Origin of the sequence: Kosmotoga sp. DU53, assembly GCF_001639905.1 — a bacterium.
Taxonomy (GTDB): domain Bacteria; phylum Thermotogota; class Thermotogae; order Petrotogales; family Kosmotogaceae; genus Kosmotoga; species Kosmotoga olearia.
Window position 1 is genome coordinate 57,672 of sequence record NZ_JGCK01000015.1, and the last position, 57,671, is coordinate 115,342.

Genomic DNA, 57,671 nt, shown 5'->3' on the forward strand with positions numbered 1-57,671 from the left:
AAAAAGATTACAAAAGCATCTACAGACAGGATGAATTCTTCAGGTCTATAATGAAAAACCTCAGGATGGTTGGATTTCAAGGGGATCTATTGAGATTCATCCTGAACAATTGGGCTGAGCAGTTCCTTAAAGAAAATAAAGATTCACTAGAGACACTGGAAAGAGATCAAATCGTTGCTTATCTGAAAAACAGCAATCAGCTATTTGACGGTTTCTTCGCAGATGTTTGCGGCGCATACCTTTATAACTATATTAACGAAAAAAGTAACAACGAACTGTTAGCTTTTATAAGAGGCGACAAAGTACCCAAACGAACCTTAAGAGATTACGGCATCACACATTTTCTTGAGGATGACGGCTGGAATTTCCTGGACGCTTTTATGAAACTTCTTCTTACCTTTGGAATCAAAGGACTTCTCTTAGTAATGGACGAACTGGAGAATTTACGTCAAAATCGAAAAGACATTAGAGACAAAATTTACAACCATCTAAGAGAGCTCCTCGACAAACTTCCTGGTGGAGAAATAAAGGCAATTAACTGTATCTGGCTTGGGACACGAGAATGGTTCGACGATCAGGAGCGCGGCATTAAATCATATACCGCACTATATGACAGAATCCAAAAAGAAGTATCCGGAGTTCAGACAAAGGAATCCACATTGGTTGAACTAAAACCAATGAGCACTGATGACCTTAACAAACTCGTTGAAAAAGTCTCTGGAATGTATAAAGAAACCTACAATATCACCTTATCCCAAAAGCAAATCAACACGATCAAGAGTACCGCCACCCAACAATTTACAAATATAAATGGGGAAGTATCAGTCGCTCCAAGAAGGGTAATAAAATGGCTAACAGAACTATTAGACGTTTTCAAAGAAGGAAACAAGGACATTATTAATGCAATTAATTCTGTTTCTAAAAGTGTAGAGGTTGACGATGATCGTTATTCCTCCATATTCTGAATTTTAAGTGGTGAGTTTGATGCCGAAACTTTCTAGTAGCGTAGCCTCCTTTCTTACCAACAACCTGGGCTGGAAAAGTTTAACGACCATTCAAAAAAAAGCCATTCCCGAAATTATCTCGGGTAAGAATGTCCTGATTATTGCCGGCACCGCTTCTGGAAAAACAGAAGCGGCAATGATCCCTATTCTTCAAAAAATGAGCAAAAATAGAGGAAAAGGAATAATCTGCATATACTTTGCTCCTTTGAAAGCGTTAATAAACGATATCGCCCAAAGACTCAAAGGCATATTCGAGAGATTCGATTTTTACGTGGGCAAATGGCACGGCGACGTTTCACAATCTGACAAGATCTACGCACTGAAAGAAGCGAAGATTCTGGTTACTACACCAGAATCAATGGAAGGGTTACTGACATCAAAAAAATTCTCAGCCGGAGATCTTCAGTGATCTACGCTTTGTTGTAATTGATGAGGTTCATAACTTTGCAAATAATCCGCGTGGCGCGCAACTGATGAGCCTTATAGAACGTCTTCAGATAATAAGCCGCAACGAGATCCAGAGGGTAGCCATGTCGGCTACGGTGGGAAACCCGGAAAAGCTGCTTCAGTGGATAACCGGTTGCAGTGAACGGGAATCCGTTGTTATAGAGACAAATTCTGCTTCAAGAAGGGAAATAAATGTAAGGAAAGAGGAAGAAATTGAGTTAAGCGACCTTGTCAAAAATCTGCTGAGCGAAAACAAAAAAATCATCATCTTTGCTGATTCCCGCAAAGAGGTCGAACACTACACACGAAAATTACTCGACAGTGGAATAGAAGCTTTACCACATCACAGCTCCGTATCAAAAACCATCAGAGAATCCATTGAAAAGGCCTTCAAAGCCAACGACAAATCTTGCGTGATTATAGCAACCTCTACACTTGAATTAGGGATAGACGTTGGTAACGTTGATACGGTCATCTTCTTGAATGTTCCATATTCCACGTCGTCATTTCTCCAAAGAATAGGGAGATCAGGCAGAAAAAGTAAACTCTCAAAAGCATGGATACTAATTCCCCGTGAAGAGGATTTAATAAGATTCCTGGGTATAGCTACGATGCTACAAGACGGTGAGGTTGAAAAGGTAAGACCTCTCTGGTATTACCCACAACTGTTTGCCCACCAAATAATAGCTTTGACCTATGAAAAACAGAAGCTTCTCATAGAACACCTGAAAGTGTTGAAGAATGCCAGCCCTTTCAAAGAGATCAAAAAAGATGATTTTGAACTATTAAGAGACCATCTTTTAAACAAACACTACCTGGAGCTAAACTCAGAAAATTATCTTGTTCCTGGAAGCGAAACACTGGAAATAATGGAAAGCGGATATAAAAAGAAAAACTTTGTCGTGCTTTTCCCGACTACTGTTGATTTCATCGTTTACCACAAGGGAGTTGAGATTGGAACCTTACACCCAATCTTTGCGCAAACGCTCCAGGAAAGTTTTCAGAAAGAAGGATACGCTGTTTTCTCCCTGGCAAAAGAAAATTGGCGGGTTGAAAAAATTGACACCCGCAAAAGAAAAATAGATGTTGTGCCAACCAACGAATCACAGATCCCCAAATGGATGAGTTTTGGATCAAAAATGGATTTTGATTTTGCCCAGGCGATCAGAAAAGCCTTGATTTCGCAAGAAATCCCGAAGAACGTAAATGTCTCTGAAACGATTAAAAGCGAACTGCTTGACTTGATGGACGTCGAGAAAAACACCGTTGCTGCTGATAGATATCTGGTCACCTCTCAGCTGGCCACTCCCAATATGTACGAAATAGATGTCTTCACTTACTTCGGAAACCAGGGCAATTTACTCTTAAAATACCTCATTAAAATGTTGGGAATAGAAAAAATTAAAATCAATTGGAGAAGTATAAACATAAAATCAGAAAAGAGTATCGATCGTATACTTGCTGGCTTGAAAGAACTAATTTCAAAACCAGATTCTGAGATTCTGGACCTGCTAACCGCTTTCCTTTTGAAAAACAACAAGGAAATAAGTACACTTTACCTACAGCTTGGAGACACACTGAAACGTTACATTCCTCCAGAACTTCAGGCCAGATCCTTAGCGAAATATTTGCTGGACGAAAGAGTAATTAACGCTTTAAGGTCAGATTTGGCTAGAGAAAGTTGAAAGCGCGCTTCGCGTGGACACGACTGTGAAGCAATTCTCACCCACTCCGAAGGAGTGCTTACCCCTGACGTAGTCAGATACTACCCCCAGCGTAGCTGGGCACACCCCCGGCATAGCCGGGCTTACCTGTTGCGAAGTAGCTTTCTCCAACCTCCAACATCAGCCTCGCTCTTTTGCTTTTACTGCCTTCGAGGTGTAGTCTCATACTTCAGCAGCTTCGATGATTTACCTACGACGAAGTTGCGCTCGACCAAACAAGTTACTAAAAATTTACACGAAACAAATTAGAAACATGTAGAGAGTCATATTTTATCTACTTTTCTCTTTTTACACATGATAGCATTTTATATGAAGAATGCAGACAAAAAGGAGGAGGAGGAATTTATAGTGCTGGCACTCAGAGGTGTCAAGCCTGGTTTAACACTCGTAGAAGTATTGATAAGCCTGGTGGTTTTTACCATAGTAATGGTTTCGGTGACAAACCTTTACACCGAATCAAATCGTTATACCAACCAATTGTTAAAGCGTACGGACGCTTATAGTGAATTATTTACGGCTGAAAATGTGCTTCAGATGGAACTTGCAAAAGCGGGTCCTGATATTAGATATATATCCCTGGTAAAAGAAGCTGGAAGTGAAGATTATAAGGCTGTTAGATACTCTGTATTCATTCCAATGATAAACTATAAGATAACCAAGCAGCTTTATTTCAAAGATGGAAGAATCAAGGTATGGGAAAAACCGTTCAATACGTCCGACTTTTCTTCAGATGTTGTTCCTACTTTAGAACCTCCCGGTATAAACATCATTTTCTCCACAACAGAGTTTGAAAATATAGATATTAAGTTTACGAGTGTTGCAACACAAAAGATTGAGTATACAATTATTGTGGATACCGGTGGTGGAAACACAGTAACGCATAATTCGACCGTATTTCTCATTAATATGGAATAAAGGTTATAAGGACATTTTGGCACGATTTTGTATAATGATTGTTGGTGATGTTTATGAAGCGAGGTTTTAGTTTAATTGAAATGGTTCTCACACTTTTAGTCATTTCTTTGGTTTTGGTTAGCATTTTTCAATCTTTTACGTCCACAAATTCGTTACTAAACAAATCTTACACCAAATTAACGGCTGTAACTGATCTTAAACAAGGCACACTTGCCCTGTGGTTTTTCAGAGACAGTGATCAAGCAGGTGAATATACCACATCAACAAATTTTAGTCGTGATGACAGTATATTCGATGAACTTCGTGAAGAAGGTGTTTCAGAAGACATTGTTGAAAGATTTGAAAACAGTATTGAGTTTTGGGTACTTGAGACCGAAGAAGCGTCAGAAATCTATATAGCGGTTAAACTATTGAAAGATTGGAGATAGGTGCTCAAGTGCCCGGAGGTGGTTGTATGAACAGGAAAACAGGAGTTATTCTTCCGCTCACAATGATTTTACTTCTGACAGTTTCGATTCTCGCCATATCTATGTTGTCAAGAAGTTCGGCAACAGCAAAAATCCTGGTCGAAAAAATAAGCAAATCAGAGCTTCAGATGAACGCCGGAAATATTTTCCTTGCAAATCTAGCTTATATCCAAGAAAAATACTTGGAGCACGGTGCTTTATTGATAGATGAATATACCGAATACACAAAACTTTTCTCAGCACCTTACTGGTATACGAATTTTCTAAGCTCTTTCAATGAAGCCACTCTTGAAGGTAAGGGATGGACCGAATTCTTCGGTATGTTTTACGAAGATAGGTTTTACATTCCTGGTGATGACTTAAGAAAAGTCTTCCAGAAGCTAGCTAAAGGGAAAAATATAGACCTTGTGATGATCCCTCATAAGAAATTCCCGAGTTCGCTCTTAACAATTGTTCAGGTTGAATATCACGGTATCAAAGGTTACTGTTGGGGTGTCGTTAGCCCCAGATACTTTAGCAACTGGTCAAGATTTGAACTTGAAAGCAATACCACCGCTTATTGGTCTCCAGGATCAATAATTACCGGCCCAACCTTTTTCGGTTCTACAGGCCTTGGTGGTGCGGGAAACGGCGGTCTTAGAATCAGCGCAATAGTTCCGCCAGATCCTGATAATGTTTCAGAATATGGTCCCATCTTCAATGGTGAATCATGGTATGAGTCATGGAATATGAATCTTTCTCTTAACCCTGACTTATCCGAAAGAAGACGAATATTTGTAGATCAAGACAATGACGGTGACTATGAAACGAATCTCGGCATCAAAACTTATGCTATTTATGAAGACGGTTCCAAAAAATGGATTTATCTTTCTGATTTTACGCAAGTTATCGTTGCTACCGATTACAAGATTGAAAACGGAAACCTGAAGGTCAAAGGAGAAATAAAGGATTTCATCCCACACGGTGTTTCCGGTGATTTCAACGCGGAATTTTTACCATGGTATTTACCATCCGGAGCTAGAAAAGTAGATCAGGAAACGATAGAACAATTAGAAACCAGGTTTAACGAAATTGCAGATTATTACGACACGCAGTATGGAAATGTTAGTCCCTTGGAAGATATTTTGACTACTTCTTATTTCGCAACCCAGACGATGCTTCAAGCGGTCAATAGTTTCGGAATACACTTTAAAGATACAGAAAGGAACCTTGGTAGTGGAGACAAAACGGTAGTGGAAAGCGACATACAGAATATTACGCGACAGCTAGATGAAACCAATGTTATCAACGATATCATAGATGATGTCAGAGAATGGATTGACAGCAACGAAAAATTGAGGGAATCCGTTAACTACGATCTTGGTTACCCAATAAATTCCAGGTCTTTTTTAAGTGACGGAGATATAGAATACTGGCTCGAAAATTTCGTTTTGATAGAGCTTTCTACTCCTGAGGTAATTGTAGAACAAAAGAAGATAATAACAGAACGCCAGACAACAGGATCAGTCACCATTGTAGATTTTGCTTCCAACGTCTCAATAAGCGGTGACGTTGTCACAGGAAATACCTTAAAAACTATCCTTCAGCGCGATGATATTCCGCTCAATCTATCTGAAAAATACTCTGTCCTCGAATTTTCATGGCCTCGTGAAGTAAGAATCGGTAATGGTGGAACGATTAGAGAAAGATATAGAATAGCAACCCGCAAGGCATTATCATATTCCAAAGCCCCTGTTGATGTTAATTTAATATATCACGGACAAACAATAAGAAGAATCTGGTGGTGGATTTGGTGGAAACCAAAAACATGGACAAAAACAGGTCTTACTGCCTACGTTCCATCTGAAGTTGATTCATGGAGCGATTGGAGCTACAGCGAATGGAGCGGCTGGGAGACAATAGCAGGAGGCCGCGGTCGTGGGCATACTCACACTTACACAGCTAATGTTGATTTTTATTTGATAACCGACCCGGGCAACTTCGATAATATCAATTTTAGCTCTATCGCTGTTTATAAAGTCGACTCTGATGATGAAGGTGCCTATCCAAGTTTCACTTCAACACCAGTTGAAGTTGTTCACCGTGGTCTCATGGTAGTCGAAGATAATGTGGAAATTGGAGGAGCCGGTATCACCGGTGGAATTGGAAAGAATCTCGGAAGAGAAGCGACGGTTATAGACGGCAAGTTCACCATACTTTCGAGGGAAGGAGATATTTCCACAAATGGAGACATTGTCTATAACGATATGCTCAATGATCCAACATTCAGAAATTATTTTATTACCCCGGGAAGGCCGTTCGATCCGGATTATGATCCAAATGATGCAGTCAACAACACCCAGACTGACGACATGTTGAACCTTGTTGTTGCCGATGGAACGATAAAATTACCATATCATAATACACGCGAATGGTATAACAAGGTAAAAAACATAAAGATTACAGCTAATTTATTTGCCTTTGGAAGAGGTTCAAGAGGACAAATTATTATAGAAGGTTATCAACGCTATGCAGAAAACATGGGGTACAGGCACCTCTTTGGAACCATGGTGGATAGAGATAGCGGCGCTGCGGGAATAATAGACAGATGGGGAAACATAACCGGTTTTAGAAGCAGAAACTACTATGATGAAAGGCTTTATGGAAATGAAGATATGCCCTTTGCGACACCAGAATCGAATCTGATACGGGCAACAGGAATTAGTTTCAAGTGATCTTTTGGAATAAAAAACGATAATTTCATTAAAGTCTCCCCGAAAAAGATTGCCGGGGAGATCTTTTTAATTTTAAGTTGATACAATTTCTAAAGGTAACATATAGGAGAAAAATCATCGGAATTCTATTGGAAATTCGTGAAGGTGGTATATAACAATGAAACTCCCAACACATCTCGAAACTTCTATTGAAAACCTAATACAGCAAGCCTGGCAAATAAGGGTAGAGAACTTTCCCGCAGAAATCGAATTTGTCCTCCCCAAGCGAACTAAATCTATTTCAGTAACAGGTACTTACTGTGAGCTCAACTGCGCCCATTGCGGAGGGCATTACCTTAAAGGAATGCTCCCTTTGTCCAAGAACCTGGAGGATTTGGATTATGATAGTTTTCTGATATCCGGCGGGTGCGACAAAAACGGAAAAGTCCCTATACGCCCTTACATGCAAATCCTGAAAAAATTAAAGCAGCACCGGCGTTTCAATTTCCACGTTGGTTTACTGGATGAAGAAGATATGGAAGGTCTGGAAGAAATCGCTGATGTTATATCTTTCGACTTTGTAGGTGATGATGCTACCATCCGGGAGGTCTATGGACTCGAAAAGACTGTTGAAGATTACCTGAGAACATATAGACAGTTGAAAAAACTCGTACGTGTTGTACCTCATATCAGCATTGGGCTCAGGTGCGGCACGCTTTCTGGAGAATTTAAAGCTCTGGAGTTACTAAAAAATGAAGGCGTGGATGAGTTGGTGTTCATAGTTTTTATACCAACACATGGGACCAAACTAGCACACTGCTCTCCTCCTCCAATTGAGAACGTGCTGCATGTATTGGCTACCGCAAGAATCATGTTCCCGGATATACCCATTCATCTTGGCTGCATGCGTCCCGGAGGTGCTTACCGCAAACAATTAGATCCTCTCGCTCTAAGGTGCGGTATCAACAAGCTGGTTACGCCAGCACCTCAGGCAAAAGAAGAAGCCATTAACTTAGGGCTGACCATTAAGCATGGAGAGGAGTGCTGTGCGTTATGATCAGAATTTCCGTTGGAACAGCTAAAGTAATGGGCCTAACAGACTTACAGATAGATGTTTTGCCCACCACCGGTTACTTCATGATAGGCCAGAGTTGCATTTATGATTGCGCTTTTTGTTCTCAGTCACGAACCAGCCATACCCGTTCCGATCAACTTTCCCGCGTGACATGGCCGGAATACGACTTGGAACAGGTTATGAAGCATTTATCTACTACAACTGATAGAGAGGTAATCCGTAGAATTTGCTTGCAGGTCGTTCACCAGCCGGGAATAAAAGACACCGTCCAGAAGATTTTGCATCGCCTTTCTCAAAGTTCTGAGCTTCCCATTTGCGTTTGCATGCGGGTAAATCATGTAAAAGAAGCAGCAGAATTAATAGAATCAGGAGCAGAACGTGTCTGTATAGCTTTAGACGCCGCAAATCCACGCGTTTATGAGCAAATCAAAAACGGTTCCTGGCACAATAGAATGAAATTAATTGAAGAAGCAGCCGCAATGTTTCCAGGGCACATCAGCACTCACCTGATCGTCGGTCTGGGAGAAACAGAAAAAGAAATGGTTGAAACCATCCAGCATATGTACCAGATCGGTGTCACCGTTGGCCTGTTTGCGTTCACTCCCATCAGAGGAACACGCATGTCTAAGAATCCATCCCCGCCACTCGATCAATACCGCCGAATACAAGTAGCACACTGGCTCATTAGACACGGCATCTGTGATGGCAGCAACTTTTCCTATAAAAATGGTTCAATTACAGGCTTTGGACTCAGCAGCAAAGAACTCCTGAAACATCTAGCTGACGGCGAAGCATTTAGAACGAGCGGATGCCCCGATTGCAACCGCCCCTATTATAATGAAAGACCGGGCGGTCCGATGTACAACTACCCACGCCCTTTAACACCTGACGAAATAACAAAAGCAATAGCCGAACTGAAAATAAAGCTTTAAGCAAGAGAGGGAAAAGAGATATGGATAACGAATGGAGATTTATACAGACAGGTTTTCAAGATGGTGCCATGAACATGGCTATTGACGAAGCAATACTTATTTTTCACAGCAAGGGTTTGGTTCCGCCAACCCTTCGTTTTTATGGGTGGTCTCCACCGGCTTTTTCACTGGGTTATTTTCAGAAAGTGGAAAGAGTAGTAGATCTAGAAAAATGCCGTTTAGCCGGTGTGGACTGCGTTCGCCGGATTACAGGCGGAAGAGCTGTTTTCCATGACAAAGAGCTGACATATAGCGTTATTGCATCCCAGCGATTGCCACAGGTATCTGGCAGAGTCATCGAATCCTATCTCAAACTCAGTAAAGGCCTCCTGGAAGGGTTAGCTTTGCTGGGCATCCCGGCAAAAATGGTTGAGAAACCGAGCAAGAAACGGCACACAACAGCGGCTTGCTTCGATGCGCCTTCCTGGTACGAACTCGTAGTAGATGGGAAAAAACTGGTGGGCAGCGCCCAAACCAGAAAGTTCGGTTGCGTTCTTCAACACGGTGCCATCCTTTTAGATCTCGATGTGGACAAGATGTTTGAGCTCATGGCTTTTTCAAACGAAGCACTTCGCAACCGGCAGAAAGAGATTTTTCAGAAAAAAGCCTGCACTATCAAAAGTGTCCTGGGCCGTGAAGTTACCTATGACGAGATTTCTCAAGTAATATTAACTGGGTTTAAGAAATCGCTGGGAGTAAAACTCGTACCGAGTGAACTCACCGACAAAGAACTAAAATTAGCCTCTAAACTTCGAGAGGAAAAATACTCACGGCTTGATTGGTCTTCGCTAGACTCTATGAAAATCCCTGACCTCCAAATTTAAGTTTATAAACTATTCAAAAAATTTAGTAACCAGAAGAATATTCGCTATAATCTCCTATGTTTTGGATTATTGCGAATATCCTGCCAATATTCGTATTTTGGATTGTTGATAATTTTTGATATACATTAGGTTGTATATACAGGTATATAGAAATATAAATAAGTTGAATGAGTTGGGAGGTTAACCATGGAAAAGAAAAAAATAAGAGTACACGTCTTGAGCCACACCCATTGGGACAGAGAATGGTATGCCGCCTTCGAAACTTTCAGAAAGAGGCTCTTAAATCTTATAGACTCACTCATTGAGAATCTTCCAGAAAATCCCCATTTCAAGCATTTCATGTTAGATGGGCAAACAATCGTTCTTGAAGACTACCTTGAGTTGCGTCATCAAAAAAAAGATGAGTTGGTGGAGTTCATTAGGGAAGGAAAAATATCCGTTGGACCCTGGTATATACTCCCGGATGAATTTCTAATAACAGGCGAAGCCCTGATACGGAATTTTCTTATCGGAAAAAGTGTCCTCGACAAACTTGGAATTGGCGGAAATGTGATGAAAATAGGATACCTTCCTGACATGTTCGGGCATAGCGCCTATACTCCCGTCATATTGAAAGGTTTAGGATTTGAAGGGGCGGTACTCTGGAGAGGTATTGGCGATAAGTCCAGAAAAACAGAGTTTTTGTGGAAAGCTCCAAATGGTGATGAAATCCTCGTGATCAATTTAATCAGATCCTATTCAAATGGGGCACACTTCGGAAGAGATATTGAACTCATGAAGAGCGTTTTCAAAAAGGAAATAGAAGAACTCTCAAAACACGCTACCACAGAAAACATATTGATAATGAACGGAACAGATCACGAATTCCCTCTCTTTAATCTTCCTGAGAGGTTCCAGGAATGGTCTGAAGAATTTGGAGCCAAAATAATACACTCATCACTTCAGGAATACCTCAAAAGCGTTAAAAGTCAAAAGCCAGAGCTTAAAACAGTTGAAGGAGAACTAAAAGACCCGAAATACGAACCGGTGCTAAAGGATATAACCTCTACAAGGATATATCTGAAACTCATGAACTTCGAAGCGCAGTTACTTTACCAGAGGTACCTGGAACCTCTATCCACCCTTTTCTTTAACGAAGAAAACTCCCTGCCCAACGAAATAGAATATGGGTGGAGACTTATCCTGAAATCACAACCTCACGACAGTATCTGTGGTTGTAGTATAGACAAAGTCCACAGGGATGTTGATCTCAGGCTTTCCAACGCTCTTGAAATTGGTCTTGAAACACTTGGCTCATATCTCAAGAAACTTTCTGACGAGGATACTTCTGAAAACGAAAAAAGCCTGATCGTTTACAATCCATACGAAAGAGAAAGAGTGACAGTCGTAAAAGGTATCGTTGCTCTCGATCCTTCCAAAAATTATGTGGTAGTAGATGAAGAAGGAAACATTTGTGAGACCTCTATCGAGCCCTTGAACCCGCTTGAAACCGTGGACCTTTTACACCGCGTTGGTGACAACGACTATATCCAGGGAAGTTCCTTCATTACACAATACATCACTGCGATAAGCCCGAACGTGGCCTTTGGAATCAAGCCTGTGAGAATCTCCTTCATGGCACAGCTTCCGGCAATTGGCTTCAAAAAGTTTACTATCAAGGAATCCGAAACAACCAGATCAGTTGAAGATGTGTCAACAAACTTCGAGAATAAGTTTTACTACTTCAAGTTGAATGAGGACGGCACCTTCCAGGTTTTTGACAAGCAGAACAACACCCTCTATGAAAGAATGAACTTCTTTGAAGATGTTGCGGATGCTGGAGATGAATACAATTTCTCCCCAATACCAGATGATAGAGCAATAGCTTCGCCCAAAAACGTTCGGATGAAGGGAGTGAAAAACAGAGGGTTTACAAAAGAAATAGATCTTCTCGTTGAATACGAGATTCCTGAAGAACTGACAAACGATAGAAAAGCACGCTCCGAAAGAGCTGTCACAGTGCCCATAGAAGTCAAATATATCCTCTTCAGGGATGAGCCGAGGATAGACGTGAAGCTTTCACTGCAAAACAACGCAAAAGATCATAAATTAATGGTTGGTTTCCACTTCCCGGAAAAACTGGATCAGGTTGTCAACGATGGTTACTTTGGGCTTGTAAAACATCCAACGAGTGTTGAACCTGACGAAAACGCAACTGAAGAAGTTACCTCAAGGTATGCTATGGAAAGTTTTGTTTCTCTTTCAGGTGAAAAAGGAAAACTGCTGATCACCTCCAGAGGCTTGCATGAATACGAAACACAGATAACAAACGAGGGACTCGATTTGAAGTTGACGCTTCTCAGAGCCGTGGGATGGTTATCAAGAGAAGACCTGTTAACAAGAAAAGGACACGCAGGCCCTGGAATCCCAACACCAGAAGCCCAATGCATAGGCAGGTACAATTACAGATATTCACTAAGGTTCCTTAGTGACGGATCCTCTGAAGAAATGTTCGATGCCTCTCGAAGATTCCTTCTTGATCCGGTACTGATGGAAACATCAGAAGACGCGAAGACACCGACGATATCGTTCTTCGAGTTAGAAGATGGTATTCATTTAAGCGCCCTTAAGATTTCTCAGAATAAAGATGCCGTGATAGCAAGATTTTTGAATATTTCCAATGTTCCCAGAAAAATTTCTTTCAGGAAAAACGTTGAGATTGTAAATTTAGCGGAAGAACCCACGGGCAAAATTATCAGCGAATTCGTTCTAGAGCCCGGTAAAGTGTTGACGGTCAAATCTTCGAAGTAGGGTGGGGGAGCAGAGCCCCTTAACTAGTAAGAATCTTTCAAAGGGAGGTTGGCATTATGAGAAAGTTTCTGTTTGCGTTGACGGTAGTGCTGCTGAGCTCTATCGTCCTGGCAGGAGCCGTAGAGGTTGTTTTCTGGCACAACATGTCGAACCCTGTCGACAAGAGAGCTATCGATGAAATTGTACAGAAATTTAACGAAACGCATCCAAACATCAGAGTGAAAGTAGTCCTTGTACCAGGAAGTGAAACAGAGGTTACCAAGCTCATGACGGCAGTAGCAGCGGGTACTGGTCCCGATGTTTACTACCTTGATAGGTTTACCGTCGCTCAAAGAGCTCACCAGGGAGTTTTAGAACCTCTTGAGGATTATCTAGAAAGCATTGGGATAGACACAACAGAGTTGAGGTCCCAATTCTTCAAGTTCTCCGTAGACGAAGCAAGCTACAATGGAAAGCTGTACGCTCTTCCGTGGGATACTGATGTCAGAGTCCTGTACTACAACAAAAAACTTTTCAGGGAAGCTGGCCTTGACCCTGATAAACCACCGGTAACGATCGATGAACTTGACGAATACGCCGAAAAACTAACTATAAAACAAGGCAACAGATATGTTCAGCTGGGATTCGTTCCATGGTTCGGTCAAGGATGGCATTATACCTGGGGTTGGGCCTTCGGTGGAAAGTTCTATGATGAAAAAACCCAGAAGCTTACTTTCGCCGACGATCCCAAAATCATAGAGTCCTTCAAGTGGCAGAAAAAATACGCTGACAAGTATGGTATGAAAAACCTTGGTGCCTTCTTCTCTATGTTCGGTGCAGAAATAAATCCATTCATAGGTGGAAAGCTTGCCATGGTTGTGGACGGTAATTGGTTCCTTGCACAGATTAGAAACTTTGCTCCGAAAGACTTTGAATACGGTGTGGCTCCAATACCGTATCCTCCCTATGGCGAACCCAACAGCACCTGGGCTGGTGGCTGGAGTCTTGTTATCCCCAAAGGTGCAAAACATCCAAAAGAAGCTGCCGAATTTATTCTGTACATGGCTACTGAAGGACAGACCATATACGCAGTTAAGTCCGGACATCTTCCGACTTACAAAGCCGCACTTCCAAAGTTAATCGAAAGCGATCCTGCACAAGAGGCATTCGCAGAAATCCTCCCGACAGCTCATTGTAGGCCTGTTATTCCCGTGGGAGCTCTCCTGTGGGACAAACTTACTGAAGCGAGAGAATACATACTCTGGGGAAAGAAACCTGTTGAACAGGCTCTCATGGATGCTCAGATTGAGGTCCAGGAAGCTCTTGACAAAGCTCTTGGGAAGTAATGTTTGAAAACAAAGTTGGCTCTCTCTACCGAGAGGGCCAACTTTTCTACTTAATTGTAAAACGAAGTTTGTGTTTACAGCCAAAAATATGTTTCACCGCCCATGTGACAGTATCATAATGTGTTTTCTTACATAACAAACATACCAGCCAGCTCTTGTGTAAGGAAGGAGGTGCAGGCATTCTCCTTTCTTCATTAAATGAGGAAAGTCTGAATGCCGGACGCAATGAAGATGACCAAAAAAACGAGGAAAAATCTGAAAATAGGTCTCCTTTTCGCTTTACCCTGGTTAATAGGATTTGCTGTCTTTACAGTTTATCCTATAATTGCTTCTTTTTATTTTAGTTTCACCGAGTACCATGTGACAACACCCCCTCAATGGATTGGCTTAGAAAATTATCACAAGCTTTTCAACGATATACTCTTCACAAAATCTCTAACCAACACTCTTTACTATGTTGCAGGGCTTGTTCCATTGGGGCTTCTGGTTGGATTGATCCTGGCAGTTTTACTGGTTCAACCTCTAAAAGAGATCGTTATCTATAGAAGTATGATATATCTCCCGAGTATAGTTCCCGCTTTCGCCTTTGCAACTGTAGGGCTCTGGTTTTTCAACCCGTACCTTGGGTTTGTAAATTCTTTTCTATCCTTGTTCGGTATAGAAGGTCCAATGTGGCTTTCTGACGAAAAATGGGCAAAAATAACGATAATACTCCTCTCACAATGGGGAGCGGGAGGAACAGCGCTTATATACATGGCCGCTCTAAAAGACATACCCAAAGAACTCTATGAAGCCGCTGCACTTGATGGTGCAACAAGATGGCAAATGTTCAGAAAAATAACCCTTCCCCTTATCTCGCCAGCGACTCTTTTCTACCTAATCACAAGTTCATTGGCTGCATTCCAGATATTTGACCTACCGCAAATAATGACCGGTGGTGGTCCTGCAAATTCCACACTTTCATATGTCATGTATCTTTACCGCCATGCTTTCACATACGTCAATATGGGCTACGCATCAGCTATGGCCTGGTTCCTGTTTCTTTTAGCCCTTTTTGTGACTTTTATCATATTCAAGACGTCAAAACGCTGGGTGTTTTACTATGGTTCCAAATGATAATAGGGGGATGACAATATGAAGTTCGGAAAGAAGACGAAAGAATTACTCAGGCTTAATATAATAAGAATTGGCTTACTGCTCGTGACGTTTGTTTATATGCTCCCATTTCTCTGGATGATCACCACGTCATTGAAAGCCGATCAGGATCTTTTCCTATTCCCACCAAAATGGATTCCGATCCCTCCAGTCTGGTCAAACTACAAAAAAGCTGTACGAATATTTCCCATTTTTCAGATACTTTATGAACAGCGTAATCATAACCGCTGGATCTGTTGTCGGAGCAATTCTTTCATGCCCATTGGTCGCATACAGCTTTTCAAAAATAAAATGGCCCGGTAGGGATTTTTTCTTTTATCTGATGCTCAGTACCATGATGCTGCCTTTCGCCGTTACGATGATCCCCACCTTCATCATATTCAAAAAGCTCCATCTCGTAAATACCCTGTGGCCATTGATCATTCCATCTTTTTTTGGAAGTCCTATGTACATTTTCCTGATAAGGCAATTCTTTAATACCATACCGGATGACTTCATAGATGCCGCTAGAGTGGATGGTGCCTCAGAATTCCAGATATATTGGAAACTAATGCTGCCTATATCAAAACCAATACTCTTCCTGGTGGGACTGTTCCAGTTTCTTGCTTCGTGGAACAATTACATCGGACCACTCATATACCTGACCGATGAAGAAAAATATCCCCTTGCTCTGGGACTTCCTCTATTTCTGAGCAGATATGGTACACACTGGAACTGGATGATGGCAGCAGCAACACTCGGGTTGATTCCAACAATAATGTTCTTCCTGATTGCTCAAAAATATCTTATTGAGGGCATAAAGCTCTCAGGAATTAAGGGATAAAAGGAGGAATATAATGAGAAAATATATTCTCATTCTCGCTTTTTCCATCATTCTGCCCGTTTTTGTCCTCGGGATTGTGACAATAGAGATTAGAGGGTATACAACATCTGACTGGACACAAATAGAAATGAATTCACCTGTCATAGATGGAGAAGTTATTGAATACAAAGGAATCGGTAACTGTCAGATAATTCCCTGGGGAATAGCTATTCACAAACCCCAATTTGATGAATCAAAAGCTTCTTTCCATATAAAATTGACCTTCGAAGATTTCAGCATAGAGCCTAAAGTTGTCATAAAAAAGGGAGATATAGGAGAAACCTACGTTGAGATATACACTTCTCTCGAAAGCGAAACAGTAAAAATAGCCACCCTGAAGAATTCCGAAAACATAGCAGATGATCCGAACAACAGAAAAGAGTTCAAGATAACGCTTAACAAGCTTGACGAAAACACCAACAATGATAAGAAGACTGAATATGAGAGAAAAACACCCAGGCTTACGCTGGCATTTTACTACGCATGGTATGGAACTCCTGAAGGTCCTATGGGAAACGGGCGGTGGCTTCACTGGTATGGAGCAGGTATGTATTACCAGGGTACCAACCTTCCCGAAATTGGCCTCTACGATTCATGGGATGAAGAGATCTTGAGAGCACATATGTCTGAAGCTGCCGAATCCGGAATAGATGGTTTCGTTGTTTCCTGGTGGGGCCCCGGATCCTATGAAACGGATACCATCAAGAAAATGCTAAACATCGCAAAGGAATTAAACGAAAAAGGAAAAAGATTTTATATAAGCCTCTATTATGAAGGTTACGAGAGATGGGCTACCAGGCAAGAAACCGTAGATGAACTTTGTTTCGCTCTGGAAGAGTTCGCTAAAGACGAAATTTTTCTCAAAGTGAATGGCAAACCGGTGCTCTTCATATACTCAAGGGCTATAAATAGCCTTTCAAAAGAAGATTGGGAATATGTTGTATCACAAGTAAGAGAAAAATGTGGTCCTGCACTTTTTATAGCCGACACTCTGGATGCTAAATTCGCAAAACTCTTTGGCGGCCTGCACACTTACAACGTTTGCGGAACTTTTCGAAAACTTCCTCAGATGAAACTTGGTCTTAGATTCATGAATTTTCAGGCAAGGAAAAATGGGATAATCCACGTTATGAACATAATGCCAGGCTATGACGATACCCACGTAAGGGTTCCCGGATTTTCTGTTGATAGAGAAAATGGGAAACTCTATGAAGAATTATGGAAACTTGTTCTCAATCTTGACCCTGATATGGTAGTAATAACAAGCTGGAATGAATGGCATGAAGGTTCAGAAATAGAGCCGAGCCTTGAATACGGACGAAAATATTTGGAAATAACAAAAAAATGGTCGGAATTATGGAAAGAGAGAGATCAAACAAAGATAAATAAGGAAGCCTTAACTGGCTTTTTCAAAAAACAGTTCGTTCCGGAAATCAACCTCCTCAGAGCCAGTATGTACGTAAAACCGGACAACAAAAGGATATACATTGCCAGCGATAACCTGTTAGCAGCTTATGCTTTGAGACTTTTAAACGATTCTCTTGCAGATACGATAGAAAAAGAACTTGAAAAATACAATAACGGTTATGATGAAAAGCATGAAGTCATCATTGGTGTTAAGATACCAGCCATCTTCTACGGAAGGTACAACGAATATATAACCAGCGAGTTCACCGAGAAATTCGGCTTAATTGACATACTTTATGAAAAACCAGATAAATCAGTAATCATCAACAGCTGGAAAAATTATGCTGATCTGGTTGTTTATAGAGCTTTGAACTTCCTTTTAGATAGGAACGTAAGAGAAGCTGAAAATTTGTTTAGAACACTGATGAGGATGTGGGATGGATACGGACTCAAAGATAAGGCATTCAAGGCCTATTACGAAACCTACAAAACGGCTTTAATAATGATCCTGGCGAAACGGTTAGAAAAGGCTGGTTCAAAAATTGTGGACGATTACCGTTATGAGATAGAAAAAGCCAAGCTGATTCTCAGAAAAACCCAGGCCTTTGAAGGTGGTTTTACTGTTGGATATGAAGTGAAGTCTGGAGAGATAATTCAGGCAGATGATACCAATACCGAAACAACCAGCATTGTGACAATCGCTCTTCTTGAATAAGAGGTGAAGTGAAAATATGAAGAGTTTTTTTGTATCTTTAATGCTTGTGTTTTCAATCATTTCACCAGCCTCAGTTCTGGATTATGTCGATCCCTTCATAGGGACCGGGGGGCACGGTCACACATTTCCTGGGGCAACCGTTCCCTTTGGTATGGTTCAACTCAGCCCGGATACTGATATCAAAGGTTGGGATTGGTGTTCAGGTTATCATTATTCTGATTCCTCCATAATGGGCTTCAGCCACACACACCTCAGCGGAACAGGCGCAGCGGATTATGGTGAAATCAGAATAATGCCAATCGTTGGAAATTTGAAAACACTCCCGGGACCAAAAGACGATCCTGACAGAGGCTACCGATCCAGGTTCAGGCACGAAACAGAGATCGCGAAACCCGGATATTATTCGGTGTTTCTAGACGATTACGAGATACTCGCAGAACTAACCGCATCCACAAGAGTTGGGGTTCATAGATACACATTTCCGAAAACTGATGAAGCTTACATAATACTGGATCTCTACCACAGAATCGGTGACATGGTAGAAAAGGCATGGGTGAAAGTAGTTGGAAACGATGAGATAGAAGGATACATAACCGGAGGACATTTCTGTGGTGCACGCTCTCCCCACACTATTTATTTCGTCGCTAAATTTTCGAAACCTTTCGAGGAATTTGGGACGTGGAAAGTTTTCAGGATAGAACCAGGCAATAGGAAAGAAAAGCTACGGAGTCGTTCAGACCCCTTCGTAGGAGCTTATGTTAGGTACTCGACTGAAGAAAACGAAAAAATAATCATAAAGGTAGCCGTATCTTATACCGGTATAGAAGGTGCAAGAAAAAATCTTTCTGAGGTTCCGGATTGGGATTTTGATCGCGTCAAAAAAGAAGCCTTTGCCGCATGGGTAAAAGAACTCAATAAGATAGAAGTAGAAGGGGAAATTGAAGACAAAATAAAGTTCTACACAGCACTTTATCATTCGTTCATCGCACCAAATATTTTTTCCGATATAGATGGAAAGTACATAGGTCCAGATGATAAAGTCCATTCCGCTGATTATCCCCATTACACTGTTTTTTCTCTCTGGGATACCTTCAGAGCTCTTCATCCTTTATTCGTTCTTCTCCAACCTGAGAGAAATGTGGACATGATAAAAAGTTTGCTTGACATATACGATCAATCTGGCTGGCTTCCAAAATGGTACAAAGCGAACAGATTTACGAACTGCATGATAGGAACCCATGCAGACTCAGTTATAGCGGATGCCTACGTAAAAGGATTGGAAGGATTTGACCTCCAGAAAGCTTATAAAGCAATGCTAAAAAACGCTACCAAAACCTCAAGAATGTTTTTATGAAGCCAGAGGAGGCTTGAAATACTACATAAAGAAAGGATATGTCCCTGCAGACAGGGTTGGTGAGGCAACCTCCAGAACCCTGGAATTTGCATACGATGATTTTTGTATAGCTCAATTTGCCAAAAAGCTCGGAAAACTCAAAGACTATGAAAAATTCATGGAAAGATCAAAAAACTACAAAAACGTTTTTGACCGTGAAACAGGGTTTATGAGAGGAAGAAAATACAACGGTCGCTGGATGGATGAAAATAACTTTGACCCAGCAAAAGTTTATAAATACTTCACAGAAGGAAATTCATGGCAATGGACTTTCTTCGTTGTTTCAGATGTGTACGGCTTAATGGGCTTAAAGGGAGGCAAAGAGGCCTTTTCCAGAAAATTGGACAGATTCTTTTCGGAAGACAGCAATGTGGATGGACCACCTGATATAACGGGTCTTATAGGTCAGTACGCTCACGGGAACGAACCTTCACATCATGCTGCATACCTTTACGTTTATGCAAACGAACCGTGGAAAACCCAAAAGATGGTCAGATATATAATGAATAACCTCTACCAAACAGGACCTGAAGGATTGTGCGGTAACGATGACTGTGGTCAAATGTCTGCCTGGTATGTTTTTAGTGCGATGGGATTTTATCCAGTTTGCCCTGGCACACCGTATTACGTCATAGGTAGCCCCATTTTTAACAAAGTGGTGGTACACTTGAATAATAAAAGGGATTTCGAAATAGTTGCTAAAAACAACTCTAAAGATAACCTTTACATATCGCGGGCCATACTTAACGATAAAGAGATAAAGAGAGCCTGGATAAATCACGAGGAAATCATCAAAGGTACGAAACTCGTATTTGAAATGTCTTCAAAACCAGATTTTTCCTGGGGACTAGAAAATGTACCCACAGAATAATGGAGGGATACTTAAATTGACACCGAAAGCTCCTTATAAACTAATCATCGACTTTCTTAGAGAAGAACTGAAAACAAAATACTCTCCCGGTGACAAGATCCCATCTGAAAACGAGCTCGCCAAGATGTTCGGAGTGAGCAGGTTAACCGCAAGAAAAGCTGTTGAAAAGCTAACGGACGAGGGCCTTCTTGTCAGAATACCGGGTATCGGAACTTTTGTCTCTGAGATCTCCAAACTTGCGAAAAACAAAGTAACTTACGTCGGCGTCGCGATTGGAAATGTTGCTGATGTAAGAGGAGAAGCGATGGTATCAAAAATAGTCAAAACGTTGAGAGACTTCTCTGTCCATGCTATATTCGTAGACATTGGAAAATGCTACTCCGAGGATTTCGAAAAAAAGCTTTCCCGTCTTCTGGACGAAAATGTCTCTGGACTTATAATATCACCTATAAAAAATCTTGAGGAAAGCCATACTTTCAAGAAGTTTATAGAAAAAAAACTACCCATAGTTTTCATAGACAGAACCATATCCGGTTTTGAAGAGATTCCTTTTGTAGAGTCAAACAACTACCACGGAGGCTATTTGCTCGGAGAGCATCTTAAAGACGTCCATGGATCAAAAAACGCGATATTTATCACCGAAGAAGGGATGGACATTTTCAGCGTTAAAGAAAGATACAACGGCTTCAAGAATGCTTTCGAAAAACATGTAGATGTTCTTTTTGTAGAGAACATAGAAGATATGCGGGACAAATTCATCAAAACAATAAAAGAAGGAAAATACGATTCCATATTCTTCTGTCACGATCTTTTAGCGTTATCCGGAATAACCTCACTCATGATGAATGGAATAAGAATTCCAGAAGATATAAGAGTAGTCGGCTTTGACGATAGAATCATATCCAAATACACCTTTCCTCACATTACCACAGTAAGACAAAACTTCAGCGAAATGGGAAAAGTGGCAGCATTGTTCATGGTAAAGTTCCTAAAGGGAGAAAAGATTCCCAGAGCCGAGCACATACCGGTAAAATTAGTGATAAGAGAATCCTGCGGTTGCTCTACAATGAATCAGCATTGAGTTTTTTCCAAGGATTATAGTCAAAAATTCAAGTATCATAACATTATAAGAACTTCGTTTCTTTCAAAACCCAAGATCCTAAATTTTTGATTCACTTTTTTCTATGATCCAATCTCCAACATCCATTCTCTCTTTTGATTTTTTAATTCCGGTTCTCGGGTCTCGGATCTCGGTTTCTCAATGTTTTTTTCGTACAACCTACAACGCACAACCCACAACGGTGTTTATCACTGCGCAGCAGTTCGGGTCAACTCCGAAGGAGTTCGTGACAATCCCGAAGGGATTCGTATCCGCCGTGAAGCGGCTTTCTCGGTCTCTCGGATTCTCTGATCTAGTGGTTTATCACACTCCCTTAAAAAGCTTTCTGATTACTTCCTTAACGGTCGTGATTTTGTTGATTTTATATCCCATAGCTCCGATAAAAGCAAACCCATCTTCAAGGTTCCCTTTTGAAGCATTCAAAAGGGCCTCGGCTATACAATATGGAGCATCTTTGACATTACACGTCTTTATACAATGAAACCCACATCTGAATGGCTTTTTCTTTCCCGCTTCAACATCTTCGATGAATTTATTCCGCACAGCCCTACCGGGTAAACCAACCGGGCTTTTGATAATCACTATGTCCTCTTTTTTAGCGTTCACGATCGTTTCCTTAAACCTGATATCCGCATCGCATTCCTCAGTTGCAATAAACGGGGTTCCTACCTGTATTCCAGACGCTCCCAACGAGAACACTCTTTTCACGTCATCAGAGCTGTATATCCCCCCGGCAGCAATAACAGGAACCTCCTTACCATACTCCCTTTTAATCTCTTCGGTAAAATCACGTATCTGAGGAATAGTCCTCTCAAGTGAAGACTCAGGATCATCGAGCTGTTCTGGACGGTATCCTAAATGTCCTCCGGCTTTTGGTCCTTCAACCACAAAAGCATCCGGTATATAGTTATGCCTTTTCAACCATCTCCTGAAAATAAGTTGAGCAGATCTCAACGAAGATACTATTGGAATCAACCTGGTTTTTGAACCCTCAACTTAAAAAAGAAGGCAGATCCAGCGGCAATCCGGCTCCAGAAATTATGACATCTATCTTTTCCTTGATCGCCGTAGTCACCATATCCTTATAATTGGTCAATGCAACCATGATATTCACACCAAGAATGCCGTTGGTTTTTTCGCGAGCATTTCGAATGATCCTTTTTAAGCCTTCTATGCTCGCCTGCTCAAAATTCCTTCTATTACCTCCCACCATCATTCCTATGCCGGCTGTGCCTATAACCCCTATCCCGCCTTCATTGGCAACCGCTGAAGCGAGATTGTCAAGTGATATACCAACAGCCATACCACCCTGTATAAGAGGAATTTTTGGCTTCAAACCCCCAATGTTTAACTTAATAACCTTCACGCTCCTTTCAAATCAAAACAAAATAAGGATTTCCGATTTCTACATTTTACTTGTTTTACTTTAGGAGAATTCTAACATAAAACCATATCCCAAAAAAAAGCCAAAAGTGATTATCAACCCCGAACTACTGACAATCTCACAATCATCAAGCAAAGCATTAACTCTAAAGTTAATAACTCACGAGTTAATTATGTCGCACCAGTAACTTCAACCACCCGTTATTAGTTATTGATTATCAGTACCTGATTCTCGAACTTTCTACACCATAAACCCAATTTTTTGAAAAACAGAGATTGTCACCCTAAGCTTGACTTGTCATCCTAAACTTGATTCAGGATCTACTGTTCTTGATTTCTCGGGTCTCGGATTCTCGGGTCTCGGATCTCGAATCTCGAATTTTATACAGCATGCTGTGCCCCTACAATAGCGAATCCTTGCCATGTAACGTAATCATTGAAAAATGTTCAGAACAGATTCTGGATAAAACATTTCCAGAATGACAGTTTTTCAACCGCGAAGCGGCTCGGAACAACCACGTAGTGGTTCGAGTCAACTCCAAAGGAGTTCGTAACAACCGCTTGCGGTTCGTGTCGCTCCATCAGCTGACAACGTCGCTCTACCAGCTGACAGCGTAGCAAGCCTCGGCTTCGCAGCAGCTATCGGTTCCCGGTTCTCGGTTTCTCGGATTCTTATCAGGAGTTCGTGTCAATCCCAAAGGGATTCGTGTCCGCTGCGAAGCAGCCCTCTCACTCAGTTCTCGTTTTTTTCTGTTCTCATGTTATATTTGAAATGTAAATAAGTTTTGAAAAAAGGAGATGTTCGTACATGGAAGTAGTTTACGACGATGTTGTCTGGTTGGATTTTGACGTTCTCGAAAACTTTATGGTCGATGTTTTTAAAGCTCTTGGAGTTCCGGAAGAAGATGCCAAAATAGTCGCAAATGTGCTTATTACGGCCGACAAACAAGGTATCGACTCCCACGGAGTCGGTAGACTTAAGCCAATCTATGTCGAAAGAATTCAGGCGGGAATCCAGAACCCCATCACAAACTTTGAAATCGTCAGAGAAAGCCCGACAACTGCGGTAGTAGATGGGCACAACGGAATGGGACATGTAATAGGCTACAAAGCCATGAAACTGGCCATAGAAAAAGCAAAAAAGTACGGCATGGGAATGGTTGCTGTGAGAAACTCCACCCACTACGGTATAGCGGGTTACTATGTTCAAATGGCTGTGGATGAAGGTATGATAGGTATCACCGGTACTAATGCGAGGCCATCCATAGCCCCCACCTTCGGCGTTGAACCCATGCTCGGAACAAACCCATTGACCTTCGGAATGCCCTCAGATGAAGAATTTCCCTTCATTCTTGACTGTGCCACGAGCGTCTCTCAGAGGGGAAAAATCGAAGTTTATGCCAGAGCAGGTAAAGAAATTCCTGAAGGCTGGGTAATAGGAGAAGACGGAAAAACCAGAACAGACACCGAACAAATCCTTGAAGACCTGAAAAAAGGAAAGGCTGCACTGGTTCCACTCGGCGGAATAGGTGAAGAAACAGCCGGATACAAGGGTTACGGTTACGCCACTGTAGTTGAAATACTCTCCGCTGCCCTTCAGGGTGGAAACTTTCTCAAAATGCTGACAGGCTTCGATGAACAGGGAAATCGTGTCCCGTATAGAATCGGCCATTTCTTTATTGCAATCAATATCGAGGCCTTTACCGAATTAGAAAACTTCAAAAAAACAACGGGTGAAATACTGAGAGCTTTGAGAAACTCAAAAAAAGCGCCGGGGGCTGAAAGAATATACACCGCCGGCGAAAAAGAATACCTGACATGGTTAGAAAGAAAAGATAAAGGTGCTCCACTAAACCACGTTCTCAGAGAACAACTCGTTCAATTAAGAGATGAATTCAATTTAGACCAGTATAAATTCCCCTGGGAATGATTATAAAAACCAGAAACATGCGGAGGGATAAAAATGGATCTCAAAGAAAAAGCACTTAAACAGCATGAATTATGGCAGGGAAAACTCGAGGTTATTTCCAAAGCGAAAGTAGAAACCTCCGAAGACCTCTCAATCGCCTACACCCCTGGAGTAGCCGAACCTTGCAGAAAAATAGCAGAAGATCCCGAAAAAGTGTATAAGTATACAATGAAAGGCAACACCGTTGCCGTAGTCACAGACGGAACGGCTGTTCTCGGTCTGGGAGACATCGGCCCCGAAGCCGCTTTGCCTGTGATGGAAGGAAAAGCGGTTCTCTTCAAAGAATTTGCCGGCATAGATGCTTTCCCGATATGCCTGGACACAAAAGATGTGGATGAAATAGTAAAAGCCGTTAAATACATTGCTCCCGGCTTTGGTGGAATAAACCTGGAAGACATTTCCGCTCCACGATGCTTTGAAATCGAAGAAAGATTGAAAGCCGAATTAAATATCCCGGTTTTCCACGACGATCAGCACGGAACAGCTATAGTCGTGTTAGCCGGAATCATAAATTCTCTGAAGATCGTCCAGAAAAAGCCAAATGAAATGAAAGTAGTGATCAACGGGGCTGGCGCTGCCGGAATAGCGATCACAAAACTCCTGATAAAATTCGGCTTTAAGCACATAATCCTCTGCGATAAACCCGGAGCCATATATAGGGGAGCCGATTGGACAAATCCTGCCCAGACAAAAATCGCCGAAATCACCAACCCGGACAACGTAAAGGGAACTCTGAAAGAAGTAATAAAGGGTGCAGACCTGTTCATAGGGGTTTCAGCACCAAACATTGTCACAGAAGAAATGATAGCTTCGATGAACAAAGACGCCATCGTTTTTGCTATGGCCAACCCTGTTCCGGAAATAATGCCGGATAAAGCAAAAGCGGGTGGTGCAAGGATAGTTGGAACAGGCCGCTCAGATTTCCCAAACCAGGTAAACAACGTCCTCGCATTCCCGGGAATATTCAAGGGGGCTCTAAAATGCCGAAAACAAATAACGGATAAAATGAAAATCGCCGCGGCTTACGCCATAGCCGGCATGATACCGGAATCCGAATTAAACGAAGAAAACATACTCCCAAAACCCTTCCAGCCTGGAATAGCAGATGCCGTAGCCGAAGCAGTCATAAAAGCAGCGGAAGAGGAATAACAACAAGGAGGTTTACAGGTGAGGATCAAAGTAATTCTCAAAGAAGCCAAAAACAAGGCTTTCAAAAGAGATCATTACCATCAGCTCGCTGGCATGATTTACAACATGATAAGAAAATCCAATCCAGAATTCTCCTCATGGCTCCATGAAAAAGGATTTATGGATGGAAACAAAAAATTCAAATTTTTCTGCTTCTCGAGGTTAATAGCTCCAAGAAATCACTACGAATACATCGGAGAAAACAAAGAATTAATCCTATTCAAAACCGATCAAGTATCTCTATACATTTCCTCACCGGTAGAAGAGTTCCTCACAAACCTGATAGAGTTTTTTCTTGCCGAGGATTACGTAAAGCTTGGGGATCACACGTTGAAAGTAGACAGCGCCAGGGCACTCACTACACCAGATTTTGGAGATAAAACTGTGTTTAAAGCAATCACACCAATAGTATTATCAAAAAGGGTTGAAGGATATAACACTCCTTTCTACATAAGAGCCTACCAATCCCCCGATGAATTCGATGAATACCTCACAAAAAACGCGAAAGAAAAATGGAAAATCTTCACTGGTCAAGAAAACGCCGACATATCCCTTCAAGTCGATAGAACATATCTCGAAAAAAAGGGAAAAAGAACCTCGTGCAAAATCAACCTCAGTCCTAACCAGACAATCATAGGATCAGTAGTCCCTGTAATTGCTATCGGAGATTCCGAGATCATAAGATTCCTATATGATGTTGGCATTGGCCAGAAAAACTCCCTGGGAATGGGAATGGTCGAATTAGCAGGATACAAATATTAAATATCAACGCAATACGTAATCATATAGTAGGGACACAGCATGCTGTATAAAATTCGAGATCCGAGACCCGAGATCCGAGAAGGCTGCTTCGCAGCGGACACGAATCCCTTTGGGATTGGCACGAACTCCTGCGGAGTTGTTTCGAACCACTTCGTGGTTGTTATAAACTGCTTCGCAGTTGAAAAAATTGACACTTAAAACGATAACTGAGATCCGAGATTCGGTATTGTAGGACACAGCATGCTGTATAAAATTCGAGATCCGAGACCCGAGAATCCGAGAAATCAAGAACAGTAGATCCTGAATCAAGTTCAGGATGACAGCTTCTGTTTATAAAGGGAGATGCCGGACACAGCGTCTGCAAGCCTCAGTCTTCGAACGTCGCTCTACCAGCTGACAGCCTCTGCAAGCGACAAATGTTTTCCATCTGCAAAGCCATTCGTCTCAATCTCAAAGGGATTCGTACCCGCCTAATTTTCATAGCAATTCTTCCATAGCGTGCTTAATTTTACATTTACATACCCGAACTCATTTCTCGAATTCAGTCACTTGACTTCACTTTGTAACAGTTCTCTGTAATGTGCTATTTTTCTATTTCACACACGTTAGTTTGCTTTCCTTATTGTCGGATCTCTGTTAAATTATATTACGTTTGTTACCGCGAGATGTTAAACGCTCGTTTTATACATCGTTAAATCGTACTATTTGCATTTTTATTAGTCGCTTTCAGAGCTTAATATATTTGTTACAGACCTTCGTCGAATCAACCGACCGGTAAAATTTTAGGTAATTCCTATCATTGATTAACTACCCACGCTATTTAGAAATTCTCTAAAATCCTTAACAGAGATCCGACAAATCCTTGGTCATTCGACTGTCAACTCGTTTACATTCACAGGGTTTACTGTACCCCTCTCCGGACAACGAATCTATATCTTATCCCTCCTTACAGATTAACTTTTTAGAAATAATTATTTCTCTCCCTATCAAAAATTCCCAAATTCCCTTGACTTAACGCATTGCTTTTCCTTATAATTTCCTTGTAATATATACTGTTTGGTAAGAACCAATGTGGTATGGAAACTCGCTTAGAAGGTGCCAAAGTCCGGTGTCTGGGTTTTGTTTGGTAAGAACCAATGTGGTATGGAAACTACCGAAAGAGCATTTCTCGTATCATTGCTCAGTGGCAGGTTTGGTAAGAACCAATGTGGTATGGAAACAGTTCGTTGATAAGATCTGGGATATCATCGTAGTGAGTTTGGTAAGAACCAATGTGGTATGGAAACTTTTGCACCACGGAAACGGAAATACAGGCGTACATCGTTTGGTAAGAACCAATGTGGTATGGAAACTTTTAAATACATCTCTACCCATTTTTTTCACCTCCCGTTTGGTAAGAACCAATGTGGTATGGAAACCTACAACCAGATAATCCTTGTTTCGCTATTATCTTGTTTGGTAAGAACCAATGTGGTATGGAAACATGTCGACAAGTGTTTTAGTCTATCTTGCTTTGTTTGTTTGGTAAGAACCAATGTGGTATGGAAACTGGGCTATGCCTTCGAAGTCTGCTAGGTCTTTTACATAGTTTGGTAAGAACCAATGTGGTATGGAAACTCCGGTATCTCTTGGCCCGGCTCGACCCTGAAATTTGCGTTTGGTAAGAACCAATGTGGTATGGAAACTCAGGTGTAATTTCCTCAAATTTGACGTTGGTTGGAAAGTTTGGTAAGAACCAATGTGGTATGGAAACCATGAAAGCTGAACATGGGTGCAAAATGGTATCTAGAGTTTGGTAAGAACCAATGTGGTATGGAAACATTATCTTTTCTGCGACTTTTTCTGGGTTGTTTGTGTTTGGTAAGAACCAATGTGGTATGGAAACTCGGATCCCCACGCTGAAACAATCAAATATCTTTCCGTTTGGTAAGAACCAATGTGGTATGGAAACTGCTGACTGGTGGGAGAAAACTACCACGGGAACTTGTTTGGTAAGAACCAATGTGGTATGGAAACGTAACTGCTAATGAAATAGCAAGTGGAGCAATTACAAGTTTGGTAAGAACCAATGTGGTATGGAAACAAAGCTACTATGATAACATCGCCATATTTTTTAACAAAGTTTGGTAAGAACCAATGTGGTATGGAAACAAAGGATCGGCGGGGGTCTTTCTTATTGTTGCTTTTGTTTGGTAAGAACCAATGTGGTATGGAAACTAAATTCGTATGAAGGGAGTGATTAATATGTTCACAGTTTGGTAAGAACCAATGTGGTATGGAAACTTTGGCAGCGGGGGTGGGAATTGAACCCACTGACCTAGTTTGGTAAGAACCAATGTGGTATGGAAACGTGTATGAGCCTTCATCATTGATGAAACTATTTGTGTTTGGTAAGAACCAATGTGGTATGGAAACTCCTTTTTATTTTACGTAAAACTTTATATTCTGACTGGTTTGGTAAGAACCAATGTGGTATGGAAACTATTTTCGATGTCCGTAAAAGTACTACCAATAAATAGTTTGGTAAGAACCAATGTGGTATGGAAACAACACACTACTCACTCCTCGCACGCCGGACATAAAGTTTGGTAAGAACCAATGTGGTATGGAAACTAATGAACCTGTTGAGCTACCCGGGAAAGCGCCTGGTTTGGTAAGAACCAATGTGGTATGAATGGCCTGTGGCCATGAGGCTTGCGGACGCTGTCAGCTGATGGAGCGACGTTCGAAGACTGAGGCTTACGACGTTGAAGTAAAAACCAATTATGCAAGCTGGCATAACAGCCTTACTTCTTAGGAGGTACCGAATCCTCGATCTCAGATTTCATCAGCCTTGCAAGCGTCAGCCTCTGCAAGCGTCAACCTTGTGAGCGTCCGGAGCGCAGCTCCGCACTTCAGCGCATGATCCTTGCGCAAAAAAATTCTATTCGAACAACTCTTCCAATGTGTAAAGCCGTATTGTTTCATCATTTTTTGCCCTCTCCAAAAGTTTGTAGGTAAAACCAGACTTTGAGAACAAAACGTATATTTTTTTCTCAGTATTGAAAAGTTCACTTTTTTCAACAAGTTTATTCAAATCAGAAATGTCAACTTTTCGATTCTGCCATTTACATTCGCCAAAAAGCATGCCTTCATTTCCTAGGCCAACAATATCTATTTCTTCCTGCCTCTTTTTGAAAGGGTTATTCCCCCACCATCTTCCAATCTTTTCAAGCCGTACGGTAAATTCTCCCTTAGCGTTTTTTCTTTTTACAAAATCCGCGCAAACCCTTTCAAATGTCTTTCCAGTATATTCGCTTAATCCAGGTAATATTTTGCTATTCAAAATATATTCACTCATACCGGTTTCTACGAGCGTACGATTTGGAAAAATGAAGGTATACCAAAATCTGAACAACTCATCTCGTATAAAGTACAATGATTTTTTTGAGTTTTCTTTTTCTGTTACAGGAATTTCTTTCCCAACAATCTCTAATTCCATCAGAATCTTTATGTACTTTCCCGTTTTGTCATTCCGCTGCCCAATTTTGTTGGCAATATCGTTGAGTCTGCTCGCCCCAAATGCAATAGTCTCTATTATTGCATTGTATAAAGCAGGTTCTCTCAACTCCTGTTTTAGAAGAAACCTCGGCTCTTCATATAAATATGCGGATGTATCCAGAAAGTTGTTCATTATATTTTGCTTTATAGAAAGAGCCTCATCCCATTTCAACAAATACTGAGGAACTCCCCCGAGTATTCCATAAGTAATGACTTTTTCTTCAGCTCCTAGTGAGGGGAAAAAATTGGAAGCTTCAAGATAATTGAATGGTTCTATTTTGAATTGCGCTGTTCGTCTCCCGAAAAGAGGACTTTTACTTCCAAGCACTTCCTTCTCCATAAAGCCTATTGAAGAACCACACAGAGCAATGAATAACTTTGAATTGGCAAATTCATGATCGATCATTCTCTGAAGTAAAGAAGGAACTTCCGGGCTTGCGTTTACCATGTACGGAAACTCATCTATTACCAACAACAATTGTTCTTTTCTGGCCCTTTCACCTATAAACCTGAAAACCTTCTCCCAGGACTCAAATGGTGCTATTGTTTCAGATAGCCCAAAATGCTCGAGCACAAATTTCGAAAAACTATCGAGCATAACCTTCTCATTCACTTCATCACATACGAAAAAAATACTGTTCTTCCCTTCAGAAAACTTTTTTAACAACGTCGTCTTTCCAACACGACGTCTTCCATAAACAACAACCAATTGAAAATTCCCCTTTTTCCAGAGTCTATCCAGTTTTTCTAATTCCATCCTTCTACCAATAAACATAGAACCACCTCGAATATTATTAACTCTAAAGTTAATAACTTACGAGTTAATTATACTACACTTTCACCTCAAACGCTAAATTTATTTGATGTTCCTGACTCCCCAGATCCGATTTTTATCTAAAATCCTGTCTCCAACATCAAATCTCGCTCTTTTGCATTTTACGCCGCAGGCCCTCCAGCAAGACCGGACTTATTCGCTACACAGCAGCTATCGGATCTCTGACAGAAATTCAGTTGTTAGTTACTAGTTGTTAGTTCCTGGTTCTTGGATTTTCTATATCCTAAACCCGATTTTTATCTAAACTCTAATCTCCAACATCTATTCTCGCTTTTGATTTTTTAATTCCGGTTCTCGGGTCTTGAATCTCGGTTTTTATACAGCATGCTGTCCCCCTACAATAGCAGATCTCGGTTCTCGGATCTCGGACTCTCGTGTTTTGGATAGTGAAAGAACCATAGTGGTATGGATGGCCTGCGGCCAGGTGAGCACGCTTCGCGTGGTTGCGACTGGCTTAGCCAGTGTTTCGAACTCCTGCGGAGTTGTCCCGAACTGCTTCGCAGTTGTAACGCGCCTGCGGCGGATTAGAACATGCTTTAGTCCGGCTCGAGGAGCCGCATAGCCGCGACGAAGGAGCGGAAGTCCACACAAAGTGTGCTAATTCTGACGTAGTCAGCACAGCGCGAATATCATTCAATATTTCAACTCGGCACTAAAGCCGGGTTTTTTGTTTTAGTGAAAAAAGTGTAAAAGTAAAACTTGGAAATCCAACAAACCTTTCCCGGAGGTGATGTTTAGTGGACGTAAAGAGCGTAATCATTCCTTTAGCGCTCAATAAGATAGAAGAATTATTCGAAAACAGAACCAATATGATCGTACTAAAAGGCTTCGAAAGAAACGATCTTTCTGAAATTCTAAGTAACAGGCCGTATATAACCTTTTTTGAAGAAGATCTGGCTCTGGATCTTGAATGGTTCTTAGGTCTTTATGATCTCCAAAATTTGATGGCCCTTTCGGAAAAGCTTAAATCAAACAAGAAAATCGTTATATCCCAGTGGTTGTATGCCTTAATCTCGAAAAACATCCCGGTGCTCTTAGAAAATCTTGGAAAAACAATCTGTCTCGAGAACTACCAGAAAACTAAGATAAAACTCTCAGATTCGGAGAAGCAACTGGTTCTAACAACAAAGCTTGGAACGCTATTTTCTGTAACATCTAATAATGAACTGATCTTAAAAGACACAGAAGGCCTATTCCCCAAAAGTGTACCAATGTATGACGAACCGGAAATAACTGAGATCTACAATCTTGACCAACTCATCGAAGCGATCAAGGGGGAAAGGGTTCTCGGTTTGAAAGTTACTGCAGACTTGAAGAAACTCCTGAAAGATGAGGGAATAAAATTTATTGAAAAATCCGAAAATATTGAAAATACGGACGTCATCATGATCACGGACAACTCTCACTCTACGAAGGAAAGACTGTTTTCCACAAGCGCTTACCTTAAATGCAATTCAATTCCTCACAAAATCATAAGGTTCTCTGGTCTGTACCCATCCGAAGAGGTTAGGAAACTCGACCTTCACAAGTATCTCCGCGAAAATTTTAAATATGAACAGTTTAGAACCTTCGAGGTTTACTCTAATTCAAAAAAGGAAAAATACAAGATCTCTCAGAAAGAGTTGATAGAATTTCTGCTCTCACAATCCCTGTCTAAGAAACCCGAAGACCTTTTCTTTGTCGCTTCCACCGGATCAGGTAAATCCCTGATCTACACCCTCACAGCCACAATATTGAAAAAACTGGACGATAAGAGCCTCACAGTCGTAATCTCGCCACTAAAGGCTCTTATGAAAGATCAGACTCATAACCTCCACAGGAACCACAACTTAACCGGAAGCGCTTACATCAATTCTGAACTAAGCTACGAAGAAAGAACTAGTATATTAGACAAAGTAAAGGAAGGCGAAGTGTTCATTCTATACATCTCACCGGAAACCTTCATCTCCACAAGCCTTGAAACCCTTTCAAGCGGCAGAACAATCAGACTTCTGGTCGTGGATGAGGCACATTTGGTTAGTACTTGGGGAAAAACCTTCAGGGTGGATTATGGTTATCTTGGTGATGAAATCAAAAGATTCAGAAAGAAAATTGATTTCCCTGTTTTTGCCACAACCGCCACAGCCATCTGGGGTGGAGAACTTGACACAATTGAAGAAATCTCAAGCTTGCTAAATCTTAGATCACCCCGAGTTATCTTTGCCGATGTTAAGCGGAAAAACATCGAAATAAAGATTGAAAAATTCGACCCCAAAGAGATCGAAGAAAACGAGTCTTTTACAACAAAGAAAATCCTTCACACATCAAAAAAGATCAAAGACATGGTTTTGAAAGGCGAAAAAACGCTGGTATACTGTCCCTTTGTAAATCATACCAAAAGAATTAAAAACATAATTGACGCCTATCCGGAAATTAGAGACCAGGTGCGAGTGTATACAGGCAAAACAAAGGATGATGAAAGAAACAAAACATACACGCTTTTTAAGAACAATACAGCAAAAGTTGTATTAGCAACAAAGGCTTTCGGGATGGGAATAGATATTCCCGATATAAGAACGGTGTACCACCATCGGGTTCCTGCAAATCTCTTTGAGTACATACAGGAAATCGGGAGAGCGGGAAGAGACGGTAAAAAAGCCACTGCTCTGACCTATTATCATCCTGTCGATCCTTCAGACAGTTACAAACTATCTCGAATATCGGTTCCGCAGGTGTGGAAATTAAAACACATAATGGAACACATCGGTTCTCTGGTAAAGGCAAGCCCTAACGGCGAAATCCTCCTTCCGGTAGATGACATCAAGCATCTTCTCGAAACAGGAAACTCAAGTAGTAAAGAAACATTGCTTGGAAGGGCAAGAACCGCCATCTTCTTACTCCAGAAAGACCTTGAAAAAAGAGTAGGAAGACCCATATTGGTAAGAAGATCAGAAGTATACAAGTACCTGTATTTCTCGGCGCCGGATGATATCGGCACTGAATTAATGGATAAATTCCAAGAAATTTACATTGTTTCAGACCAGATAAAAAGAAACAACATCACCGGTAATCACCAGGTTATAATGAGTGCAGGAAAAATCTACTCTGTTGATATAACAGAACTGTGGAAGAGAAAATTCCAGCAACTGACACTAAAAGCGTTGGTCTGGAAGTTTTTCCAGTATCCAAAGGATATTTTTGGAAAGGACATCTACCCGGTAATAAAAGTTGAAATAGATCTGCTCAAAAACAAAGAAACGATCAGCAGAATTTTCAGAAGCACTCTGGAAATCGCCTCTAAAATGGCAGAAAGTACCACAAAAGGCATAGTTGAGGAAGAATTTTCCAACACCCTCAAAGCCGAAATAAAAGAGGTTTCTATTTTAAGCGAACTGAATGATATAAATGAAAAGATGAGATCCATATTTATAAACTATCTTATCGGTTCTTATGAAAACAACAGGAACAAACTCTTCAAATCAAAGGGAACCATAGAAGAAAAGAGAATATTTGGAATTCCAAAAAGGTTCAAGCAAATTGAAAATGCCTGGTGGTCAATATTTGATGAAGTAACAAATACAGACAACTCCAAAAAAGAACTGTACATATCACCCCGTTCAGCATGCGCTGAAATCTATTACAACGTTCTGGGTGTCCTGGATATATTACAACTCGCAACTGTTAAGTACAGCGGTGGTGAGAGCTCCATTATCCATCTCAAATGCCTGGACAGAAATTACATTCTCCAAAACTACCGCAATTATCACTGTGAGTTACTCAAAACAATACGCAATCGTCTCAAAAGAGAATACGACATAGCTAAAAGCTTTTATGAGACTGAGATGAGCAGTGAAGAACGATGGGAATTCATAGAAAACTACCTTCTCAGAAAGATCCATTAAATTAAAACAGGAGGAACAAGCTATGAAAAAACTGGAAAATGAAAGAAAATTTCTTGTTCCTGAAGAAAAAGCGAAAGATTTGAAGTCAAAAGCCGTGAAAAAATGTGGAATCGTCCAGTGGTATCTTGACTCAGAAAAGACAACACGCATACGGCTGGAAATCTGGAAGGAAATTACAGGATTCAGGCACGTGTGGACAAAAACTGTAAAGGTAAAAGAAGAAGGCTCTGGAATAAGGCCTGAAACAGAGGAAACACTCGATCCCCAAGACATAAAATTAGAGGAACTAAAAGACAACCCCTTCGTAATGAAGATTCGCTATTTCCTGCAAGAAGAACACCCTGAGGTTATCCTGGATGAATTCATGCTTGAAAAACACCCGCGGACAAAACTTCGAAAAAAACTTCTTGCTCTGCGAAATTGAATTAACGCAAGATGATTCGGAAGAAAAATTCGAACAGGCAGCAAAAACCTTTGGTATAAACAGTAGCAATGAGGTTACTGGTAAGACTAAATACGAAAATGAAAACATAGCCGCCACGCCTGACAAGGAAAACAACAATCCATGGGATTACATCAAATACCTCGAAAACCGCCTTAAGGGAAAAACCGTCGTGGTTGCTCTTCAGGGGCTTTCGCTTTTTAATAAAATCACAGATAAAAATAGTGACAAAAATGACAGAGAAGCCCAATGAAAAACTAAAAGAAAAGCTAAAATACTTACTTGATCCTGATTCTATTCCAGAAGAACTAGTTTACTTTAAAGAAGAATTAAAAAAATACTTCCAAAAAGGTGCACGGTTTGACTACAAAAAGCTAAAAGGAATATCCGCCGAACTAGACAGCATAAGTCTCATAAAAGATTTAGGATATGATATCGAAAAAGTCATCATGTTTGTTTTCCCTGACGATAAAGGTAAATTCTCCAAAGATGAGAGACCAGCAGTATATGACTATCTCGAAAGATTAATCGAAAATGCCTTCGGGTTGAAAACAGAGCCGATTTCCATAATGTATTCTTCTTCAGATAAAAAATTATCATCCAATACCCTCATAACCATCTGGAATGAACTCGACAAAATCGTTGAAGATACTAAAAAAGACAAGAAGGAAATCATCGTCGATGTTGCGCCAGGACAGAAATACCCCGGAATCATGGCGGCTCTCTATTGCATTTTTAATAAGATGCCTTTCTTCTACAAGTTCGAGCACTCTGACGAAATCCTGGAGTTTCCCCCAATTCCGGCAACCTGGGATTTCAGCAGCATAGATGAAGCATTATCCGCGTTCATAAGCTTGATAGATCTCCCCACATACCGGAACGAAAAAGCTCAGTCTGAGAAAAAAGATGAAAGCATCTCATATTCACAATACGCGGTCATCCCCCAGATTTTCAGGGATATCTATAGCACTTCAAGCTCAGCAGATAAGCTTGAAAGCATTCTTCCGTTGAGCAAAATATTTGAAGAATACAAAAATGCACGAAAACTCCCCTTCGGATACGGCGAAGAGTACTTCAAGCTGATCTTGCGCGATAATCCGGATGACCATAAGAAAATAGAATACTTGAGAAAAAAGATCAGAAACGCATGGTCTATGCAGTGGATAGGAGATCAGATCCCGGAAACCGTTGAACACTCCCAAAGGCACAGTAAAAGGCTCATGGAATTCACTGTGAACCTTATAAACGCAATAGGTGAAGAGAACTTCTTAAAAGGTGTCCCGGAAGATCTCATCAGTGATTTCTATTTTGTCTTTGCCATTGCTATGAACGTACATGACCTGGGACATACCAAACTCTCTTTCAAAAACGACAAAATATCCCTGAACCTTGACGGATTGCCGAGTGTGGTAAGAGATCTCCACAACGAACTAACCTACCAGATGCTGGAAGATGAAAGCACGTATCATCTATTAGAATCAGAGAAAACAAAGGAAATAAAGAACTGGGAAAATATCGTAAAAGCGGTAAAGCTCGTATCGCGGTATCACCGTGGACACATGCCCATTGATATTGCAGACAATCTGCAGAAAGACCGAAAAAAGTCTTTAGAAATCTTCAATATAGAGACAAAACCACTGGTTGAGGTATGCAAGGAAGTATTCCCGACTAAAGATTGGCAAACCCTTACTATAATTGCTGCCCGCTGGTTGAAATTCATCGACGGAGTTGATGTACAGGCTGACAGAACAGTAGATCCAGCGTACAGGAAACTGAGAATAAAGCGAACCGCCTATGAGTTGATCAATCTGACAAAGTCTTTTATCAATGAAAATCCTGAAATATGCAAAACAAATAACCTAAACAAATTTCTTTTGGAAATCAAAGAAAAGAGCTCAATAATCTTTGAAGAAGAAAACAGCGACCACAATCTCAGAACAAAAATAGCCAAAATCGGAAAATTAATTGAGAAGACATATGTTTATCCTGAATTAAATCGAATTATAGAGAATCAAAAAGAAGGGCTGTTAAAAATCCCTGAATGGCTGAAAACTCTCGATAGAATCGCCTTCAAAGCGCTGCAATTCCCTCATTTTGAAAAGCACAACCTTGTAAGCTTCGTTTATCCAAGGTTCTATAAGAAAGATAGTATCTGCGGAAACTTCGACAAGACACTGTACTTAACTTTGAATATAAATGAAGAAGAAATTCCAACCACAGATAAAGAAGGCAAGGAACACATCCTTAAAACCCTCTCCGATATAAAAAAAGAAATTATCACCGAATTCATAAAAGCAGGCTTAAATAAAGGCGAATTCGCCATCAAAAAAATAAAAATGGAGGTTGAACCTGTGAATGAAAGAGTTCTCATAACACCCTTAGGTACGTCACCGGGCGTACTGTACACCCTGATCAAAAAACTGAACCCGGACAAAATTCTCGTAATCACTTCCGAAAAGGCAGCTGAAAAAATCCCTGAGATTTGTAAAAAAGCAGGATACGATGAATCAAAGATCTCCATATACAAACTAAATGATCCCTTTACCGGATTCGACGAAATCCAGAAAATACAGGGGAGTTTTTCCATGATAGATTGGAACCCCTTTGACGAGATAATTCTCAACCTTGCAGGCGGCACATCATTCCTCCAATACGTTGCAACAAAAGTAGTAGATGAACTGGAAAAACAAAACCATTCTGTAAAGAGAGTATTCGCCATAGACAGAAGAGCCTATACAGAGCAAAAAGAAAATCCCTACGTTGTAGGTGATGTTGTAGAGCTACCTTAAAGGAGGGAAAACAATGCCAAAACCTAAGCTAATAATTACTAATGTCGGGAATACGCTATGGCGAAAAGTATTCAAAACCGATCCAAACCACGATTCAAAAAGGCTGTGGAACGAGATAAAAAACAAAGAGTTGGAAGAATTGTGCCAGATTTCCCCGGAAATAAACAGTTTGACAAAATTCAACCTGGACGGGACAGAAAAACTCGTTTTCATCACCACGAATACGAGTGATTCCATAGCTTGTGGCGAAGCCATCACCGAATACTATCAGGATCTCGGGTTTTCAGCCGAGAAAATCATAATTGAAAACCTTAAAAACACCAAACAAAAAACAGAATTTGAAAAAGGAATAAGCGAATATGTGGATACTTTGATAAACACCATAACAAAGTACACCTACTCCCATGATAAATACATCAATGTAACATCAGGTTTTAGGTCCCTCATCCCCTACGCCACGATAATCGGAACGGTTTTCAAATGCCACATCTTTTATCTGTACGAATTCAGTACATACTTAAAATTGCTGCCGCCTTTCCCGATAGATTTGAACACTGAGATTTTCAGGGAACACGATGAATTTTTCCAGAAACTGGATAACGATCTCATCGAAAAAGAAAAGGCGATGAAAGAATTTGGTGGTTACGAAAACCTTCAGAAGCTCATCCCCGAAATTCTCTGGGAAGAGGATGGAATGATCTACCTTACCAATTTCGGCAGGATTCTATGGAGAAAATTCGACAGTGAAAATCCCCTGGCCCTCATAAGTAAAGACGTAGAAAAGGCACTCAACAAAAGTGATGAACTGAGAATTTTCCTGAGAAAATTCCTGCGGGGCGAAGGAGAATCTGACCACCATTTGCACACATACAACGGAAAAGCAAAATGTTGGAAATTTCCCGCTGAGAATTGGAGAATATTCTATATCGAAGAGCCAGGACAACCGATAAAAGTTGCCCAGATCCTGAAGCATGATGACTACGAAAAATACATAAAAGAACCTCGTGACGAGACAAAATTACAGTACAAACCCATAAGAATTAAAATCTAAAAAGGTGGCCATTGCCACCTTTTTATTTTATATCTTTATGTCCCTTTCAAGTACACAATCCCGCTGATCAAGATCAGCGTTAGCCACCGCCTCGAAAATAATACTTTCCAGCTCACGGAAATTCCCGGGAAAACTGTAATCTTCCAATTTCTCTATGGCTTTAATGCTTATCTTTTTCACCCTGCTTTTTCTCGCATGAACTGCTTCCTGAAGCACAAAACTGATCAGATATCTCAGGTCTGATTTGCGCTCTTGAAGAGAAGGCAGGCTAATTTTGTACTTGAATCTATGATACAGATCCGCTCTAAAGTTCCCCTTTTCAATTTCTTTAGGAAGATCCTTGTTTGTCGCAGCTATAATAAATACCGGAGCTTTAACACCTTTGGGATTAGAATAACCCTCAATTATAATTCTCATATCATCAAGATAGGTGAGTAATTTTGCCTGTATTTTCGGGCTGATATCACCAATCTCATCGATAAAAACCACACCTCCGGCATTTGCGAGAAGCTTTCCAATCTTGTAACGGCTATCCGTAAAAGCGCCCGGAAACGACCCAAACAATTCACTTTCAACCAGATTCTCGCTCAAATTAACAATGGGAATCTTCGAAAAATAATCCTGAAAATTATCTCCATAGAGTTCATTAGCAAGATATTTCGCCATAAGGGTTTTCCCGCTACCTGTCGGTCCGGTAATCAGCACAGCCTCAATATTGTTTAACCCAAAACTCTCTGTTTTTTCCGTTATCTTACTGTACATGTCCTCAACCTTTGTTATATCCTTTGTTTTAGAGCTTTCAATACCACTGATTTCAAGTTTAAAAAGCTTTTTGACCTCTGCACAATCTCTTATCTTTTCTAACGTTTCGACATATCCCTTTAGATTGCTGGCAATACGATTGGCCATTGCTATCGCTTCTTTCATCCTATCGTCCGAAAAAAGCGAAATATATTTATTTCTGTCTTCAGGTTCGTACTTCACTTTCCAGTCAATGTATTTACACTGTTCCTGTTCAAGCAAATGGTAACTCAGCTTTTTCCTGAGATGTTTCTTAAGAACCTGTTCAAACCGCGCTATCTCAGAATATTCCAACCTATCACCGTAAAACCTGCTCTGATCAAAAATTCCAACGGCAGATAACATCTGTGCCTGCTTAACGATTTCCGTATTTAGTTTGGCACTATAAAGAAAAATTGTCTTGCCAAACAAATTCACAATATTCTTATTGATTTTTTTGAGGGTTTCAAACGTAGTTATATATAAACATTCGGCCCTCGATGGCTTGAACTTATCTATACTAACCGCCTCAAATCTTACCCTTCCCCTTAGGTCTTCTTTATTATGTATAATCCTGTTAACTATTTCAGGCAAAACATTATTCAACTCTGTATCCTCGCTTTCGAAATACACCACTTTCAGGGATTTCACAGATCATTCCTCCCTTAGCTTTAGAATCAGTTCTCTGAATGATTTTGAATTATTCAATATCTTTATCAATTCGTCGCTACCAAGTTTCAGTACAAGATACTTCCTGCAAACCTCTATAACATCATCCAAAAAACTTTTCACTCCATACGTAGCCAAAAGTCTTCCCTTTTTATCCGAATACTCCTTTGCAACCATAACAAACCTTTTCTTAAATTCATCACCCCGTTCTTCATTACCAAGCGCAACCCTGAGAATTAGTTCCGCTTTCTTTCTTTCGTTTGGTCTGCCTTTTGTAGTGAGCACATTCAATTGCCAGGTCTCGCCGTCCCAGAAACTTATGAAATTTCTCGTTAAAAGACTTCTGTATTCAATGTCGAGAACTTTGGCGTTCAGAGCCCCTTTTAATCCATCTCTCGATATCTCTTCAAAGGGGAAATGACCGTTCAGGAAAGACTGAACAATCAATGCCAACTTTGACATAAATTTTTGAAAATCCACTTGATAACGATATTTCAAGTCCACCCTCTTTGTATAGTTGAATGCTCTTTTACCTGAAACCAGGCAAAGATATTTTCCATTTGCCTTCACCACTCGTATAAGTACCCGATCCTCCGATGGTAGGGAAGGATAACTCTCTAGTCCAAGACCGAGATCTTTCAATGAAGTTGTATAAATCTCAGAGGTAAAATTCTGTTCTCTTTCCTCTTCATCATCACTGAAATCATCCAGTTCCATACCTTCTTCATCCGGTTGGTAATCGGGATCAATAGGCTCATCGTCAATATATATCTCTTTAAAATAGTCAGCAATAACAGCCTTTACTGTATTCTCTCCAATATCTATCTTTGTCGTATTCGTTGTAGAAGTACCTTTTGTTTTTCCGGTTTTCTTCCTTTTTGTTTTAGCCATGGTTTTCCCCCCTCTCAGGGATCTCGAAGTCGAAAGCATAATAGGATTTTGGCGATATTTCTATAAATTCAGAATTTGTTGATTCCTTAAGTTCCTTCGCAACGTCATACGCCCTTTCAAAAGAAAGAGAAGAAAAGACACCATAATTTTCCGGATTTGCCAAAAAGTTCTTCAAATCCCTTTCACTCTCTATTCCCTTTCTGAGCATCTCTCTGAATAACACTTCAAGATGGATTGAGGCAATATCTATAATTTCAAATACCTTCTGGCTGATTTTTGGAAAGCGCTTTTGATTAGATTCATCTGCCATAAGTTGCCATATATCGCATTTTGAAAGCTCGACAAGGTAATCCAGATAATTCGTCGCGTCACCACGTCTGAAGAATCTTCTCGCTACCTTTGACATCTTGAAATCCGTTACGCCTATCTGGAAAGTCTTCATAGAAAGCTGTGTCCCACGTTCACCGATACTGTGTCCGGCTGTCACACCAATAAAATCTCCGGGCAAGAACTCATCACTCTTTGTCGAAGGTTGCAAACCTGCACACTTCGAACAAAGCCCACCACTATCCTTGCAGCTTATAGGACTCCTGAGGATGAAAGTCTCACCTCTAAAGGCTTCGATGTTATCCCGAGTAACCAGAGCCCAATCCTTATCCTCTTTTAGTCTCACATATCTTCCGAGAACCAAACGTTCCAGAGTATAGGAATTTTCCTCCAAAACTTCTACAATCTCTGGTGTTATAATCAATCCTTCATCGGTTTTACAGTCGTCGCTTGTTATCCTCAACGGATATAAGAACTCTACCATCTTTCTCGTGAAATACCCCGCATCAGCCACGTGCAGTTTCTTGTCCATCATGGAGCTCCTGCCACGCACCGCTATGCAGCTCATGAAATTCTTTTTATTCTTAACTCCCAGGTACCATTTCGGCGTAATGCCTTTCGAAAAATTGCCTATATTATAATTTTCGTCAACTTTCAGATCAATCTCACCAAATAGCTGTTTGAAATTCTCTTCTTTCCCTCTGGCCTTTGAAGCAACAATATCTTTCATATACCCTTCATTTGCAGCTACTTCAAAGAACGACAGGCTGAGCCCCTTTTCAGTAGCTATCTTAAGCCGTTCGTTCTGCCATTCCAGCAATTTTTGCAGCAGCTCTTCTTTCTCGGTTTTTAGAATGAGATCTATCAAAGATTTCTTCGCTTCAGCCTTCGATTCTTCCTTTCCTGTGAGAAGATAGTGCCCGTAAACCATATCCTGTTCGAAAGAATAAACTAAATCCCTGTTTCCAATTCTGAAAGGATGATTCGAAGGAAGCATCTTCTTCATCTCATCGACTGTTTTTTCCTGATCGATCGGGAAATAAACAGCCATGGTATCCCCATCGAAGTCTGCGCCAAAACCTTCACACAACATAATAGGCAACCCAATGGCAAAATTTTCCCAGAACACAGGATAACTGGCTTGAATGCTGTGCCTGTGAAGAGATGGTTGCCTGTTGAGCAAAACCATAAATCCATTCTTTTGCACAAACTCATTCGCGATCTTCGCTATTTCTTTCCTGGAATAATAATCTCCCGTTAACGCTTTTCTTTTCAGTACTTTATCTAAATACAAATTAGAAAACCACTCGATCGCAAAATCAACGGGAAGATAAACATGATCAATATCGATGTCCGTCACAGGAACAATCGTCGCCCTTCCGGAATAATGAATCCTTCTGCCCAGCATATGTTTACGGATATAACCATCTTTTCCGGCGAGCAACAACTTTATACGTCTATCGAAGAGATCCTGAATCTTTTCGTTTTTCTGTTTTCTGAGCACAGACAACCATTTCCGCAGCTTTACTGTCACTTCCAGAAGCGAACGTGATATCTCAGTCTCCAATTCTTCCATGTCCTTATTCTTCTTTGCAATTTTATAAGGATCTTGTTTTTTTAACAACCAATCCATCCGTTCCTTTGTACGGTTGCAAAGTAAAATCCGCTGCCAAAGTCAGCAAATAATTCAGGTTCGAGATATATTTGTTCTTTTCCTTCCATTTCTTCAAATTTGTCTTTGCAAAGGTATCTATAACTTTTACAGCCCCGTGATCAAAAAGCGTCCAGAATTCCATCTCACCAATACGCTGTCCTCCACGGTTTTTCCGGCCTTTTAAAGGCTGGAAAGAATAAGAAGAAATCCTTGCTCTCGATACCACGTGAAGCTTGTCTCTCACGTTATGGTCAAGCCTTACGAAATACTGGTAGCCAACCGCTGCGGGAAATTTCTTGCTTTCGCTCAAATGAAGCTCAAATCTTCCAAATTTATCCGCTCCAAGCTTTTTTAATTCCGCCAGAATTAAATCAACGTCCACTCTTTCAAAGGGCTTTCCCGAGGATATCCCTGCCAGCGAACCTTGTGTCTCAAGAAGCTGTCCCAAATTCATTCGGGTAATGATCCCGAGGGGACTTAGTATCATGTCAAGATGCTTCTTTTCTCCCTCAAGTACAACGTACGGCATTTCATTTTTTGGAAGAATCCTGGATATGGTTCCTTTGTTTCCATGTCTTCCTGTTATCTTGTCTCCTACTTCCAGAGGTTTGTAAATCCTCATGGGAATAGTTATCTCAAGACAACTTTCGTGAATTTCTTCTCCTTTTTCCACCTCAGCCAATCCGGATTTTTGAACCGAAATCAACCTAATCCAACTGGGCGATGGATCCTCGAGAAGTTTCGCGGGGTAACGTTCGTCATAAACAAATGTCTTTGTGAGATCTTTTATTCCTCTCCACTTCTTATTCCGAAACAGTTGAACATGTCTTTCAGCCATCACATCTCCATAAATAAGCTCTTCACCCTTTTTCTTTTTGAAGATATAAACTATTCGCAGTTTTTTATCGCCAACTACTATCTTTTTCCCATTGATAGCAATATTTATTTCATCTGGAAGGGGAACAAAATCCTTTTCTACATAATCAATATTCTGATCAACCGCCATCTTTCTGGTAAACTCATCGGAAACCACTATCCCATCCTCAAAGTTAAGCCCGCAATACAGGGAATACCCGACAAAAGCATTAACCCCAAGAGAAAGGTCGATTTCATCCTCAATGCCTGTTTTAACCTTTGGTACCTCAGCACCTGTAACCCTCACGGCCTGCTTGATATTTTTCCCGCCCATCATCACCCTTGTGCTATCAGAATGCTGCATAAAAGGAACAACCCTCGTTGATGGGCTGAGCAAATCCTCAATGTTTTTAGAATTCGCCGGGACAATTTCAAGTTTTTTCGAGTCATACTTTGCTCCAGACGCCATAAACAACACAAGACCAATTGCTTCAGATTCGGGAGTTTCCAGTAAATCAACCCTCCCAATATGAGAAGGATGCTGTTTTCTGAAAAGTTCAGGTACTTTCTCTCCGTGATACACTACCTTTCTTAACTCAGAAATCCGCAAAAGCTCATTACCCTCACTCAACGGAAATAAAATTGGGACTTTTATCCATCGTTTTTCGGTTAGCTTCATTAACTGTGCACCGGTCTTAACCCGCGAAAGCATAGAAGATAGATTTTTCTGAAAAAGTTCGGCAGCCTCCTCTTGACTTAGAGATGCATGGTTGGTAAGATTTTCGATGTACTTAGAAACAAAAAGCAGACTATTCCCTATAACCAGCGCCTTCTCAAGAAAATATCCGGGAATAACGTAAAAATCATCTAAATCAAACTCTTTTCTCACGTTTTTCTTTTTTTTCTCGTTTTCATCCAATCTTTTCTTTTTCTCAACAACAACCAACGGGGAAAAATACGGCTTTCCTTTCCAGTAAAAAGCTCCGTTTTCATCCGGCAACAAACTGAAAAATTTAACTTCATAGCTTCTTTCGTGGTCAAAAACCTTAAACCTAACCAACCCTGTGCTTACAGGTTTTTCGAGAGGAGTGATTGATTCAAAAACAATCTTCTTAAAGGTTTCCCCAAAATAATCACCCAAAAAAACGTTTAATCCTTCAAACATATCATCAAGCTTATATACAACTCCCGTTACCACAATCATCCCCCATTTCAACTTCCTATTAATATGGTCTGTCAACAGAATTATACATTTAAAGATATCAACACACAAAATGTAAATATCATAAATCATGCGAATTGACTCTAAAAATGTAAAAGCATAACTTGAAACCCACGAAGGGAGTGATAATTTGAAATTTCTCATTTCAGCAAAAATGAATAGACTGATATTTGATTACATCTTCCCGGAATTGGCTGATTTTTGGCTGATGAAAACAATAAACCTGACCACAAAAAACGATGTGCTTTTGCTAACCTTCGACGATGCTTCAGGTATGCTCAAATTGTTTTTCACGCTTGATCCATCAAGCAGAACTGACCCAGAAATCCACGAAGTAGCTAACAGCCTAACAGAAGAATTGAAAAGACTCCTCATAAAATTTACGGACCAGATAGAGGTTTCTGTCATAGAAGAAAACGGAACACAAATACGGGCGTGTTGAAAGAGAAACATTCGTAAATCTGATAGAAAACCAGCAATCAACACACTTTTTATTTTATCTTACTACACATAATTTCCCAAAAGTGTAAAAGCATAATTTGAAAACAAAAACTGAGATAACAACATAATACCCAATCATATCGTAGCGGCACACTATGCTGTTCCTCTTACTTCCGAGCTAAGTTCCTTCAGAACATGTTTAACTTTCTATTTACACAACCCAACTCGTTTCCCGAATTCAGTCATTAGACTTCACTTTGTAACACTTCTCTGTAATGTGCTATTTTTCTATTTCACACACGTTAGTTCGCTTTCCTTATTGTCGGATCTCTGTTAAATTACGTTACATTTGTTACCGTCAGATGTTAAACACTCGTTTTATACACCTTTAAATCGTACTATTTGTATTTTTATCAGCTGCTTTCAGAGCTTAATATATTCGTTACAAACCTTCGTCGAATCAACCGACCGGTAAAATTTTAGGTAATCTCCATCATTGATTAACTACCCACGCTATTTAGATATTCTCTAAAATCCTTAACAGAGATCCGACAAATCTTTGGTCATTCGACTGTCAACCTGTTTACATTCACAGATTTTACGATGTTCCTCTCCAGACATGGAATTTATGTCTTTGACCCCTTTGCGGATTAACTTTATAGAAATATTTATTTCTACCCCTACCAAAAATTCCCAAAATCCCTTGACTTAACGCATTGCTTTTCCTTATAATTTCCTTGTAATATATACTGTTTGGAAAGAACCATAGTGGTATGGAAACTTAAGGTAATTGATTCTATACTTCCCGGATTTTCTGTTTGGAAAGAACCATAGTGGTATGGAAACTTCCAGGATAATCGCGGTAAACACTTTTGATCCTTTCGTTTGGAAAGAACCATAGTGGTATGGAAACGTTGTCAAAGACCATATCTCTCACTTGCTTCTATATATAGTTTGGAAAGAACCATAGTGGTATGGAAACCTCAAAAGCGTCGTCATCCAGGTCTTTCAACATTCTGTACCAGTTTGGAAAGAACCATAGTGGTATGGAAACGTTTCTCTTTGACCGTGTTCTTCCTTCCATTTGGTTTGGAAAGAACCATAGTGGTATGGAAACTGGCTTCAATCTGCCCAGCTTATCTATGACTGGGATAGTTTGGAAAGAACCATAGTGGTATGGAAACTTAAAGCAAAAGCGAAATCAACATATGGAGGAACTGCCAGTTTGGAAAGAACCATAGTGGTATGGAAACTTAAAGTATTCTTCCCAATTAATTTCAAATGGGTCGTTTGGAAAGAACCATAGTGGTATGGAAACTTGACTCACATTTTTTTTTGCCATTTTTTCCATGGAGTTTGGAAAGAACCATAGTGGTATGGAAACAAAATGTTATCTAACCATTTAATGGTATTCTTAGCAGTTTGGAAAGAACCATAGTGGTATGGAAACGAACGTTGGAAATTGGCTTGTGCAGCGACTTCCCGTTTGGAAAGAACCATAGTGGTATGAATGGCCTGCGGCCAGGTGAGCACGCTTCGCGTGGTTGCGACTGGCTTCGCCAGTGTTTCGAACTCCTGCGGAGTTGTCCCGACCGGCTACGCCGGTGATTAGTACCTTGGAGCAGGAAAAACCTATTATTATGAACTTTTTCGTGTCTCGGATTCTCGGTTTCTCGGACTCTCGCGTTTTGGATACGGAAAGAACCATAGTGGTATGGATGGCCTGCGGCCAGGTGAGCACGCTTCGCGTGGTTGCGACTGGCTTCGCCAGTGTTTCGAACTCCTGCGGAGTTGTCCCGACCGGCTGCGCCGGTGACTAGTACTTTGGAAATGCCGCACAGCGGCTCTCTCGAGTCTCGGATCTCGGGTCTCGGACTCTCGTGTTTTGGATACGGAAAGAACCATAGTGGTATGGGTGGCCTGCGGCCGGTTGCGCACGCTTCGCGTGGTTACGACTGGCTTCGCCAGTGTTGCGAACTCCTGCGGAGTTGTTTCGAACTGCTTCGCAGTTGTAACACGCCTACGGCGGATTAGATCACGTTTTTTCCGCCTCAGTGAGCTACCAACCGTGGCTTGGAAGATCCCTCACAGAGATTGTCATCCTGAACTTGATTCAGGATCTAATCATCAAAAAAGCCCAGATTCTGGATAGAAGATTTCCAGAATGACAGTGCCCGATTAAGATTCTGGATTAAACATCTCCAGAATGACAGCTTTTTTCAATTGCGCAGCAGTTCGGGTCAACTCCGAAGGAGTTCGTGACAACTCTGAAAGAGTTTGGATCAATCCCAAAAGGGATTCGTATCCGCCGCACAGCGGCTCTCTCGTGTCTCGAACTTTCGAATTCACGCCTTTTCTTTATAAGGAGTGATCTGTTTGCGAAGATTTTTGTTATCAATTTTACTTGCAAAAATGGCTATGATGGTAGTCGGGATTATAGGAATAGCTGTAGCATTTGAATTACCGCACCCCTTTATATTGGCATTTTCCGTGTTGCTGCTATATTTATCGTTTACCAAAGTCGAATTTGAACAAAACTAAAACTTATCATTCTTCCTCCAACCTAAAAAACGAACTTCCAAGAAACTCCCGAAAAATGCTTCCAGAAAAGAAGACGATTATCATGTCTGCATAAGTGTAATAGTAATATTTGAAATGTGATTATTTTGAAATGGCCCCAAGAAACCTCACAGCATTAATGGTAAAACATCTATGATTTCCTAAAAAATTTGTGGCTTTCCAAAAGAGTGTTTTCTCTCGGTTCATTCCATCATCAATGCACTTTGAAAATCCAATGTCTTACACAGGAACATACATATAGAAATAACCGAAAAGTGTAAAAGTATTCCATGGAATCTTTCCCACGTAGTGATTTATCAGCATAAAAAGGAAAATCTCTTGAAACCTTAAACCAGGAGGTGTAGGTATATGAAGAAAGCTCTCATTTTTGCTGTAATTCTTTTATCCTATCTTGCTTTCAGCGGAGAGAAGATAGGTCTAAACGAACCTGAAAAAATTCTTACTTCCTCCGCTACCGAGTTGATTGAAAAAATCCTTGGAGAAGACTGGGAAAATAGCGATGAAAGACTTTCATATTTTACTATCGACTCCACAAAAGAGGTAGTTTTCTCTGTTGCAGTTCAAACAGGTATGATGATGGGTATGATCCCTATTGTGTCAGATTTCGAAGGTGGAGTAATCGTTATGTCAACCTCTCCCAATCAAGCTCTAAGCGGAACTGTTTTCCTCGCCTTCCACATTGAGGAAATAACTTTCGGCGAAATAACGAAGACAGCAGTAACAATGAAAACCAACAAACTCTATTACAGCAAATATCTAGGATGGGAAACCGACTCCTCGACTGGTGCTATCTATCACAAACTTGCAGCAATAATATTTTCGACCCTTTTCCATGTAAAAGAGACAAGCTACGGGGTTATAGAAGGAATGATGACCGACCCAGAAAAAACTCTTGATTCCCTCAAGAAACTACTTGGAAAATAACATCGAAAAATCATTTGTACTAAATGCTATTTGATTCTTTATTCAAAAACAGTAAAAGTGTAAAAGTATAACATGGAAACCCTTCAACTGATGGAGTGCTTCAACTTTCTAGCTTTTCACTACGATCTATCCTTGCTTTCCTTTTATTGAACTTCAGGGAAGCGTCTGCTTCCCTTTTTCTTTGGACAGGTGATAAGATGAAAATAATCCTCGTTTATGACGTGAATGAGAAGCGAGTCACAAAGGTACTAAAATTCTTGAGGAAATTTCTGGTATGGGTTCAAAACTCAGTCTTCGAAGGGGAACTAACCTATTCGGAACTGGAAAAACTTAAGGTTTCCCTAAAACGTTTAATCAAAGAGGAGGAAGATTCCGTGGTGATCTTCTCGTTCAACGATTCCGTAGATGTGAAAAGAGAGGTATTGGGATTGGACAAATCAAGTGATGACAGAAACATATGAAAGGAGGTGGGGATCACGAAACTAAGAGTAACCAATTTCTGGCAACAAGCCGGCGCAATCGCAATTAATAAATATGCCAATCAGGCTGAAGTACAGATAACCAAAAATGAACTAATCCTGAACGTACCCAAGAAAACCATCTTCGAAAGAGCTAAGGCAAAAGATATGCTTACTATCAACCAAAAACCGTGGGCATCACATATTCGGCCATTTTTGAAACAGTACAGAATCGAACAATTAGAAAAGTTCTTTGCTGACGCTGAACCCGGAAAAAATGTGTGCTCCTATTGTGGAAGACAGGTAAAGAAACTTGAAGTAGACTCTCTTGTTTCAAACCCCTTCAGTGTCAAAGCAAATAATTTCACAAATTTCTACGGCTTCGGCTCGGGATTTAAGAGTATCTGTGAAGATTGTCAGTTCCTTGGAATCATGGCTCCCCTGGCTCTCTTTTTTACCACCAGTATTACCGGAAGGGACAGAAGGATATCCTATGTTTTTCCCGAAGGAAAAGATCTCGAAGAAACCCTGTTAATTCATAACTGGATGTCAAAAGTCGGCCAGAAATCAGCGTTATCTAATGTCAAATTATCTACGAAATACTATCCAAGCTCTCCATATGAAACACTGTTACTAACTCTGTACGAACTATACAAAGACTCCGGCAAACTATTCGAGGCTAACTATCACGTAATTCAGATCCACGACCAGGGGAATACCTCTACTGTTCTAGTAAACGACGCCTTTAACTCTGCCCAAAGGCTTCAGTTGCTCTTTTCTGAGATGGAAGCGCTTGGCGGTGATTTATCGAATTTCTTCAATGCCTTCGTAATCAAAGAAAATGGAAACATCTCCACAGAACTCCGGGAAAAATTGTCCAAAAACATTTTGAAATTTCTCCAGTTGGAAGAATTTCTGGAAATGATGATCTTCAAGCTCGGCAGGCCTATTAAGTATCTATACGAGTTCATAAGGGCTTATACAAAAGCGGGAGGTGGCAAAGTGAAAGAAGAAATACTTGAAATCTGTAAGAAAACCGGCGAACAAATCGGAAATGTGGTGTTTGAAGCAGAAAACTTCGGTGATCTTTATACTCTGAGAAACAGCAAAAACATTGAGAACTTTTTGGAAACCCTATCAATGATGAGCGTCAAATACGCCAACGAAAAATGGACGTTGAAGCTTCCGGAAGAATTTCTAAGGGTTATCAACAATCCGGCGGAATGGAAAAAAGCAAAATCCTTGACCGTTATCTTCGCTGTGAACAAATATCTTCAGAGACAATACGCAAGAACAATGAATAACGGAGGTGAAGCTTAATGGAAATCAAAGCGCTTACATGGGTACATCTGGCAAAAATATCTATCGGAAATACGAATGCAAGCTTGACTGAAGGCAACGTTCAAACAGCCAAAAAAATAACCGCTCCAGATGGTTCGGAATACACCTATATCTCCTCTCAATGTCAGCGTCACGGTATGAAAGAAAGAATCGCCGAAAAGGGATTTCCACTGTCCACACCGGTAGACGCGGAGGTGGAAACAACCCTCGGTGATCCTGTCGAATTCATAGACGATGATCTCTTCGGTTACCTCATAGCCAAAGAAGGCAGAAAAAGAACCTCTCCCCTGAGAGTTGCACCTCTCATCTCTCTATTTCCATACAGAGGTGACAGGGATCTCCTCACCAAAACCAGAAAAGCAGCAGACCGCGGCGGCAACCTTGTCGAAACGGAAGTCTACCATAACTTTTTCAGGGGTGGGGGCCTTCTTGAATTAGACAGAGTTGGAAAATTCACCACCTCCGAAGTAAGCGAAAACTCTTCACTGGAAACAACAAACGAAACGAAGATCGAACGTATCCATACCATTCTCGATGTCCTCAAAAATCTCTGGGCAGGAGGAAAACAAACCAACTTCCTCACAGATCTTTCCCCAAAATTCATAATCTTTGGCTTTCTCAAAGAGAAGGTCCCCTTCCTGCTCGAATATCTCAAAACAGACGAAAAGGGAAAGATACTCGCTGAACCGCTGAAGGAAGCCATTAAAAACCATGAAGAAATTATCGATGAGATAATAATCGGAACAACCTCCGTTTTTGATTGTGAAGAGATCAAAGGGCTTGAACACGAGAAGATATCAATCCTTCCAATCGGGGAAGCCTTCAACCGCGTAAAAGAAAAAATAACAGAGATCTATTCCCAGTGAGCCCGGATGTCCGGGCTCAACCTTTTCAATTAGGGAGGTGAACTTCGTGAATGTTCTAAGAATCGATATCAAATCATATACAGCTTCCTTCAGAAATCCACAGAATATGAAAATACAGGATTCGGTACCTTTCCCTCCTCCAACAACGATTGTGGGTATCTTAGGTGCAGCTTTTGGTTACGAGCATTTTCGCGCGCTGGAAGAATTTTCAGATCTTCTGTTCGGAATAAAGGTAAGGGAAAAACGCGGCGAAGGAATAGACCTATGGGCAATTAAAAAGACCGACAAATCAAGAGGAACACAAAAATCCATAGTCAAACGGCAATTCTTTTACATGCCGGGATTCAGTGTATATCTTGGATCGAAAGACAAACCCTTCCTGGAAAAAATAGCGGAAGCTATCAAAAAACCCGTGTATCCTCTGAGCCTGGGCAGAGACGACGAACTGATCACCGAAATAGATGCCACACTGACTGAAACTTTTGAAATACCCGAAGGTGAAATCGAAAACGTTGTCGTTAAAGGACGACTATCGCCACAAAACATCGAAGTGAAATTATCGGAAGTTGCTGGAGAAATCAACAAGTTCCGGGTATTTCGGTTGGCTAAAAATTTCAACTTGAACAAAAGAACCGGAGCAAGGTATCCCTCCGGGTACAACGAATATACCTTCATCGACAGAAAGATCAAGTTTCTCCAGAAGCTCTACGCGGTTGAAAGTGAAAACATCCCACTGTGGAGGTGGAATGTTTGATAAAAGCAAAACCGGACAAGTCTCTCTTTTTACACACCGTAGAGGTTATAAACAAAGCGGTGCTGGAATTTAAAAGAATAGACTGGAGATCATCCGAAATCCCATGTTCTGAAGAAGAGTTATTCCAATCCATAATCACTGCATGTGTTTTCCACGATCTCGGAAAAGGGGCAGTTGAGTTCGGGAACAAGAACTACTCACACGCTTTAACCTCTGCACTCCTTGCCGATAGCTCCCTCCCTGAAAATCCATTGAAGCCTTATGTGGTATTCGCAATTATGGGACATCATGGAACACGCTCAAAAGACCTGTTCCAGCATCACAAAAACCAAAAAATCACGCTCAGAAAAGAAGAGCTCATAAGAGAATACAACGAGATCAGAGATTATGTGGAATATCTCTATTCCATAGAGCTGCCGCCCTTAAATCTCAATATTCCCAAACCAGATGAAACCCTGACAAAGATCTTGAAAACATTCTGGAGAGGAACGGGAAATTGGCACCTTCACGCAACTATACAGGGAATCCTGAATCTTGCCGACTGGAAAGCTTCCGAAGGAACGGTGCTTCCTTCCCGACTGTCTCTTAATCCAAACAAAACCCTAAGAAAATTTCAGAAACAAGCTGCAACAGGAAAAGATACGATTATCATTGCCCCAACAGGCAGAGGGAAAACCCTGGCTTCACTTAATTGGTGGATATCTACCGGCAGGAAAAAACTCTCGGTTTTTCTTCCAACCGTTACGACCGTTGAATCCATGTTTGAAAACTACAGGAAAGAGTTCGGCAAAAATACGGGGCTTGTTCATGGTAACCTTGCTTACTACCTTTATTCAAATTTCGACATTGCCGAAGACGAATTCAGCGAATGGGAAACCAAGAAGTTCTGGATGAAACATTTCGAAATGCCAATAAACATCTCCACCATAGATCAGCTGCTGCTTACCGGAATGAATTGGGGAAGGTGGGAACCAAAGATCATAAACATTTCATCCGGAGCCGTTATCTTTGACGAGCTTCATTTCAGCCAGCCCTTCACCTTTGGAATAACGCTTGAAGTGATCAAAAAGCTAAAAGCCTTCGGGACCCCTATCTGCGTTATGAGCGCAACATTGCCCGATTACATGATAGAAAAACTGGAAGAAGTACTTGACAATCCTAAAATAATCATCGATAACGAAGGGCTAAAAGAAAAGCGAATCTCGATATCTCTCATAGATAATCCTACCCCCCTCGATAAAGTTATAGAAGAATACAAAAAAGGGAAAAAGGTGCTTTGCTGCGTTAACACGGTAAAGCACGCCCAGGGAGTATATGAAGCCTTGAAGAAAACAGTAAAAAGCTCAGATTTAGTGCTGTATCACGGTAGATTCAATACCGAAGACAGACAGAAACTGCTCAAACTCATCACCACAGAAAAACCTGCCGTCCTCGTCGCGACACAGATAGTGGAAATCAGCTTGAACATAGATTACGATGTACTCTTTACAGAAGCAGCACCTATCGATTCTTTGACACAGCGCTTCGGAAGAGTCAACAGATTCGGAAAAAAAGAAGGGAAGGTTTACATATTCCCCTTCAGGGAAAACTCCAGATCGGTTTATAGTCCCCAATTGGTAGATAAATCAATAGAAAAGCTCAAAGAATATAGAACGCCGTCACAGGGCGAATTGCTGGAAATCTCAAAAACAGTGGCAGAAATAATGCTGCCGGAAATCGAAGAAAAAATAAACTTCGGAATAGCACAAATCCAGCACATAAACGGCATCAACGCAAGCATTTTTGCAATGCAGTTAGATACACGCTTCCAGGATGATCTTCTCAGAGAAGGACTGAGGAGCATCACCGTGATACCTGAATATTTTAAAGACAAGAACCTTAACCTTATGGAATTACTCGGCAAACAGATCAGGATTCCAATCACAAAAGGGTTACTCCCATCGCTTGTTAAAGACCCTAAAACCGGCTTGCTTTTTGCACCCATAGCATACGATGAAGAACTCGGTTATACAGGTATGATCGAAGAATCAGAAATCATCTGAGGTGAGCCTCATGGACATCTTACTTCGTCAGCCAAGGATAGGTGGTAACGCGATAAATTACTACTACACCTGCAAAACCCAGTTATGGTTTTTCCTCCACAACATAACCATGGAAGATACCTCTGAATACGTGGCTCTTGGAAAATTACTTCAGGAAACCTACAGCGAAGGTGAAGAAAAAGACATCCAGTTTGGCGAAATCTCCCTCGACATCTTCAGACCCGCAAAGGAAATAGTCGAAATAAAGCGCAGCAGAGAAATCAAAGAAGCTCATATCTATCAATTGAAATATTACCTTTACTATCTCAAGAAACGCTACGGCATATCCGGATTCACGGGTAAACTCACTTATCCAAGAGCCCACAAAACTCTTAGGGTCTCATTAACCGAAGAAGACGAGAAAGAACTGAAAAAAGTGATTTTAGAGATCACAAAAATTTTCAACCAGAGCTCTCCCGAAAAACCAAAAATAAAGAAAATCTGCAGAAAATGCTCCTATTTTGAGCTCTGCTTCAGCTAAACGGGGGTGATGACATTAAAAAGAACTATTTTCTCTTTTCAAGCGGTACGCTCATGCGAAAAGACAATACCCTTGCCATAGAAAAACTGGACGGAAAAAAGAAACATATCCCTGTTGAGAAGATCGAATCTCTGTATCTTTTCGGAGAACTCACTTTCAACACCCGACTCCTTTCATTCATATCCCAAAAGCAAATAATTCTCCACGTATTCAACAGGAATGGCTGGTACGTAGGCTCCTTCGGACCGAGAAAACAAAAAGTGTCTGGAAAACTCCTTGTTGAACAGGTAAAAGCATATCTCAACCCTGAAAAAAGAACAAAACTTGCCAGGGAGTTCATAGATTCCGCGATGCACAACATATTGAGAATTATCCAGAGATCCAATAAAAACCACAAAATTGAAGAACTCAATAAGGTAAGAGAACGGCTGAAAACCTCAGCTTCGATAAGTGAAATCATGTCATGCGAGGGAGAATTCCGCCAGAAATACTATCCAATACTTGCTAAAATCACGGCACAAGAATTCCACGGAAGGCAGAAGCAACCCCCTGTTGGAAGATTGAACAGCCTCATTTCCTTTGGAAACACGCTTCTATATACAAGAGTGTTGAACAAAATCTACCAGACCCAGTTAAATCCAACAATTAGCTACCTCCATGAACCGAGTGAAATGAGGTTTTCTCTATCACTGGATATAGCTGAAGTTTTCAAACCGGTTATTGTTGACAGGCTGATCATCACCATGTTCAACAAAAAGATGCTTCAGGACTCAGATTTTGACGAAGATCTGAACTCAACTCTGCTGAACGAAGAAGGAAGGAAAAAATTCATAAACGCTTTTGAGGATTTCATGGAGAATACCATCTTCTACCCGAGATTGAAAAGAAAGGTTTCATACGACACACTGATAAAGCTCGAGTGCTATAAACTCATCCGCTCGTTGCTAAGCGATGAAGAATATATCGGAATGAAAATGTGGTGGTGACTTGATCATTCGACAGAATCTTTCTACCTTGCGCTCATACAGTCTTTTTCGTTTCATATGCTTTGCTTTGTTAATTCAAAGTACATAGTTTGGGTACATACGTAATAAATGGTATAATGTTAAACGCAGCGTAATCAATCACAAAACTATATTCTATCCTTTAAAACCCACTCGTAACTGTTTTCTCATCCTTCCAAGGAACCAGGGGGTGAACTATGTTAAATACTCTAGTAGTAACAGTTGGTTCAAGCTTGTGTAGACATCCAGATTTTCATTCTAAATCATTACTTTCCAAACTTCTTGCTTGTGAAGATCCCAAAAACGATAAAACTGTCGGTGCAGAAATAAACTCGATTGTGAGCTTAGTTGATAGTAAACAAATACAGGAAAGAAAATTTTTCATAATGCATTTGAACGTCCTTTTCGATTTATCTAATTTACCTACTTTATTAACTGTATATTTAATTTATTGTTTATTTAAAAAACGCATGAACAGGGAGTGATTATATGGAGATTACAGTATTAAAGTGCAAAACCATCACACCAATGTTTTCGAGAGGGTTAGTACCCAAGGGACAATTATACCCTTTCGAATTGAGACCTCAAAGTGTTAAAGGAGTTCTTCGTTTTTGGTTTAGAGCTTTAGCTCCATTTCTTATTGGAACGGATAACATTTTTAAACTCAAAAAACTTGAAGAAGAAATATTTGGTTCTACTGAACGAAAAGCCCCCTTCGCTTTATCTGTTGAAATAAAACAATCTA

39 protein-coding genes, 3 pseudogenes and 2 CRISPR repeat arrays (2 of these 44 cut by a window edge) are annotated in these 57,671 nt (G+C 40.7%); of the genes and pseudogenes, 36 read left to right on the top strand and 6 right to left on the bottom strand.

The genetic code is table 11. The annotated features are described in order from the left end of the window. The 18 genes and pseudogenes from DU53_RS02230 to DU53_RS02310 all read left to right on the top strand — a co-directional run. Nucleotides 1-965, top strand: the 3' portion of a protein-coding gene (locus DU53_RS02230; RefSeq protein ID WP_063727207.1) for a BREX system ATP-binding domain-containing protein. The gene continues 250 nt to the left of window position 1, outside the view; only the last 965 of its 1,215 coding nucleotides appear in the window; its start codon lies beyond the left edge, outside the window; it ends in the stop codon at nucleotides 963-965. 19 nt (nucleotides 966-984) lie between these two features. Beyond that, nucleotides 985-1,413: a DEAD/DEAH box helicase gene (locus tag DU53_RS02235; RefSeq protein WP_063727208.1), complete on the top strand. Its 429-nt coding sequence runs from the start codon at nucleotides 985-987 to the stop codon at nucleotides 1,411-1,413. 16 nt (nucleotides 1,414-1,429) lie between these two features. Then, a pseudogene (locus tag DU53_RS13305) lies at nucleotides 1,430-1,501 on the top strand (hypothetical protein); the annotation flags it as partial. Between the two features lie 33 nt (nucleotides 1,502-1,534). Beyond that, nucleotides 1,535-3,136 carry a helicase-related protein gene (locus DU53_RS02240; RefSeq protein WP_063727209.1) on the top strand — a complete coding sequence of 534 codons (1,602 nt, stop codon included), beginning with the start codon at nucleotides 1,535-1,537 and terminating at the stop codon, nucleotides 3,134-3,136. 387 nt (nucleotides 3,137-3,523) lie between these two features. Beyond that, nucleotides 3,524-4,090, top strand: coding sequence for a prepilin-type N-terminal cleavage/methylation domain-containing protein (locus tag DU53_RS02245; protein WP_063727210.1), 567 nt, complete (start codon nucleotides 3,524-3,526; stop codon nucleotides 4,088-4,090). Nucleotides 4,091-4,137: 47 nt separating this feature from the next. Further along, the gene (locus DU53_RS02250; protein ID WP_153020797.1) at nucleotides 4,138-4,518 is read left to right on the top strand and encodes a PilW family protein; all 381 of its coding nucleotides are present in this window, start codon (nucleotides 4,138-4,140) and stop codon (nucleotides 4,516-4,518) included. Between the two features lie 26 nt (nucleotides 4,519-4,544). Next, nucleotides 4,545-7,271, top strand: a complete 2,727-nt coding sequence (locus DU53_RS02255) for a hypothetical protein (RefSeq protein WP_063727212.1) — start codon at nucleotides 4,545-4,547, stop codon at nucleotides 7,269-7,271. Between the two features lie 157 nt (nucleotides 7,272-7,428). Continuing rightward, nucleotides 7,429-8,307 (top strand): radical SAM protein, encoded by an 879-nt coding sequence (locus tag DU53_RS02260; RefSeq protein ID WP_012744985.1) that lies wholly within the window; start codon nucleotides 7,429-7,431, stop codon nucleotides 8,305-8,307. Continuing rightward, nucleotides 8,304-9,257 (top strand): radical SAM protein, encoded by a 954-nt coding sequence (locus tag DU53_RS02265; RefSeq protein WP_012744986.1) that lies wholly within the window; start codon nucleotides 8,304-8,306, stop codon nucleotides 9,255-9,257. The genes DU53_RS02260 and DU53_RS02265 overlap by 4 nt, the downstream gene beginning before the upstream one ends. 20 nt (nucleotides 9,258-9,277) lie before the next feature. Beyond that, nucleotides 9,278-10,120: a biotin/lipoate A/B protein ligase family protein gene (locus DU53_RS02270; RefSeq protein WP_012744987.1), complete on the top strand. Its 843-nt coding sequence runs from the start codon at nucleotides 9,278-9,280 to the stop codon at nucleotides 10,118-10,120. Between the two features lie 186 nt (nucleotides 10,121-10,306). Further along, nucleotides 10,307-12,910 (top strand): glycoside hydrolase family 38 C-terminal domain-containing protein, encoded by a 2,604-nt coding sequence (locus DU53_RS02275; RefSeq protein WP_063727214.1) that lies wholly within the window; start codon nucleotides 10,307-10,309, stop codon nucleotides 12,908-12,910. A gap of 56 nt (nucleotides 12,911-12,966) precedes the next feature. Continuing rightward, nucleotides 12,967-14,235, top strand: coding sequence for an ABC transporter substrate-binding protein (locus tag DU53_RS02280; RefSeq protein WP_063727216.1), 1,269 nt, complete (start codon nucleotides 12,967-12,969; stop codon nucleotides 14,233-14,235). A gap of 213 nt (nucleotides 14,236-14,448) precedes the next feature. Continuing rightward, nucleotides 14,449-15,351 carry a carbohydrate ABC transporter permease gene (locus tag DU53_RS02285; protein ID WP_063727218.1) on the top strand — a complete coding sequence of 301 codons (903 nt, stop codon included), beginning with the start codon at nucleotides 14,449-14,451 and terminating at the stop codon, nucleotides 15,349-15,351. A gap of 18 nt (nucleotides 15,352-15,369) precedes the next feature. Next, a pseudogene (locus DU53_RS02290) lies at nucleotides 15,370-16,213 on the top strand (carbohydrate ABC transporter permease). A 13-nt stretch (nucleotides 16,214-16,226) separates the two neighbouring features. After that, on the top strand, nucleotides 16,227-18,374 hold the full coding sequence (locus DU53_RS11795) for an endo-1,3-alpha-glucanase family glycosylhydrolase (protein WP_082853756.1): 2,148 nt from the start codon (nucleotides 16,227-16,229) through the stop codon (nucleotides 18,372-18,374). A gap of 16 nt (nucleotides 18,375-18,390) precedes the next feature. Beyond that, the gene (locus DU53_RS13140; protein ID WP_063727220.1) at nucleotides 18,391-19,728 is read left to right on the top strand and encodes a GH92 family glycosyl hydrolase; all 1,338 of its coding nucleotides are present in this window, start codon (nucleotides 18,391-18,393) and stop codon (nucleotides 19,726-19,728) included. 13 nt (nucleotides 19,729-19,741) lie between these two features. Continuing rightward, nucleotides 19,742-20,638 (top strand): glycoside hydrolase family 92 protein, encoded by an 897-nt coding sequence (locus DU53_RS13145; protein WP_063727222.1) that lies wholly within the window; start codon nucleotides 19,742-19,744, stop codon nucleotides 20,636-20,638. A 16-nt stretch (nucleotides 20,639-20,654) separates the two neighbouring features. Next, on the top strand, nucleotides 20,655-21,719 hold the full coding sequence (locus DU53_RS02310) for a substrate-binding domain-containing protein (protein ID WP_063727224.1): 1,065 nt from the start codon (nucleotides 20,655-20,657) through the stop codon (nucleotides 21,717-21,719). A 342-nt stretch (nucleotides 21,720-22,061) separates the two neighbouring features. Here the strand turns inward: DU53_RS02310 and DU53_RS02315 are convergent. Then, nucleotides 22,062-23,061, bottom strand: a pseudogene (locus tag DU53_RS02315) (NAD(P)H-dependent flavin oxidoreductase). Between the two features lie 888 nt (nucleotides 23,062-23,949). Here DU53_RS02315 and DU53_RS02320 point away from each other — a divergent pair. Genes DU53_RS02320 through cas6 form a run of 3 tightly spaced genes read left to right on the top strand, consistent with a single transcriptional unit; the run spans nucleotide 23,950 to nucleotide 27,060 of the window. Next, nucleotides 23,950-25,071: an Ldh family oxidoreductase gene (locus DU53_RS02320; protein WP_012744996.1), complete on the top strand. Its 1,122-nt coding sequence runs from the start codon at nucleotides 23,950-23,952 to the stop codon at nucleotides 25,069-25,071. A gap of 33 nt (nucleotides 25,072-25,104) precedes the next feature. Further along, entirely contained in the window at nucleotides 25,105-26,259 is a 1,155-nt protein-coding gene (locus tag DU53_RS02325) for an NADP-dependent malic enzyme (protein WP_012744997.1), read from the top strand. Nucleotides 26,260-26,277: 18 nt separating this feature from the next. Further along, nucleotides 26,278-27,060, top strand: coding sequence for a CRISPR-associated endoribonuclease Cas6 (cas6, locus tag DU53_RS02330; RefSeq protein ID WP_012744998.1), 783 nt, complete (start codon nucleotides 26,278-26,280; stop codon nucleotides 27,058-27,060). 1,054 nt (nucleotides 27,061-28,114) lie between these two features. Then, a CRISPR array of direct repeats spans nucleotides 28,115-29,738; the repeat unit is 30 nt; unit sequence GTTTGGTAAGAACCAATGTGGTATGGAAAC. A 245-nt stretch (nucleotides 29,739-29,983) separates the two neighbouring features. Here the strand turns inward: cas6 and DU53_RS02335 are convergent. Continuing rightward, nucleotides 29,984-31,375, bottom strand: a complete 1,392-nt coding sequence (locus DU53_RS02335) for an ATP-binding protein (RefSeq protein ID WP_012745000.1) — start codon at nucleotides 31,373-31,375, stop codon at nucleotides 29,984-29,986. Nucleotides 31,376-32,172: 797 nt separating this feature from the next. Here DU53_RS02335 and DU53_RS02340 point away from each other — a divergent pair. The 5 genes from DU53_RS02340 to DU53_RS02360 are packed head-to-tail and all read left to right on the top strand — an operon-like array spanning nucleotide 32,173 to nucleotide 39,598. Then, nucleotides 32,173-35,316, top strand: a complete 3,144-nt coding sequence (locus DU53_RS02340) for a helicase-related protein (RefSeq protein WP_063727226.1) — start codon at nucleotides 32,173-32,175, stop codon at nucleotides 35,314-35,316. A gap of 22 nt (nucleotides 35,317-35,338) precedes the next feature. Further along, a complete protein-coding gene (locus DU53_RS02345; protein WP_063727227.1) occupies nucleotides 35,339-35,740 on the top strand; it encodes a hypothetical protein in 402 nt (133 codons plus the stop codon). After that, nucleotides 35,724-36,011 carry a hypothetical protein gene (locus DU53_RS02350; RefSeq protein WP_063727229.1) on the top strand — a complete coding sequence of 96 codons (288 nt, stop codon included), beginning with the start codon at nucleotides 35,724-35,726 and terminating at the stop codon, nucleotides 36,009-36,011. The genes DU53_RS02345 and DU53_RS02350 overlap by 17 nt, the downstream gene beginning before the upstream one ends. After that, entirely contained in the window at nucleotides 35,992-38,547 is a 2,556-nt protein-coding gene (locus DU53_RS02355; protein ID WP_153020798.1) for a hypothetical protein, read from the top strand. The genes DU53_RS02350 and DU53_RS02355 overlap by 20 nt, the downstream gene beginning before the upstream one ends. A 13-nt stretch (nucleotides 38,548-38,560) precedes the next feature. Further along, nucleotides 38,561-39,598, top strand: a complete 1,038-nt coding sequence (locus DU53_RS02360) for a hypothetical protein (RefSeq protein WP_063727233.1) — start codon at nucleotides 38,561-38,563, stop codon at nucleotides 39,596-39,598. Between the two features lie 27 nt (nucleotides 39,599-39,625). Here the strand turns inward: DU53_RS02360 and DU53_RS02365 are convergent, their stop codons facing one another. From DU53_RS02365 to DU53_RS02380, 4 genes are read right to left on the bottom strand one after another with little or no spacing between them, the layout of a single operon-like run. Beyond that, complete coding sequence (locus DU53_RS02365; protein ID WP_082853758.1) at nucleotides 39,626-41,029, bottom strand: sigma-54 dependent transcriptional regulator; 1,404 nt, start codon at nucleotides 41,027-41,029, stop codon at nucleotides 39,626-39,628. A gap of 3 nt (nucleotides 41,030-41,032) precedes the next feature. Further along, a complete protein-coding gene (locus DU53_RS02370; RefSeq protein ID WP_063727235.1) occupies nucleotides 41,033-41,938 on the bottom strand; it encodes a hypothetical protein in 906 nt (301 codons plus the stop codon). Next, entirely contained in the window at nucleotides 41,931-43,889 is a 1,959-nt protein-coding gene (locus DU53_RS02375; protein ID WP_063727237.1) for a hypothetical protein, read from the bottom strand. Before DU53_RS02375 ends, DU53_RS02370 begins: the two co-directional genes overlap by 8 nt. Continuing rightward, a complete protein-coding gene (locus DU53_RS02380) occupies nucleotides 43,864-45,972 on the bottom strand; it encodes a hypothetical protein (RefSeq protein WP_063727239.1) in 2,109 nt (702 codons plus the stop codon). Before DU53_RS02380 ends, DU53_RS02375 begins: the two co-directional genes overlap by 26 nt. A 154-nt stretch (nucleotides 45,973-46,126) precedes the next feature. Here DU53_RS02380 and DU53_RS02385 point away from each other — a divergent pair, with 154 nt between their 5' ends. The 10 genes from DU53_RS02385 to cmr1 form a co-directional block, all read left to right on the top strand. Beyond that, complete coding sequence (locus DU53_RS02385; protein ID WP_063727241.1) at nucleotides 46,127-46,438, top strand: hypothetical protein; 312 nt, start codon at nucleotides 46,127-46,129, stop codon at nucleotides 46,436-46,438. 750 nt (nucleotides 46,439-47,188) lie between these two features. Beyond that, nucleotides 47,189-47,951: a CRISPR direct-repeat array (repeat unit 30 nt; unit sequence GTTTGGAAAGAACCATAGTGGTATGGAAAC). 1,414 nt (nucleotides 47,952-49,365) lie between these two features. After that, nucleotides 49,366-49,941 (top strand): hypothetical protein, encoded by a 576-nt coding sequence (locus DU53_RS02390; protein WP_063727243.1) that lies wholly within the window; start codon nucleotides 49,366-49,368, stop codon nucleotides 49,939-49,941. A gap of 197 nt (nucleotides 49,942-50,138) precedes the next feature. Further along, nucleotides 50,139-50,402, top strand: coding sequence for a CRISPR-associated endonuclease Cas2 (cas2, locus tag DU53_RS02395; protein ID WP_063727245.1), 264 nt, complete (start codon nucleotides 50,139-50,141; stop codon nucleotides 50,400-50,402). A gap of 6 nt (nucleotides 50,403-50,408) precedes the next feature. Further along, nucleotides 50,409-51,719 carry a hypothetical protein gene (locus DU53_RS02400; RefSeq protein WP_082853761.1) on the top strand — a complete coding sequence of 437 codons (1,311 nt, stop codon included), beginning with the start codon at nucleotides 50,409-50,411 and terminating at the stop codon, nucleotides 51,717-51,719. Further along, nucleotides 51,719-52,606, top strand: coding sequence for a type I-B CRISPR-associated protein Cas7/Cst2/DevR (gene cas7i, locus DU53_RS02405; RefSeq protein WP_063727246.1), 888 nt, complete (start codon nucleotides 51,719-51,721; stop codon nucleotides 52,604-52,606). Before DU53_RS02400 ends, cas7i begins: the two co-directional genes overlap by 1 nt. Before the next feature lie 46 nt (nucleotides 52,607-52,652). Then, on the top strand, nucleotides 52,653-53,360 hold the full coding sequence (gene cas5 / locus DU53_RS02410; protein ID WP_063727247.1) for a CRISPR-associated protein Cas5: 708 nt from the start codon (nucleotides 52,653-52,655) through the stop codon (nucleotides 53,358-53,360). Next, nucleotides 53,357-55,402, top strand: coding sequence for a CRISPR-associated helicase Cas3' (gene cas3 / locus DU53_RS02415; protein ID WP_063727248.1), 2,046 nt, complete (start codon nucleotides 53,357-53,359; stop codon nucleotides 55,400-55,402). The genes cas5 and cas3 overlap by 4 nt, the downstream gene beginning before the upstream one ends. Nucleotides 55,403-55,412: 10 nt before the next feature. Next, nucleotides 55,413-55,922, top strand: a complete 510-nt coding sequence (cas4, locus tag DU53_RS02420; RefSeq protein WP_063727249.1) for a CRISPR-associated protein Cas4 — start codon at nucleotides 55,413-55,415, stop codon at nucleotides 55,920-55,922. A gap of 14 nt (nucleotides 55,923-55,936) precedes the next feature. Beyond that, nucleotides 55,937-56,908, top strand: coding sequence for a type I-B CRISPR-associated endonuclease Cas1b (gene cas1b, locus DU53_RS02425; protein ID WP_063727250.1), 972 nt, complete (start codon nucleotides 55,937-55,939; stop codon nucleotides 56,906-56,908). Between the two features lie 507 nt (nucleotides 56,909-57,415). Continuing rightward, nucleotides 57,416-57,671 carry the beginning of a type III-B CRISPR module RAMP protein Cmr1 gene (gene cmr1 / locus DU53_RS02435; RefSeq protein WP_063727253.1) on the top strand. Its footprint extends 1,082 nt past the window's final position, so only the first 256 of its 1,338 coding nucleotides appear in the window; it begins with the start codon at nucleotides 57,416-57,418; its stop codon lies beyond the right edge, outside the window.

What these genes read in the sequence shown, in the direction of transcription:
- DU53_RS02235 (WP_063727208.1), top strand. Translation starts at nt 985, where the DNA reads ATGCCGAAACTTTCTAGTAGCGTAGCCTCCTTTCTTACCAACAACCTG.
- DU53_RS02240 (WP_063727209.1), top strand. Translation starts at nt 1,535, where the DNA reads ATGTCGGCTACGGTGGGAAACCCGGAAAAGCTGCTTCAGTGGATAACC.
- DU53_RS02250 (WP_153020797.1), top strand. Translation starts at nt 4,138, where the DNA reads ATGTTTATGAAGCGAGGTTTTAGTTTAATTGAAATGGTTCTCACACTT.
- DU53_RS02255 (WP_063727212.1), top strand. Translation starts at nt 4,545, where the DNA reads ATGAACAGGAAAACAGGAGTTATTCTTCCGCTCACAATGATTTTACTT.
- DU53_RS02260 (WP_012744985.1), top strand. Translation starts at nt 7,429, where the DNA reads ATGAAACTCCCAACACATCTCGAAACTTCTATTGAAAACCTAATACAG.
- DU53_RS02265 (WP_012744986.1), top strand. Translation starts at nt 8,304, where the DNA reads ATGATCAGAATTTCCGTTGGAACAGCTAAAGTAATGGGCCTAACAGAC.
- DU53_RS02270 (WP_012744987.1), top strand. Translation starts at nt 9,278, where the DNA reads ATGGATAACGAATGGAGATTTATACAGACAGGTTTTCAAGATGGTGCC.
- DU53_RS02275 (WP_063727214.1), top strand. Translation starts at nt 10,307, where the DNA reads ATGGAAAAGAAAAAAATAAGAGTACACGTCTTGAGCCACACCCATTGG.
- DU53_RS02280 (WP_063727216.1), top strand. Translation starts at nt 12,967, where the DNA reads ATGAGAAAGTTTCTGTTTGCGTTGACGGTAGTGCTGCTGAGCTCTATC.
- DU53_RS02285 (WP_063727218.1), top strand. Translation starts at nt 14,449, where the DNA reads ATGCCGGACGCAATGAAGATGACCAAAAAAACGAGGAAAAATCTGAAA.
- DU53_RS11795 (WP_082853756.1), top strand. Translation starts at nt 16,227, where the DNA reads ATGAGAAAATATATTCTCATTCTCGCTTTTTCCATCATTCTGCCCGTT.
- DU53_RS13140 (WP_063727220.1), top strand. Translation starts at nt 18,391, where the DNA reads ATGAAGAGTTTTTTTGTATCTTTAATGCTTGTGTTTTCAATCATTTCA.
- DU53_RS02320 (WP_012744996.1), top strand. Translation starts at nt 23,950, where the DNA reads ATGGAAGTAGTTTACGACGATGTTGTCTGGTTGGATTTTGACGTTCTC.
- DU53_RS02325 (WP_012744997.1), top strand. Translation starts at nt 25,105, where the DNA reads ATGGATCTCAAAGAAAAAGCACTTAAACAGCATGAATTATGGCAGGGA.
- DU53_RS02335 (WP_012745000.1), bottom strand. Translation starts at nt 31,375, where the DNA reads ATGTTTATTGGTAGAAGGATGGAATTAGAAAAACTGGATAGACTCTGG.
- DU53_RS02345 (WP_063727227.1), top strand. Translation starts at nt 35,339, where the DNA reads ATGAAAAAACTGGAAAATGAAAGAAAATTTCTTGTTCCTGAAGAAAAA.
- DU53_RS02355 (WP_153020798.1), top strand. Translation starts at nt 35,992, where the DNA reads ATGACAGAGAAGCCCAATGAAAAACTAAAAGAAAAGCTAAAATACTTA.
- DU53_RS02360 (WP_063727233.1), top strand. Translation starts at nt 38,561, where the DNA reads ATGCCAAAACCTAAGCTAATAATTACTAATGTCGGGAATACGCTATGG.
- DU53_RS02370 (WP_063727235.1), bottom strand. Translation starts at nt 41,938, where the DNA reads ATGGCTAAAACAAAAAGGAAGAAAACCGGAAAAACAAAAGGTACTTCT.
- DU53_RS02390 (WP_063727243.1), top strand. Translation starts at nt 49,366, where the DNA reads ATGAAGAAAGCTCTCATTTTTGCTGTAATTCTTTTATCCTATCTTGCT.
- cas2 (WP_063727245.1), top strand. Translation starts at nt 50,139, where the DNA reads ATGAAAATAATCCTCGTTTATGACGTGAATGAGAAGCGAGTCACAAAG.
- cas7i (WP_063727246.1), top strand. Translation starts at nt 51,719, where the DNA reads ATGGAAATCAAAGCGCTTACATGGGTACATCTGGCAAAAATATCTATC.
- cas4 (WP_063727249.1), top strand. Translation starts at nt 55,413, where the DNA reads ATGGACATCTTACTTCGTCAGCCAAGGATAGGTGGTAACGCGATAAAT.